Genomic DNA, 55,578 nt, shown 5'->3' with positions numbered 1-55,578 from the left:
AGGCTCCCAGTAGACGACTGGGTTGATAGGCCAGATATGGAAGCCTGGTAACGGGTGGAGTTGACTGGTACTAATAGGCCGAGGGCTTGTCCTCATTTGCTCGCGTCCACTGTGTGGTTCCCGGGTTGCGAACAGTCGCAGCGTCGGTTGAACCAAGTTCCACTGTTTCATTCTTTAATTGAAGAGTGTGCTTGTTCGCTAGAACCCGATAGGGTTTCGGTGGTCATAGCGTTAGGGAAACGCCCGGTTACATTCCGAACCCGGAAGCTAAGCCTTTCCGCGCCGATGGTACTGCAGGGGGGACCCTGTGGGAGAGTAGGACGCCGCCGAACAATCTTTGAAGGACCCTTGGTCCCAGCGTTCACGCTGGGGCTGAGGGTCCTTTTTTGTTTGGCCGAAGCGCGCCGAAGTGATCGGTGCGCGAGAATGTTGGCAGTACCGAAGACAGGAGCACGTCGATGTCCACCAACTCTTCCGACGATCGCCCGGAGCGCCGGCCGCAGCGGCGCGACGGCGGCGACCGTGGGGGCTTCCGCCGCGACGACCGGCGTGACGACCGTGCTCCGCGCCGTGACAACGACCGCGGTGGTCGGCCCTCCGGTGGCGGCGGTTTCGGTGGTGGACGCCGCGACGACCGTGGCGGTTTCCGCCGTGACGACCGTGACCGCGGCCCCCGCCGCGATGACGACCGTGGTGGTTTCCGCCGTGACGACCGCCGCGATGACCGCCGGGACGAGCGCCGGGGCGGCGACCGTGGTGGCTTCCCGCGCGACGACCGCGCCCCGCGCCGCGAAGGCGACCGCGGCGGCGACCGTGGTGGTTTCCGTCGCGATGACCGCGACCGCGGCCCGCGCCGTGATGATGACCGTCCCCGTTTCTCGCGTGACGACCGTGCGCCGCGTGGCCCCCGTCGCGATGACGATCGCGGTGGTTTCCGGCGTGATGACCGCGACCGCGGCCCCCGTCGTGACGATGACCGCGGTGGTTTCCGTCGCGATGACCGCCGTGACGACCGTCCGCGTGGTCCGCGTCGCGATGACGACCGCGGCAACTTCCGCCGTGACGACGACCGTGGTGGCTTCCGTCGGGATGACCGCGACCGCGGCCCGCGCCGTGATGATGACCGTCCCCGTTTCTCGCGTGACGACCGTGCGCCGCGCGGCCCCCGTCGCGATGACGACCGTGGTGGTTTCCGGCGTGATGACCGCGACCGCGGCCCCCGTCGTGACGATGACCGCGGTGGTTTCCGTCGCGATGACCGCGACCGTGGTCCCCGTCGTGATGATGACCGTCCCCGTTTCTCGCGTGACGACCGTGCGCCGCGCGGCCCGCGCCGTGACGACGACCGCGGTGGTTTCCGTCGCGATGACCGCGACCGCGGTCCCCGCCGTGACGACCGCCGTGACAACGACCGTGGCGGCTTCCGTCGCGACGACCGCGACCGTGGCCCCCGCCGGGACGACGACCGTGGCGGGCGGCGTCCGTACGGTGCCGGGCGGGGTCGCGACGACCGCGGCGGTTACCGGCAGGACGACCGGCGGGACGACCGGCGGGACCGGGAGCCGATCAAGCGGCTGCCGATCCCGGAGGACGTCACGGGCGAGGAGATCGACAAGGATGTGCGGCAGGAGCTGCTGAGCCTGCCGAAGACGCTCGCCGAGGACGTCGCCAAGAACCTGGTCATGGTGGCCAAGACGCTCGACGAGGACCCCGAGCAGGCGTACGGGTACTCGCGGGTGGCGCTGCGGCTGGCGTCGCGCGTTCCCGGTGTGCGCGAGGCGGCCGGCTTCGCCGCGTACGCCGTCGGCAAGTACGGCGAGGCGCTGGCGGAGTTCCGCGCGGCGCGGCGGATGACCGGCAGCGTGGAGCTGTGGCCCGTGATGGCCGACTGCGAGCGCGGCCTCGGCCGGCCGGAGAAGGCCCTGGCGATGGCCGGCGAGCCCGAGGTGCAGAAGCTGGACCGGGCGGGCCAGGTCGAGATGCGGCTGGTCGCGGCCGGTGCCCGGCGCGACATGGGCCAGGCGGACGCGGCGGTCGTGACGCTGCAGAGCCCCGAGCTGGCGTCGAACTCCGTCCAGCCGTGGACCGCGCGGCTGCGCTACGCGTACGCCGACGCGCTGCTGGAGGTCGGCCGCGAGGACGAGGCGCGCGAGTGGTTCGCCAGGGCGCTGGAGGCCGACCAGGGCGGCACGACGGACGCCTCGGACCGGCTGGCCGAGCTGGACGGCGTCGAGTTCACGGACGTGCTGGAGGACGCGGAGGACGCGGACGACGAGCCGGTCGAGGGCGACGCGGCGGCCAAGGACGCGGACACCTCTCGTGAGGGGCGCTTCGAGCAGGGCTGATCTGCCGCCGGCGCGGCCGGACAGCGGGATGTGAACAAGGGCGGGACCCCACCGGGGTCCCGCCCTTGTTCGTATGCGGAAGGGTCAGGCCCGCGTGGCCGGGGCGTAGCGGGCGATCGGGTTCTCCAGGGTGCCGATGAGCTGGAGCGCGCCCGCCGGGTCCTGGAGGTCCACCATCTGCTCGTTGTTACGCAGCTGGAGGCGGTTGAGGCAGGAGAGCGCGAACTCGTCGGCGAACATGTCGTACTGCCGGAACTTGTCGGCGAGCTGTGGGTTGGCTTCCTGGTACGCCGTGACGCAGTCCGCGACGGTGCGCCAGAAGCTGTCCTCGTCCAGCACGTCGTTGGTGACGAGGATGCCGTTCAGGTAGCGGAAGAAGCAGTCGAAGACGTCCGTGAAGAGGGACAGGAGCTTCTTGTCCTCGGGGACGTCGGCGCGGATGCGCTCGACGGCCGGCGGCAGCACCGCGTCCGGGTCCATGACGGCGATTTCCTCGGCGATGTCCTTGAAGATCGCGCGCTGTACGGTGCCGTCCTCGATGACGAGGATGACGTTCTCGCCGTGCGGCATGAACACCAGGTCGTAGGCGTAGAAGGCGTGCAGGACCGGGACCAGGTAGGCGTCCGCGTACCGGCGCAGCCAGTCCGCGGGCGCCAGGCCGGATTCCTCGATCAGGGCGGCGGCCAGCGAGCCGCCCTCGGGGTCGGTGTGCAGCAGGGAGGCCATGGTGGCCACCCGCTGGCCGGGTTCGAGGGTGGGCACCGGGCTCTCCCGCCACAGGGCGGCGAGCATCTTCAGGTACGGGGAGCCCTTGGCGGTGGCGGCCTCGTACTGGCGGTGGTGGTAGCCGATGGCGGCGCGCTCGCGGATGATCGAGAAGCGGGCGGCCCGGAAGGTCTCGTCGCTCGCGATCAGGCCCGCGAGCCAGTCGTTGATGGCCGGGGTGGCTTCCATGTAGGCGGCGGACAGGCCGCGCATGAAGCCCATGTTGAGGACCGACAGCGCCGTCTTGACGTAGTGCTTCGACGGGTCGCTGGTGTTGAAGAACGTACGGATGGACTGCTGTGCCAGGTACGCGTCGTCGCCGGGGCCGAGGCAGACCAGGTGCTGCTGGGCGACTTCGGCGGCGAAGGTGACGGAGAGCTTGTTCCACCACTGCCACGGGTGGACGGGGATGAGGTGGTAGTCGGCCAGGTCCAGGCCGAGGTCGCCGAGGGTGGCGGCGAACCGGTCCAGGGTGGGGCCGCCCAGCTCGTCCCGGATCAGCCGGTCGTAGTCGAGGCCCTCGCCCGCGGTGAAGGTGGAGCGGTCGCGGCGCGCTGCGAGCCAGATCAGGTGGACGGGGCTCGCGGCTTCGGGGGCGTACGCGTGGTATTCGTGCACGCCGAAGCCGAGGCGGCCGTTGTTGGCGACGAAGCCGGGGTGGCCCTCGGACATGCCCGTCTCGATGGTCTGGAAGTCCGCTTTGGCCAGTTCGGCGGCGGCCATGGGGCCCGCGGCCAGTTTGTAGGCCGTGCCGGACAGGGTGGAGCTGATCTCTTCCAGGTACACCGGGAGGATGTCGTCGCCGAGGGCGAGGGTGCGGCGCAGCTCGATGAAGAAGTCGAGTGCGTCGAGGGGGACCTCGGCGCCGTCGCGGTGGCGGGTGATGCCGTCGGCGTCGATGTGCCAGTGGTCCAGGCTCAGTCGGCGGGCGGTGAAACGGTACTCGACGCGGTCGTCGTCGCTGCGGACGACGTAGTGGCCGTCCTGCGGGAGCCGCTGCGGCGTGAGGAGGCGCTCGTGCGAGAACTCGGCCAGCGCCTTGCGTACGAGGAGGCGGTTGGCGCGGGCCCACAGCTCGGGGGTGAGGTGGCGGACGGCGTCGCGTGCCGGGGCCTGGGCGTCGGCGGTGGGGTTCAGCATGGGTTTTCTCCTCGGGCGGCCAGGAACTGGTCGCGGGTGCAGGTGCTCAGGTACGCCTCGCCCTTGGGCAGCGTGACGGTGCGGACGATCTCGAAGCCGACGGCCTTGTTCAGGGCGTGCACCGCGGTGTTGCCGGTGGCCGGTTCGACGACGACGCGCTGGTTGCCGGGCTCGGCGAACAGCATGTCCATGACGGTGGTGATCACGGCGAGGGTGAAGCCGTGCACCGGGGTGTCGGTGGGCGCGGTCAGGAAGTGCATGCCGACGTCGCCGGGCGCGGCCTCGTGGACCTCGGTCACCTCGCGGTGCGCCGGGTCGTAGCGCTCCATCAAGAAGGCGGGGACGCCGTTGTGCAGGCCGATGAAGGCGTCGTGGTACGGGTCGGCGTCGATGCGCGCGAACTCCTTCTCCACGGCGGCCAGGTCGGCGTCCTGCATCATCCAGTAGACGGCTTTGGGGTGGGTGACCCAGCCGTGCAGCAGCTCCGCGTCGCCGGCCGGGTCGACCGGGCGCAGCGCGAACTCGCCGAGCGAGGCGTGGGTGCGGGTGAAGACGGGGGCGGTCATACGGGCGAGACCTCCACGGGGTGGTGCGGACCGGACGGGGCGGCGAACTCCTGGAAGGCGATGGACTTCTCGACCGGGTAGTACTCGCGGCCGAGCAGCTCGCGGATGATGCAGGAGTTGCGGTACGCGGCCATGCCCAGGTCGGGGGTGACGAAGCCGTGGGTGTGCAGCTCGGCGTTCTGCACGAAGATGTCGCGGCCCGCGGTGTCGACGCTGTAGTTGCGGGCGACCGCGTAGCGGCCGGCGTCGTCCCAGGCGATGCGGTCTGTGACGGGAGCGAGGAACTTCGGCGTCTCGTACCGGTATCCGGTGGCCAGCACCAGGCCCTGGGTGGCGAGGGTGAAGTCCTGGCCCTGTTCCTCCTGGCGCAGGCCGAGGGTGTACGTGCCGGAGGCCGCGTCGTAACCGGCTTCGTGCAGCGCCGTGTTGGTGAGCAGCCGGGTGGGGCAGGGGCCGTGCAGGTTCTTCTGGTAGAGCAGGTCGAAGATCTCGTTGATCAGCTCGGAGTCGATGCCCTTGTAGAGGTTCTTGTGCGAGGCGTTGAGCCGGTCGCGGGTGGCCGGGGGCAGCGCGTGGAAGTAGTCCACGTACTCCGGCGAGGTCATCTCCAGGGTGAGCTTGGTGTATTCGAGGGGGAAGAACCGGGGGGAGCGGGTGGCCCAGGTCAGGTGGTAGCCGTGGCTGTCGATGTCCTGGAGGAGGTCGAGGTAGATCTCCGCCGCGCTCTGGCCGCTGCCGACGATGGTGATGGAGTCCTTGGCCTGGAGGGCGGCCTTGTTCTCCAGGTAGTCGGCGTTGTGCAGGAAGTCGCCGCCGAGGCCCTGGCAGGCCTCGGGGATGTGCGGCGGGGTGCCGGTGCCGAGGACCAGCTTGCGGGCGCGGTAGGTCTTCTTCTCGCCGGTGGGCAGGTGGTCGGCGTGGACGACGTAGACCTGCTCGGAATCGTCGTACTCGACGGTGGTGACCTGGTGGCCGAAGCGGACGGTGTCCAGCTTGGCGGCGGCCCAGCGGCAGTAGTCGTTGTACTCGGCGCGCAGCGGGTAGAAGCTTTCGCGGATGTAGAAGGAGTACATCCGGCCCGATTCCTTGAGGTAGTTCAGGAAGGAGAACGGGGAGGTCGGGTCGGCGAGGGTGACCAGGTCGGCCATGAAGGGCACCTGGAGGGTGCTGGTCTCCAGCATCATGCCCGGGTGCCAGTCGAAGGACGGCTTGTTGTCCAGGAACAGGCCGTCGAGTTCGTCGATGGGCTCGGTCAGGCAGGCGAGGCCGAGGTTGAAGGGCCCGAGGCCGATGGCGATGAAGTCGTGAGGGGCGGACACGTGGGGTCTCCGTTTGCGGGGTTCGGTCGGCCGCGGGGCCGGTCGGCGGGGACGGTCAGCTCGCGGCGCTGAGGGCCGGTCGGGGGCGCGCGGCGAGGTAGGCGCCGGCGTGCTCGGCGATCAGGTCGAGGACCGTGGCGATGTCGGCCAGCGTGGTCTCGGGGTTGAGCAGGGTGAACTTCAGGTAGTGGCGGCCGTCGACGACGGTGCCCGCGACGACGGCGTCCCCGGAGGCGAACAGCGCTTCCCTGGCGTGCAGGTTGACCTCGTCGCTCAGGACGGGATCCCGGTCGTCGGTGTGCGGCAGGTAGCGGAAGACCAGGGTGCTGAGCTGGGGCTCGACCACGACCTCGAAGCGGGGGTCGTCGTTGAGGATCTTCCAGGCGTCGGCGGCGCGGTCGACGACCTCGTCGAAGAGTTCGCCGATGCCGTCGGCGCCCATGGTGCGCAGGGTCAGCCAGAGTTTGAGCGCGTCGAAGCGGCGGGTGGTCTGGATCGACTTGTCGACCTGGTTGGGGATGCGGCGCTCGGCCATCCGCGCCGGGTTGAGGTAGTCGGCGTGGTACGTGACGTGCCGCAGGGTGGCGTGGTCGCGTACCAGGACGGCGCTGGAGCTGACCGGCTGGAAGAAGGACTTGTGGTAGTCCACGGTCACCGAGTCGGCGCGCTCGATGCCGTCCAGGAGGGCGCGGCGGCGGGAGACCAGCAGGCCGCAGCCGTACGCGGCGTCCACGTGCATCCAGGTGTCGTGGCGGGCGCACAGCTCGGCGATCTCCGGCAGCGGGTCGATGCTGCCGAAGTCGGTGGTGCCGGCGGTGGCGACGACGGCCATCGGGATCAGGCCCTCGGCCTCGCAGCGCGCCAGTTCGCCGGCGAGTACGTCGGCCCGCATGCGCTTGTCCGGGCCGCACGGTACCGCGATCACGGCTTCGGCGCCGAGGCCGAGCAGGGTGGCGGCCTTCTCGATGCTGAAGTGGCCGACCTGGGAGGCGAGGATGCGCAGCCGGGGCAGGATGTCGGTACGGCGTACCGGAGTTGTGGCGCCGGGGGCGGATGCGTCCGGGATGTTCTCGCGGGCGAGGGCCTTGCGGCAGGCCTCGTCCCGGGCCAGCAGCATGGCTTGCAGGTTGGACTGGGTGCCGCCGCTGGTGAAGATGCCGTCGGCGCGCTCGCCGAGGCCGATGCGGCGGGCGGTCCAGTCGATCAGGCGGCGCTCGATGAGGGTGCCGCCGGCGCTCTGGTCCCAGGTGTCCAGGGAGGAGTTGACCGCCGAGAGGACGGCCTCGCCGACCAGGGCGGGGATGACCACCGGGCAGTTGAGGTGCGCGAGGTAGCGCGGGTGGTGGAAGTAGACGGCGTCGCGGAGGTAGACCTCTTCGAGTTCGTCCAGGGCGGCGGCGGGGTCGTGCAGCGGCTGTTCGAGGTCGATGCCGGCCACGGTGGGGGTGAGGCCGTCGACCGTGACGCCGGTGAAGGGGCGTTCGGTACCGGATATTTTGTCGGCTATGCGGTCGATGCCGTCGGCGACCGAGCGGCGGTAGTGCTGGGTGGTGCTGTTGTTGAACAGCTGTGAACGGCTGTCCGGCGCCCCGCTGTGCGCGGCGGGCGACGGGTCCTCGGCGGAGTGCGCGAGGGGACTCATGAACGTGTCCTCCCTGATGCGGACTTGCTCACGTGGGGGGATGCGCATGGAACGCCCGCGCTGGGGCAGAAGTCTGTCGCGCAGGGGGGAACAGCTCCATCCGCTTACGTGATGAGGTAAGCCTAACCTAACCTCTGTGGCGGATGGGTAAGGGGTGCCGCGGCCCCGGCGCGGACCGCACACGCCGGGCCTCACACGGGCGTTCAGGGGCCCGGTACGTCCGGAATCAGGCGGAGTCGTCTAGAACGCGCAGCACCAGCCCGGTGGCCGGCTTGGGCCCGAAGGACGTCGACTTGCGCGGCATGGTCACTCCGGCCAGCGCGAGTTGGCGCACCGTTTGCTCCGGCACCGGGCGCATCAGCACCGCCGTACCGCCGTGCTTCGCCGCCTGCTCGACGGTGTCCCCCGGGTTGTGCAGGTAGCTGATCTCCGACGAGTGGTCGCGGATGCGCCAGACCTCGTCCAGCAGCGCCGAGTGCAGCACGGTGGCGTCCAGCCCGCGCCATGCCGCGGGGCGGTCGTGGCGGATCGTACGGTCGAGCAGCGCCGCGTCGGGCCGGTCCAGCAGGCAGAACCGCTCGGGGCCCGAGGACAGCAGGAGGGCGTTGCCCGGCGTCTCGTCCAGCGTGGCCAGCGCCGCGTCGAGCGGCCCCTCCACCGGGCGGACGCGGAAGGCGTCGCCCACCCCGGCCAGCGCCGCGTCCAGCGGGAGGTGCGGCAGTACGCGGTGGATGGCGCGCACCTGGAGCGGGTGGCGCGCGGAGTCCACGAGCAGCACCAGCCCGGTCGCCCACGGATTGACGGCACCGCCACCGGGATGCTCGTCGCGCAGCCGCTGGTAGGTGGCCCAGCGGTGGTGCCCGTCGGCGATCAGGGCGTGCCGTATGGCGAGGTCGTCGTCGACGGCGGCCAGCTCGGCGGGGTCGGTGACCGCCCACAGCCGGTGCGCGAAGCCGTCCTCGGTGGTGAGGGCGATCAGTGGCGGGGTGCGCAGGGCCCGTTCGATGACGCCGGTGGCGCCGGCCCCGTCGCCCTGCCCGACGTAGGAGAGCAGCAGCGGCTCGAAGTTGGCGGCGGCCTCGCGCATCAGGGCCGCGCGGTCCTCGACGACCTCGGGGATCACGTCCTCGTGCGGCAGCACCGGGCCGTCCAGTTCGAGCGCGCCGATCAGGCCGCGTTGCAGCAGCCCGTCCTTGCTCTGCTCGTACACGTAGAGCGCGGGCCGGTCGTCCGGCGCCAGGACGCCTTCCGCGCGCCAGCGGCGCAGCGTCTCGGCGGCCTGGCGGTGCCGGGTCTCGGGGTCCTGGGCCTGCGGGAGGATGAGCCGCACGATGTTGTACGGATCGGCGGTCTCCAGATGCCGCACACCGTCCGGCCGTACGACGACGTCATACGGCGGCGAGGTGACGGCCGTGAGGCTGCTGACGCGGTCCGGGGCGTAGCGCAGCCCGCGGAAGGGGTGGAGGCGAAGGCCGTCGGTGCTGGTCATTGGGGCATGCTATGCCGCTTCGCGGAGTGCGGGATGATCGGGGGGAAACCGTTGTCCCACTGGATAAATCGGTGTGTGGAATTCCCTTTCACGTACCGCTGAAACCCCCTGTGTACCTGAGTGGATAAGGAGCGAGACGGCATGAGCGAGCGGGTTCGCAAGCGGCCCGGACGGTGTGAGCGGGCACTGGGCGAGGCGTATGACACGGCACTGCTGGATCTGGACGGTGTCGTGTACGCCGGCGGCTCGGTGATCGAGCACGCCGTCGCGTCGCTCACCGCGGCCCGGGACGGCGGCATGCACCTGGCGTACGTGACCAACAACGCGTCCCGGACGCCGGACACGGTGGCGGACCAGCTGACCGGGTTCGGCCTGCCGACCGCCGCCACGGACGTCATCACCTCGGCGCAGGCGGTGGCGCGGCTGATCGCCGGGCAGGTGCCCGCCGGCGCGCGGGTGCTGGCGGTCGGCGGCGAGGGGCTGCGGGTGGCGCTGCGCGAGCGCGGGCTGGTCCCGGTGGACTCGGCGGAGGACGACCCGGCCGCCGTGGTGCAGGGCTTCGAGCCGAAGCTGGACTGGGAACGGCTGGCGGAGGCCGCGTACGCGGTGCAGCGCGGCGTTCCCTGGTTCGCCTCGAACACGGATCTGACCATCCCCAAGGAGCGCGGCATCGCGCCGGGCAACGGCGCGCTGGTGCACGTCGTGCGGACCGCCACCGGCGGCACGCCCCAGGTGGCGGGCAAGCCGGAGACGCCGATGCACCGCGAGACGGTGCTGCGCACGGGCGCCCGGCGGCCGCTGGTGATCGGGGACCGGCTCGACACGGACATCGAGGGCGCCTTCAACGGCGGCGTCGACTCGCTGCTGGTGCTGACCGGTGTGACGACCGCAGCCGAGCTGCTGGCGGCCCCGCCGCGGCACCGCCCGACGTACGTCGACGCGGACCTGCGCGGGGTGCTCGGCCCGCAGCCCGAGGTGTCCGAGGCGGCGGACGGCGGCTTCGGGTGCGCTGGCTGGACGGCGTCCGTACGCGACGACGCGCTGGTGCTGGACGGCGAGGGCGCGCCGCTGGACGGCCTGCGCGCGCTGTGCGGCGCGGCCTGGACGGCGGCGGGCGACGGCGAGTGCGGCGCGGACGCCGGCAAGGCGCTGGCGCGGCTCGGGCTGTAGGAAGCGCGCCGCGTACGAGGGGAGGGCCCGCTCGGTGCCGAGCGGACCCTCCCTTTTGGTGCGCGTACGGACCGTCGTACGCGCACGGCATGCGGGGACCGGTTCAGTCCTCGTCGGTGGCGGCCGCCGTGCCCGCCACGTACTCCGCGAGCAGGTCCTCCTCGCTCGCCCCGCGCCGCCAGTACCCGGTGAACTTCACCGCGCGGCGGTCGAACGCGCGCTCCCGCACCAGGTGGCGGCGGAGCGCCTTGACGCAGCCCGCCTCGCCCGCGATCCAGGCGTACGGCGTGCCCTCGGGCAGCCCGGCGGCGCGGACGGTTTCGAGCAGCGTGCCGGAGCCGTCCTCCGGCTGCTCGTCGCGCACCAGCCAGGTGATGTCGGCGTCGGCGAAGGTGGGCAGCTCCTGGCGGTCGTCGGCGTGCGCGACCTCCAGGAAGACCTTGGCCTGGGTGCCGGGGGAGAGCCAGCCGAGGATGCCCGCCACGGCGGGCAGCGCCGTCTCGTCGCCGGTCAGCAGGATCCAGTCGGTGCCGGGCGGCGGGCGGAAGTCGACGCCGCCGTTGTCCTCGACGGCCGGGCCGAGGATGGAGACCCGGTCCCCGGGCACCGCGGACGCGGCCCAGCGCGAGGCCGGACCGCCCGCCAGGGCGGCGCCCGGCGCGTCGGCGCCGTGCAGCGCGAAGTCCACGTCGACCTCGACCGGGTCGTGGCGCTGCGCCCTGATCGTGTACGAGCGCATCAGGGGCCGCTCGGCCGGGTCCTGGACGCGCCAGGCGGCGTACCAGTTCTCGCCCTGGTCGGCGAAGACCGGCTCGGACTGGTGGGCCTGCGGGAGGAACAGTTTGAAGCGCTGGTCACGGCCGCCGGAGGCCAGGTCGCCGAGCCGTTCGCCGCCGAAGGTGATGCGGACCATGGAGGGGCCGAGCCGCCGGGTGCGGACGACGTGCACGTCGAAGAAGCGGAACGGGGTGGTGGCGGGTGCGGCGGTCGTGGTCATGCGGAGGAACCTCCCGGAACCGTGACTCGGTGACGTGGGCGGAAGACGGGACGCCGAGGCCGGCCCGGGGGCCGGCCCGGGTGCGTCAGACGACCTTCTTGGCGTTCTGGATGGCCTTGGTGAGCTCTTCGATCAGCGGGGCCGCGCCCGCGTAGGAGAAGCGCGGCTCGCTCGACCAGCCCGTGACCTGCCCGGCCTTGACGGCGGGCAGCTTGGTCCAGGCGGGCTTGGCGGCCAGGTCCTTGGGCTGGAGGGCGGAGGTGCGGTTGTCGAGCATGAGCACATCGGCCTGGTACTTGTCGGCGTTCTCCCAGCTCAGGGGCTCGAAGTAGCCGGCCTTGTCGAGGTTGTCCGGCACGATGATGTCCACGCCCAGGGACTTGAAGTACATGATGTCGGAGTTGATGCCGGGGTTGGACGCGTAGAAGAGGTCGGCGCTGCCGGAGCAGGCGAGCACCTTGACCGGGTTGGACTTGGCGGCCTTGCGCAGTTCGGCGGCGGCCTTCTCGAAGCGGGCCTTGGCGTCGGTGACCTTCTTGGCCTTCAGGTCGGCGCCGAGGGACTGCGCCAGCTCCGCGTACCGCTCGATGATCTTCACCAGCGGGACCCGGGCCGAGGTGATCGCCACGGACTTGGCCAGCTTGGTGATCTTGTCCTTGCTCTCCTCCGGCACGAACCACAGGGCGCCCGGCTCGTACATGTTCGTGATGAGCAGGTCGGGGTTGAGGGCCGCGTACTTCTCGACCGCGAACTGGTTGTACGCGTTGCCGATGATGGTGACCCGGTCCACGTTGATGTCGCCGGCCTGCGGGTCGGCCTTGCCGTCCTTGAGCTTGGTGGGGCCGAAGACGCCGACGACCTGCTTGTCGATGCCGAAGTCGTACAGCGCGGCCGCGGTGCCGGTGAAGGCGACGATGCGCTGCGGCACGCTGTCGAGGCTGACCTTCTCCTTGCGGTCGTCCGTGAAGGACCAGGGCCCGCCCTTGACGTCCTCCCCCTTCGCGCCCGTCGCCTTGCCGCCTCCGCAGGCGGCCAGCAGGGCGCCGACGCCGAGGGCGCCACCGGCGGCGAGGACACCGCGACGGGAGAGAGATACGCTGCGGGGGGTGCTCATGGCTGATGTGCTTCTTCCTTCACGCCGCACTGCAAAGGGCAGGTAAAAGGCCCTGCGGAGCGACTTGATGTCTGATCGTGAGGGTAGGCTAACCTAACTCCCGTGTTGGTTGACAGTCCCCCCGAAGCAGCAAACGCCCCCGTGGCGCCGCAACGGCGGCAGATCACTCGATCGGCGGGGCTCGTCGCGTCCGTCGGCGCGCTGGTGGTCGTCACCGTCCTGGGCATCGCCGTCGGAGCCAAACAGATCCCGCTCGACCAGGTATGGCACGGCCTCTTCCATTACTCGGGCAACGACACCGACGTGATCATCAGGGACGTACGCCTGCCACGCACCCTCCTCGGCGTGCTGGCCGGCGCGGCGCTCGGCCTGGCCGGCACGGTGATGCAGGCGCTGACCCGCAACCCCCTCGCCGACCCCGGCGTCCTCGGCATCAACGCGGGCGCCTCGGCGGCCGTCGTCTCCGCCATCAGCTTCCTCGGCATCACCTCGCTGACCGGATACGTCTGGTTCGCCTTCCTCGGCGCCGCGGCCGTCTCGGTCGCCGTGTACGTGCTCGGCGGCACCCGCAGCGCCACGCCCGTACGGCTCGCGCTCGCCGGCACCGCCCTCACCGCCGTACTGACCGGCTACATCAACGCCGTCAACCTCATGGACACCGCGGCGCTGGACAAGATGCGCTTCTGGACGGTCGGTTCGCTGGCCTCGGCGACCACGACCACCGTGACGCAGGTCGCGCCGTTCCTCGCGGTCGGCGCGGTGCTCGCGCTCGCCGTCGGACGCCCCCTGAACGCCGTCGCGCTCGGCGACGACCAGGCGCGGGCGCTGGGCGCCCGGCTGACCCGCACCCGGGTGCTGGCCATGGTCGCCGTGACGCTGCTGTGCGGCGCCGCCACCGCGGCCTGCGGGCCGATCGTCTACGTCGGCCTGATGGTCCCGCACGTCGTACGGGCCGTCACCGGCCCCGACATGCGCTGGATCCTGCCGTACTCGGCCGTGCTCTCGCCGGTCCTGCTGCTCGGCGCCGACGTCCTCGGGCGCGTCGTGGCGCGCCCCGGCGAGATCCAGGTCGGCATCGTCACGGCCCTCGTCGGCGGCCCGGTCTTCATCTATCTCGTACGGCGTCGGAGGATGGCCCAGCTGTGAGTTCCACCGTCAAGACCGACCAGGCCGCCCCGCGGAGGACCACCAAAGCCGTGCGGGCCGTGCGCACCGCCGGCGGGCTGTCCGTACGCCTGGACGTGCGCGCCGTCGTCACCGGACTGCTGCTGGCTGCCCTGGCGCTGGCCGCGAGCGTCCTGCTGATCGGCACCGGCGACTTCCCGATGAGCCCGGCGGACGTCCTGCGCACGCTCACCGGGTCCGGCACCGCCGCCCAGGAGTTCATCGTCAACGAACTGCGGCTGCCGCGGGTCCTGGTGGCGCTGCTGGTCGGCGTCGCCTTCGGCCTCGCCGGCGCGGTCTTCCAGGCCGTCTCCCGCAACCCCCTCGGCAGCCCCGACGTACTGGGCTTCTCCCAGGGCTCGACGGTCGGCTCCCTGCTCGTCATCGTCTTCTTCCACGGCGGCACCTTCGCGGTCGCCGCGGGCGCGGTCGTCGGCGGTATCGTCACCGGGCTGGCGATCTTCCTGCTGGCCTGGAAGGGCGGCATCCACGGCTACCGCTTCGTGCTCGTCGGCATCGGCGCCGCCGCGATGCTGTACGCGATGGTCCTGTACCTGATGACCAAGGCGAACATCGTCGAGGCGTCCCAGGCCGTGACCTGGATGACCGGCACCCTCTCCGGCCGGGACTGGGACCAGGTCTGGCCGCTGGCCCTGGTCTGCGCCGTCCTCGTGCCGCCGGCCCTGCTGTTCGGGCGGCCGCTGCGCATGCTGGAGATGGGCGACGACGCCGCGTACGCGCTGGGCGTGCGGGGCACGCGGGTCCGCGTCGTCCTGCTGACGGCGGCGGTCCTGCTGGTCGCCGCGGGAACCGCGGCGGCCGGGCCGATCGCCTTCGTCGCGCTCACCGCGCCCCAGCTGGCCCGCCGCCTGACCCGCTCCCCGGGCCCCAACCTGCTGCCCGCCGCCCTCATGGGCGCAGCCCTCCTGGTGACCGCCGACTGGGCCTCGCAGCAGATCTTCGGCGCCGACCAGCTGCCCGTCGGCGTGCTGACCGGCGTGCTCGGCGGCGGCTACCTGCTGTGGCTGCTGGCCTCCGAGCGCAAGGCGGGACGGATATGAGCGCGCGGACCGCGGGGCCACGGCCCGTACCGTCCTCCACCCCCACGACGCAGACCGCTACAAGGAGCCAGCAGTGAGCCGTCTCACGGCCGAGAACGTGACCCTCGCCTACGACCAGCGGGTCATCGCCGAAAACCTGTCGGTGGCCATCCCCGACCGGTCCTTCACGGTCATCGTCGGGCCGAACGCCTGCGGCAAGTCCACGCTGCTGCGCGCCCTGTCCCGGATGCTCAAGCCGTCCGCCGGATCGGTGCTGCTGGACGGCTCGGCGATCTCCTCGCTGCCCGCCAAGAAGGTCGCCAGGACGCTCGGGCTGCTCCCGCAGTCCTCGATCGCCCCCGACGGGATCACCGTCGCCGACCTGGTGGCCCGCGGCCGCTACCCGCACCAGGGGCTGCTGCGCCAGTGGTCGGGCGAGGACGAGCGGATCGTACGGGAGTCGATGGACGCGACCGGCGTCGGCGAACTGGCCGAGCGCTACGTCGACGAACTCTCCGGCGGCCAGCGGCAGCGCGTGTGGATCGCGATGGCGCTGGCCCAGCAGACGCCGCTGCTGCTCCTGGACGAGCCGACCACATACCTGGACATCCAGCACCAGATCGAGGTGCTGGACCTGTGCGCCGAACTGCACGAGGAGCAGGGCCGCACGCTCGTCGCCGTCCTGCACGACCTCAACCACGCAGCGCGCTACGCCACGCACCTGATAGCGATGCGCGGCGGTGAGATCGTCGCCGAGGGCGCGCCGCAGGAGGTCGTCACCGCCGACCTCGTCGAGCGGGTCTTCGGGCTGAAGTGCCAGGTCATCGACGACCCGGAAACGGGCACGCCGCTGGTCGTGCCGGCCGCGCGCAAGGCACGCGCGACCGCGGCGGCCGCCGCGGCGTCCTGAGGCCGGGCCGCCCGGCTACAGCAGCGCGCGCAGGCGCAGCAGGTCGCGCAGGCCGGCCTCCAGCTTGACCCGGCCGCTGCCCCACGCCTTCGCGAAGTGCAGCTCGCCGTCCACCAGGGCCACCAGATCGTCACCGCGCATGGCCAGGCGGATCTGGGCCCGCTCGGGCGGCGGCCCCTGGACGCTCGTGACGTCCTGGAGGGTGCCGCCGGCCAGCCGGCCGCTGAAGGTGACGTCCAGGTCGGTGATCCGGCAGCTGAGCGAGCGGTCGAGCGCGGCGGCGCTGCGTACGTCGCCGTTCGCGGCGGAGAGATTCTGTGCGAGCCGGCCCAGGGCGGCGCGGCACTCTTCGAGGGTTGCCATCGAGATCGACGATACGCCCGTACGGGGCGGGCGGGCGGTGGCCCGGCCGACGGGCGGTTCGGGGTAGCGTCAAGGACATGGAAGAGCCGAATGAGCCGCCGCCCGCGCCCGCGGGGCCGCAGCCGCTCGGCGTCGTGGTCACGCCCACCGGGGACGCCGCCGTCGACGACGGGCTGCGGCGCCTGGCCGACGCGGACCACCTCGCCGCGAGCGGGCATCTCCAGGTGTACGAGGATGTCCACCGGGGGCTGCGCGACGCGCTGGCCGCCCTCGACCGGCATCCCGGGCCCGCCGGCCCGCCCGCAACGCACGACAACAGGAGCTGAACCACAGGTGGCAGGAGTGGCACGACGCCGACTCGACGCGGAGCTGGTGCGCCGCAAGCTGGCCCGCTCGCGCGAGCACGCGAGCCAGCTGATCGCCGCGGGGCGGGTGACCGTCGGCGGGACGACGGCGACCAAGTCCGCCACCCAGGTCGAGACCAGCGCGGCCCTGGTCGTGCGCGAGGACGAGGGCGACCCCGACTACGTCTCGCGCGGCGGCCACAAGCTGGCCGGCGCCCTCGCCGCGTTCGCACCGCTCGGCCTGGAGGTGGCGGGCCGCAGGGCGCTGGACGCGGGCGCGTCCACCGGCGGCTTCACGGACGTCCTGCTGCGGGCCGGCGCCGGGCACGTCGTCGCCGTGGACGTCGGCTACGGGCAGCTCGCCTGGTCGCTGCAGAGCGACGACCGGGTCACCGTGAAGGACCGCACGAACGTACGCGAACTGACGTTGGAGCAGATCGACGGCATCCCCGTCGACCTCGTCGTCGGCGACCTGTCCTTCATCCCGCTGGGCCTGGTACTGCCCGCCCTCGTGCGCTGCGCGGCGCCCGGCGCCGACCTGGTGCTGATGGTCAAGCCGCAGTTCGAGGTCGGCAAGGAGCGTCTCGGCAGCGGCGGGGTGGTGCGCAGCCCCGAACTGCGGGCCGAGGCCGTACGCGGGGTCGCCGGGCGGGCGGCCGGGCTGGGGCTGGGCGTGGCGGGCGTGGCCGCGAGCCCGTTGCCCGGTCCCTCCGGCAATGTCGAGTACTTTCTGTGGCTGCGTGCCGGGGCGGATGCGCTGGACCCGGCGGATGTCGACCGAGCAGTGGCGGAGGGGCCCCGTTGACCACTTCTGAAGCATCTACACCGGCTGGAGCAGCCGCACCGACCGCGGCGGGCGGGGAGCGCACCGTGTTCCTGCTCGCCCACACCGGCCGCCCCGCGGCCGTCCGCAGCGCCGAACTCGTCGTCCAGGGGCTGCTGCGCAGCGGCATCGGCGTGCGGGTGCTGGCCGAGGAGGCCGCGGACCTGCCGCTGCCGGCGTCCGTGGAACGCGTCGAGTCCGAGCAGTGCGCGGCCGAGGGCTGTGAGCTGCTGGTGGTGCTCGGCGGGGACGGGACGCTGCTGCGCGGCGCGGACTTCGCCCGTACGTCCGGGGTGCCGATGCTCGGCGTCAACCTCGGCCGGGTCGGCTTCCTGGCGGAGGCCGAACGCGACGACCTGGACAAGGTCGTCGACCGGGTCGTGACCCGCTCCTACGAGGTCGAGGAGCGGATGACCATCGACGTCCTCGTCCGCAACAACGGCAGCGTCGCCCACACCGACTGGGCCCTGAACGAGGCCTCGGTGGAGAAGGCGGCGCGGGAACGGATGCTGGAGGTCGTCACGGAGGTCGACGGGCGGCCCGTCTCGCGCTTCGGCGGCGACGGCGTCGTGTGCGCGACGCCGACCGGCTCGACCGCGTACGCCTTCTCGGCGGGCGGCCCGGTGGTCTGGCCGGAGGTCGAGGCCCTGCTGATGGTGCCGATCAGCGCGCACGCGCTGTTCGCCAAGCCGCTGGTCACCTCGCCGGACTCGGTGCTGGCGGTGGAGGTGCAGCCCAAGACGCCGCACGGCGTCCTGTGGTGCGACGGCCGCCGCAGCGTCGAACTGCCCGCGGGCGCCCGGGTGGAGGTCCGCCGGGGCGCGATCCCGGTACGGCTCGCCCGCCTGCACCACGCCTCCTTCACCGACCGGCTGGTGGCCAAGTTCGCCCTGCCGGTGGCGGGGTGGCGGGGGGCGCCGCAGTAGCGGGTGCCGGGGCTCACGACGCCCGGCCGGCATCCAGCAGGGCGCGGGCCCGGGTGAGGGCCGGGTCACGGCGGGCCGCCAGATCCTCGGGGGCGAAGACCGGGACGCGCACGGCCGGCGGAATGCCCGTGCCGTCGAACGTGCGGCCGTCCGCCGTCCGGAACTCCTCGTTGGGCAGCGCGAACTTCCAGCCGTTCGGCAGCGTGCGGTCCATGGTGTCGGAGAAGACGCCCTGGGTGTTCCCGCCGATACGGACCGGCGCGGGCGTCCGGCCCAGCAGCGCCTGGGTGAAGGTCTCGCCCGCGCTGATCGTGAGGTCCCCGGTCAGCAGCGCGAGCGGGCCGGTGTAGCGCGGCCCCTGGTGCGGGCGCACGTACGCGGGCTGGTCGGGGGTGAACCCGCGCGGGTCGCGCGGGTCGTTGCGCGCGTGTTTGCGGTACGCCAGGTACGGGCGGTCCGTCAGCCGGGAGGCGACGCGCAGCCCGAGCGGGTCCGAGCCGCCGCCGTTCAGCCGCAGGTCGACGACGAGGCCGCGCAGGGCCTTCGGCCCGGACGTACGGGCGTGGGTGAACACCGCGTCCAGCGCCCGGTCCAGCTCGGCGACGTCGCTCTCGTAGTCGTCCCGCTCCGTGTAGCCGGTGAAGGAGGTGATGCGGAGGTAGCCGAGGCGGCCGGGGAGGCCGGCGTAGGAGAGTGCGCCGCCGGCCCACCGGTGGAGGGTGACGTTCCGGCCGAGGCCGGCGGCGATCGCCGCGTCCACCTGCTTCAGGAACGCGGCGGAGGGGAGGGTCGTCCCGGGACGCGCTCCGCCGTACTCGCGGCCGGGGCCCGCGTCCAGCTTGGTGTGCCCGTCGTGCAGCGGTTCGATCATCTCGCGGAGCACGGCGAAGAGCGCGTCGTCGTTCGTCCCGGCGGTGACGCGCGGGCGGTACCGGTCGCGCACCGCGGACCAGTCGATCCCCTTGGCGGCGAAGAACGGGTAGTTCTCGGCGTAGGTCTGCCAGAAGACGTCGAAGACCGTACGGGCGTCACGGGCGTCCTTCGACGGGTCCCGGTGGCAGCGGGCGGGCAGCCCGCCGACGCGGTGCAGGGTGCGGTAGCCGACGTTGTCCTGGATGCTCAGGCGGGCCACGCGGGCGTTCTGCGGGGCGACCGTGACGCGCGCCGAGCCCGGTACGGCGAAGCGCACCCGGCCCCGGGCGTCGGGTATGCCCTCGCGTACGCCGTTCATGGAGCCGGGGAGGCAGCTGACGGCCGTGGTCTCGTAGGCGCGCAGCCGCGGCCCGTCGATCGTGACGTACGTGCCGTACCCATCCATTTGCCATACGCCTTGCGGAGCGGCCGCCCCCGGCCGGGCCGCGTGGTCCGGTTGGGCGGCGGCCGGTGCGGCTACGGTGGCGGCCAGGGTGGTGCAGGCGGCCAGCAGCAGAGCGGTACGGCGGGTGAGGTGGCCGTTCCGCCGGGCGGTGCGGTGTGCGGTGTCCGGCCCGGTCGGTTGTCCGGTCATGTTCGTGCTCCCACTGTGTCGGCGCGAGGGCCGTGTTCCGGGGCGGGAACGGCAAAAATCGACTTGTAGACCGCCCCCTTCCGGCCGTGCTCGCACCAGCGTGACGGGCGGGACGGGGGCGCCGCCATGAGGAGATCACCCGTTCTCGGGGTGGGGTTTTCCGCAGGGCGGGGCGGCCGGGCGAGGGGAGGCCGTCGCGGGGCGGGCCCGGGACCTCGTAAGGTCGTATCCGTGTTGGAGGAGATGCGGATCAGGTCCCTGGGCGTCATTGACGATGCCGTCGTCGAGCTGTCGCCGGGTTTCACGGCGGTGACCGGCGAGACGGGCGCGGGCAAGACCATGGTCGTCACCAGCCTCGGGCTGCTGCTCGGCGGGCGCGCCGATCCCGCCCTGGTGCGGATCGGAGCCAAGTCGGCGGTCGTGGAAGGCCGCATAGCGGTGGGCCCGGCGGCCCCCGCCGCGGTACGCGCCGAGGAGGCGGGCGCCGAGCTGGACGACGGGACCCTGCTGATCAGCCGCACGGTCTCGGCCGAAGGCCGCTCGCGCGCCCACGTCGGCGGGCGTTCCGTCCCGGTCGGGCTGCTGGGGGAGTTGGCGGACGACCTGGTCGCCGTGCACGGCCAGACCGACCAGCAGGGGCTGCTGCGCCCGGCCCGCCAGCGCCAGGCCCTGGACCGGTACGCGGGCGACGCGGTGTCCGTACCGCTCGCCAAGTACACCGCCGCCTACCGGCGGCTGCGCGCCGTCGCCGCCGAACTGGACGAGCTGACGACACGCGCCCGCGAGCGCGCCCAGGAAGCCGACCTGCTGCGCTTCGGCCTGGAGGAGATCGCCGGGGCCGAACCGCAGCCGGACGAGGACGCCGAGCTGGCCGCCGAGGCCGAACGGCTCGGCCACGCCGAGGCGCTGGCCTCGGCGGCCGCCGCCGCGCACGCCGCCCTCGCCGGCAACCCCGAGGACCTGGAGGCCGTGGACGCCACCACCCTGGTCGCGGGCGCGCACCGGGCGCTGGACGCCGTGCGCGGCCACGACCCGGTGCTGTCCGCGCTCACCGACCGGCTGGGCGAGATCGGCATCCTGATGGCGGACGTGGCGGGCGAACTGGCGAGCTACGCGGACAGCCTGGACGCGGACCCGCTGCGGCTCGCCGCCGTCGAGGAGCGCCGCGCCGCCCTCACGCACCTGACGCGCAAGTACGGCGCGGACATCGGCGCCGTACTGGCCTGGGCCGAGGAGGGCGCCGCCCGGCTCGCCGAACTGGACGGTGACGACGACCGGATCGGCGAGCTGACGGCCGAACGCGACGCGCTCCGCGCCGAACTCGGCGAGCTCGCCCAGGCGTTGACCGACGCCCGCGAGGCGTCGGCGAAGCGGTTCGCCGACGCGGTCACGGCCGAGCTGGCCGAACTGGCCATGCCGCACGCCAGGGTGAGCGTCCAGATCACCCAGACCGAGGTCGCCGACGACAGTGACGGTGTCGAGGTCGGCGGCCGGGCGGTGGCCTTCGGCCCCACGGGCGCCGACGAGGTGGAACTGCTGCTCGCCCCGCACCCGGGCACCCCGCCCCGCCCGATCGCCAAGGGCGCCTCGGGCGGTGAGCTCTCCCGCGTGATGCTCGCGGTCGAGGTCGTCTTCGCCGGTTCCGACCCCGTGCCGACGTACCTGTTCGACGAGGTGGACGCGGGCGTCGGCGGCAAGGCCGCCGTGGAGGTCGGCCGCCGGCTGGCGCGCCTGGCCAAGTCGGCGCAGGTCGTGGTCGTCACCCACCTGCCGCAGGTCGCCGCCTTCGCCGACCGCCAGCTGCTCGTGGAGAAGACCCACGACGGCTCGGTGACCCGCAGCGGCGTCACGGCCCTGGAGGGCGAGGACCGGGTACGCGAACTCTCCCGCATGCTCGCGGGCCAGGAGGACTCCGAGACGGCGCACGCCCACGCGGAAGAACTGCTGGAGGCCGCCCGCTCGGGGCGCTGAACCGTTACGGGGGTACGCGGGGCGGGTGACCCGGCCGGGGGCGTACTCCGTAGGAGTGGGTGGTTTGTCACCCATGTGGGTGGTCCCGTGGCGGTATGGGCGGAGTGCGCCATCGGGGCGGCTCGCCGGTGGTGCCGGATGCACGGCGTGGGCTGGCATCCTGGGCGCAGCGCGTACGGCTGCGCACGACCGCGCCCGCCCGGGGCCCGCGCCCGGACGGCTGCCGGAAGCCGCCGTTCCGCGCCCGGCCCGCCACCGACCCCAGGAGTACCGCCCACGTGACCAGCACCCCGGCCCCACCGCACGGGCAGTCGCCGCTGCGCACGGTCCAGGTGCTGGGCCGTGGCGGCGCGGGCAGCGCCGCACACGTCCGTTCGCTGGCCGCCGGGCTGGTGGCCCGCGGGGTCCGGGTGACCGTGTGCGCCTCGGCCGCCACCGAGGACACGTACGACTACGCGGACACCGGCGCGCGGTTCGTGCCGGTGCCACCGCGCGCCGACCCGGCCGGCGTGACATCGCTCCGCGCCGCCTGCGGAGACGCCGACCTGGTCCACGCGCACGGCCTGCGGGCGGCCCTGCGTGCCCTGCTGGCCCTCCAGGGCACGCGCGGCCGCCGCGTCCCCCTCGTGGTCACCTGGCACACCAAGGCCCACACGGACGGGCCCCGGGCCCGCCTCGTCCACCTGCTGGAGCGGCGGGTGGCACGGGCCGCCGAGGTCGTCCTGGGCGCCTGCTCCGACCTGGTGGACCGGGCACGCGAACGCGGCGCCCGCGACGCGCGGCTGGCGCCCGTCGCGATCCCGGGCCCCCGGCCCGGCGGCCGCCCGCTCACGGCGGAGGACCGCCCGGCCCACAAACAGCGCGCCGAACTGGGCGCGGTGGACCGCCCGCTGATCCTCGTCGTCGGCCGGCTGGAGACGCACCAGGGCCACGACTTCCTGCTGGACGCGGCACACGCCTGGTGCGCCCTCGACCCGCCCCCGGCGGTCGTGGTCGCGGGAGAGGGCGGCCGGCGGGAGGCGCTCCAGCGGCGCATCGACACCGAAGGGCTGCCGGTGCGCCTGCTCGGCCGCCGCGACGACGTGCCCGAACTCCTCGCCGCCGCCGACCTGCTGGTGCTGCCCAGCCGCTGGGAGGCCCGCTCCCTGATCGCCCAGGAGGCCCTGCGGGCCGGCGTCCCCCTGGTGGCCACCGACGTCGGCGGCACCCGCGAACTGGTCGGCAGCGCCGCCGAACTGGTCCCGTACGGCGACGCCGCCACCCTCGCCCACACGGTCCTGGCCCTACTGGCCGACCCGTCCCGCCGCGACACCCTCGCCGCCGCGGGCCGCACCCAGTCCGCAGGCTGGCCGACCGAGGACGCGACGGTCGCGCAGGTGCTCAGCGTGTACGACGAACTGATGCAGCGTCGGGGGCGGTGAGCGCTCCGGAGCCCTGTACGCTCCCCGCCTACGGGCTCAGCCCGAAGAGGAACTGCTTCGTACGTCCGCGAGTAGTTTGGCCAAAGTCTTGGTGGTGTTGGCGGACAAGCGTGCCACCGCCGTCTCGAATGCCTCCCAGGCTTTGGCGTCATCGCCCAGCTCACTCTGGAGCAGGCCCGCGACAGCCGGCGCGTGGTGCGCACTGGTCAGTGTCAAAGGGGCCGGCAGCTCGCGCAGGAGGCCGGCGTCGGTGAAGCGGGAAGCCAGGATCGCCCGTGCCACCTCGCGCTTGTAGTCGGCGAGTCCCTTCAGCGGCAGGAATCCGGCTAGGACAGCTCGCGGGTCGGAGCTGTCGGCCAAGACGTCGTCGGACGGTACCGCAGGGCGTACGGGCTGCTTGCGTGCGACAGGGGCGGGTGCCGGTGTGGCAACGCGCTCAACTTCCGTGGTGACTGTGTGTACCGCCGCCTCGCGTACACGGGCATCAGGATGTTCTGTGAACCTCTCGGCGGTGACTGGGGTCAGCAGCGGGGCCAAAGCGGCAAGAGCATCGACCGGGCAGAGCGGATTGCCCGCGAGCGCATCGGCGGCCTTGCTCCGGCTGGTGAGCCACTCCGCATCCGGCCTCCGATTGCGGTACCAGGCAGGCACGGTGGCGGTCGTCAGGCATTCAGCAGCATCCTGCAGGAGGCTGGGTGTGATGCACATCGCGGCAAGGTGCTCGAATACCGACCAGTTGCCCTTATGTATCCCTTTCTCCTTCACATGCGCGAGGTACGTTCTGCCTGCTGTGGCAGCACGGGCACGGAGGACGGAGCCGTGCAGGAGCAGGGCGCGAGGATGGCGAGAGGCGATACCGGACAGCCGCATCAACTCGAACTCGGCTTCCCACTCTTCCGTGGCCGCATCAGTTTCCAGATCAGGCCCCGGGAAAGCGGTCTTGAGCTGCCGACAGCACGTGGTCGTCGAGAGCCTCCGCGCGGTTGAGCACAAGGTTGGTAACCAAGTGCCCACCTTCCTCGTCCGGCTCCCGGGCAATGAGTTCTGACCACAGGTCCCGGGCGGGTTCAGCGGACAGCAGCGCCCATATGTCGTCCTGCCACGCCGTGGCCTTGGCCCTCCATGCCTCGTGCTCGGCTTTCCGGCGTTCGGCGGTCAGGACTTCGCGGTCAGGGACAGGCGGTTGGGAATGGATGGCGGCATCAATGAGCGCGGTGCGCACGTCCGGCCCGAAGTACCGCCATTCGGCTGCCACGCGCCGGGCGGCGGCATGGTCCAGTTGTTGGATGAGGAGCAGTTGGGCGTCCCTCAGGTCCCAACGGGTGCGCGTCAACTCAACGAGCACCCGCTCTGCGCCCATTTTCTCCGCCGCCGTGAGCAGGTGCTCGGCAGTCACCACAGACGTGGACAGAACGGCCTTGAGCACTTGTGGGTCGTGCGCCTTGCGGATGAAGGCGTGACGGACGCTGTTGGTCACGTCCGGCCGGGTGAAGAAACGGGAGGCCGTCGCCGGGTCCGCACGTAGGGCCAGGACATCGGCGAGAGCTGTCTGCTGGGCGGAGGAGAGGGAGGGGGCATCGACAAGAGCCACCCAGAAAGGTTGAAGCGCCATACGGGAACGTTATCGGGAGGCACCGACAACTACCGGGGCAAGAGTGAACTCCAACAGCTTGGCCCAGCCGTTCACGACCGTGCGCCCTCGCGACAAGGCAGTGACAAGCTGGCCGATTTGCCTTCGGGCGCCTGTGCGGCCCTGGCACGCTGAGCGCGTGACTTACGCCGTGACGGTGAGGACCAGCATCCCGGTCGGATCTTCTGAGATGGACGCGCTGCAACGTGCCGGCGCTGCGGCGCTCCTCGAAAAGGGGCTGGGATCCGTGGAAGGCATCGAGGGGCCGGATGGTATGGAGGCCGACATCTTCGAGTCGGTCGTGGCCGTCCACCCGGGCGGGGCGCTGCTGAAGATTTTCGTCGATGCTCCGGCACTGGAGTTTGCCGAGGACGCGGTGCAGTCGGTCGTGAGCGAGTTGCTGGAGCGCAGCGAGCTGCTGGCCGAGTGGACAGTCGAGCGGTGCGAGGTCCAGTTGCATCCGCAGCTGGCCCAGGAGAGCCTCGACGCCGCCGACGGCCCCGACACTCCGCCGTCCGACGCTGCTGCCCGTAAGGCTCACCATGCCAAAAGGAAAACCGCCGGGAACGGCCAGGATGAGGATGAGTACGACGCGGAAGGAGAGGCAAAGGCTGCTCGATGCCGGATGCTGACCATGTCGGCTGAGCTGCGTTCCTTCCCGCCGGTCATGTTCGGCGTGCTGAATTCTGAGGATGAGGACGGCGAAGAGGAAGACGTCGCCGAGGCCACAGTGCTACTGGAGGACGCAAAGCTGGCGGCCGGCGCCCTGGTGTACGGAATCCATCTGCTGGTGGACGAACTCTTCCAGGACGTGCAGGCTCTCGCCCAGACGCGGACCAACGTCGCCGAGTGCGAGAGGCCGCTGTGGCTGCTGGATGAGCTTCCCGACCGCTATGCCCTCCAGTACAACGCGCAATTCGCACGCCGATTCCTGGTGACGGCGGTCGCCATGACCACTCGCTTCACGCACGGCAGCTTCCAGCAGCTCAGCTGTCTCGCAGAGGAACTCGCTCTGAGGCTTCTGCTGCGTGAGGCGAGTGTCAGCCTGGAGACGTTCGGTCTCATGGGCGAGGGCGTGGCAGCGGCCCTTGAAGCGTTCTCCGCGAATGTCTACGAGGACATGGATCACGAGTGGCTGTACGACGACTCGATGGACGGAATCGACGAAGACGTTGCAGGAGAGGCCATCGGAGTCGCGCCCGTGGTGATCGGCTCGTGGTTCGCTCCCTTCGACAAGGGCCGGTACGTCCACCCGTACGCAGGGGATGCGCCGGAGGACGCGAGGCAGTGAAGAGTCCCATGCCCGGATATCCGCTGCGCACGCGATCGGTGCTCAGGCTGGGCGGACGACGCCGAACAGGATGTGGCCGGAGGCGAGGGTGTCGTGGAGGTAGGTCTCGACTTCGGTGAGGTCGGCGCTTCGTTTCAGTGGTGCAAGGCCGATGGTGATCACGGCTTGGCCGTGGCGACGGACATGCTGGTGCCAGCCAGGGCGGACAGGTAGCCGTACGCCGTAGCGAGTGCCGTCGAAGCGCAGCAGGACGGTGGTGGGGCTCACTATGAGGAGTCGGACGCCGAGGTTCGGAACGCGTTCTTGCGGTGTGGCCAGGCCGCCCAGGGCGGCGGCGATGCGGCGCATGCGCGCCTCGATGGCTGCCGGTGTATCGCGGGCGGTGCTGCCTGGCGGGTGAGCCAGGAGGAGGTGGGCGAGCGGAGCGTCGGCCGGGTCGAGGCCGAGCCACGTCCAGGCGCCCAGTGCGGCCAGCAGGCCCGGGCCGGGAGCGGTGACGGCCGGTAGGGTGCAGGTGGTCAGCATGGTGCCTTCCTTGGCGCCGGGGTGGTCTTGAAGCGGGACCAGACGGTCTTGCCGACCGGGTCGTGCTCGGTCACGCCCCATTCATCGCTGAGAGCTCCGAGCAGGTGCAGGCCGCGGCCGGTGGTGTCATCGCTGGTGGTGTGGCATGGCCGTAGACGCCGGGGGCTGGGATCGTCGACTTCGATGCAGACGGCGTCGTCCTCGGCGGTCACTGTCACGGTGAAGCCACGGCCGGGGACCGAGCCGTGGGTGACCGCGTTGGTGGCCAACTCGGAGATACACAGGCGGACGTCGTCGGCTCGTGCGTCCAGGCCCCAGGAGGCCAGCGTGCGGTCGGCGAATAGCCGGGCCCGGCGGACGGATTCGGGAGCGGAGGGGAAGGAGCTGCGTGCGGGGAGGGGCATGGGGAGCCTCAAGCTTTTTTGTCCAGAACCGGCTTGGAGCACGAATCGCCTGCTCTGAGGAGCTGGCTTCGCTCGGTGTCGGGCTGTCTTGCTGCGGACCAGCAGCAGGAGGGCACCCGTCGGACCAGTGCTTTGCTGTTTGCGTTCGGTCGCTATGCACCTGGGGCCGAGGCGGGAAGTGGTGGGGAGTACGACGGAGCAGCCATCTGGTAAGGCCAGTGCGTCCGTCACAGCTGCCTGCCGTGCGGTTGCGGTGGGCGCAAGTCTCAAGAAGCCGTACACGAGCGGGCTGTTCACCGGGCAGCGCTCCGCGAGGGGTTCCATATGCGTGACCGTCCAAGAATTCGACGAGCGGGAAGAGAACCAGTGCGGACCGTGGGTTTCCGACCGCCCCTTCGAGGGTGGCCTGAATCCGGCCGACGAGAAATGACCGGCTGGTGTACTTCCGTTGCACTTGCGTGCCCCCGCACACCTGCCGCGTGCTTCCATGCTGTCCGGAAGGGAGTGACGCGTGGCGACCGTGCACCGCTGGACCGGGCTGGAGGCCCACGCCCTGCGCCTCGCCCTGAGGATGAGCGTGCGAGCTCTGGCCGAACACCTCGGAGTCGCTGCACGGACCGTCGCCAAGTGGGACAAGCTCCTGACCGCCACCGAACCTCGCCCGGACACCCAAGCCATCTTGGACACCGCCCTCGCCCGTGCGGACACTGCGGTGCATCTGCGCTTCGAGACCCTCCTGTCGGAGGCCGGTCGGCCCGGCCAGGCACCGGGACGCCGCGTCACCGCTTCAAGTCCGCGGGCTTGGGAGTACGAGTCCTGGACCGACGACCTGGACCGGGTGGTGGTTGCCCTCTCCCGGCAGGCCTTCGGGTTCGCCGACAATCTGCTCAGCCGCTGGTTGGAGCGCTTCAAGCCCCCGGAACTCGACGACAAAGGCCTGTACTTGTTGGCCCGCTCCACCGCCCTGCTCGGCGACCTGCACCGAGACCAAGGTGCAGTGCTGGGACCGCTCTCGGCCCAGCACTCCTACACCGGCGCACGTGCGCTCTTCACCCGGCTCGGCATCCCCCGGCGCACCGCACAGCTCGACCTGTCGCTGGCAGTGGTCGCCGAGATGTCGGGCCGTCTGGAATCGGCCGCACGCCGCTACGAAGCCTTGGCTGCCGATGACCGCCTCTCCCGTCGCGACAGGGCCCGGGCCAGGCTGTGGGTGGGTACCGCGCTGAGCAAGGACGGCAGCCACGACTACGCCTCCCGCGTCATGATGGCCGCCACCCGCGACTTCGAGGACCTGGCCGAGCCCGACGACTGGTCGGTGGCTCACCAGAAGCTTGCCCTCGCCCACCGTGGCGCCGGCGACCTCACCCAGACCCTGCACTTCATCGACATCGCCCGCCGCACCGGCACGACCGACTCACCAATGCAACGCGTACGTCTGGACACCGCCCACGGTCACATCCTGCTCTCTGACTCGGCTACCCGGAATGATGGGCTGCGGGTCCTCGATCGCGCCGCCAAGGTCGCCGCCCAGTACGGCATGCGCCACCAGCTGGGCAGCATCGAGGGCATCCGGACCACAAGCGAGGGGGCAAGCCGCTCCCGGCGACGGTGACCAGGGAGAACGAGTGACGGACAAGCAGCGGACCATCAACGAAGGTCAGTGGCACAACGCGAAACTGATCTGGGACTACCACCAGATGCACCACCAGCTCAGGCCCTGCGATGTGGCCATCGGCCTGGGCAGCCACGATCTGCGTGTCGCCGCCTTCACCGCCGAGCTCTACCACGCCGGCCTCTTTCCGGCCTTGGTCTTCACCGGCGGGAACAGCCCCAACACCGCCGCCCGCTTCCCGCGCGGCGAGGCGGTCCACTTCCGCGAGCACGCCCTGGGGCTCGGCGTCCCCGATGCCTCGGTCCTGATCGAGCCGAACGCCGCCAACACCGGCCAGAACATCGCCTTCTCCCGCGAGGTGCTGGCCGCCGCCGGCATCATGCCGAAGTCGGTGCTGCTGACCGCCATGCCGTATATGGAACGACGCGCCTATGCCACCTGCCGCAAGGTCTGGCCCGAGGTGGAGGTGGTGTGCGCGTCCGAACCGCTGGAGTTCGACGACTACCTCAAGGCGATCGGTGACGAGGCATTCGTCACCGACATGCTCGTCGGCGACATGCAGCGGGTGATCGAGTACCCCAAGCTCGGTTTCGCCATCGAGCAAGACGTCCCGGAGGACGTCCATGCCGCCTACCGGTCACTCGTTGAGGACGGCTTCGACAGCCGCCTCCTCGCCTCCTGACCTGCCGCCGCCTGGTGGCCCTACTGGCCGACCCGTCCCGCCGTGTACGACGAACTGATGCAGCGTCGGGGGCGGTGAGCGCGGCCGGCGTCCGGGCGGGGGGATTCTCGTGGCCGTTCAGGTCCGGTCCGTGTGCCGGCGGGCCCGTAGGGCCAGCCGCAGGCCGAGGACTGTCTGCGGATCGTCCAGGTCCGTGGCCAGCAACTGGGCGATGCGGGCCAGCCGGTCGTACAGGGTCTGCCGGTTGACGTTGAGGTCGCGTGCCGTCTCCGCCTTGCGGCCCGCGCTGGCCAGGTATGCCTCCAGTGTCGGCAGCAGCGGCTGGCGGGCGGACCGGTCGTGTACGAGGAGGGGGCCGATGGCGCGGTCCACGAAGTCCGTCAGGACGCCCTGTTCGCCGTGTTCGCGCATCCGCCACAGCAGCAGTTCGATGTCCAGCCGGCGCGCGTCGTGCCACGGCTGTTCCGGCAGGCCCTGCGCGGCGGCCGCCGCCTCCGTCGCGTGCCGCAGTCCGGGGCCCACCGCGGGCCAGTCGCCGGCCGCGCCGACCACGACCACCGGGCGCCGCGCCGCCGGGCGGTCGGTCCCGGCCCGTACGACACCCGCGCGGAGCGCCTCGGCGACCCGGTCGGCGACGGCCGTACGGTCCTGGCCGGCGCGCGGCGCCACGAGCAGGGGCACCCGGCCCTCGACGGGCCGCACCCCGAGCAGCACGGGCACGCCGAGGGCGGCCAGCTCCTCGCGCAGGGCGCGGGCCAGGACAGCCCAACTGCCCGGTGTGGGCAGTTGGGAGGGCAGCCGCATCACCACGGGAAGGATCGGTTCGTCACCCGGCCGGAAGCCGAGCAGGCGGGCCTGCGCGGGCGCCTCGGCCGCGGTGATCCGGCCCTCCGCCAGGTCGGCCAGGAAGTCGCCGCGGCCCCGCGCGGCGAGTACCTCCTCCTGACGGGACTGGAGCAGCACCACGGCGAGCAGGTCGGCGGCGCGCTCGGCGGCGATCCGGTGCACCGGTGCGACGGGCGCGTTGACGGGGAGCAGGACCAGGCGGGCCCGTACGGCGTCGGGGCCCGGGCCGCCGCCGGGCACGTCCACCCGCAGGCCGGTCTCGCGCAGCCCCTGCCACGCCTGGAGGGGGTCGGCGTCGGCGGCCCCGCCGTCGTCCGGGCCCGCCGCGTACAGGGGGCTGCCGTCGGGGGCCTCCAGGCACAGCGGGTTGCCGGTGAAGGTGGCCAGGCGTCCCAGTACCTCGGGGGCGCCGCCGCCGCGCAGCAGGACGTCCGTACAGCTCCGCAGGAGTTCGTCGGCCTGTCGCAGCAGCAGGTAGTGGCTGTTGACCAGCTCGGTGTGGATCTCCTCGGTGACGGCGACGTACGGGACCTCGCGGTGCAGCTGCACCAGCGGCAGGCCGCAGGCCCGCGCGCTGTCGACGACGGCCGAGGGCAGCGCCTCGAAGCGGGAGCCCAGCTCCACGACGAGGGCGGCGATCTCGCGGTCGGCCAGTTTGCGGACGAAGGCGCGCTGTTCGGAGGGGCGGGCCCCCAGGCCGAGGCCGGTGGTCAGCAGCAGCTCGCCGCCCTTGAGCAGCGAGGCGATGTGCGGCACCTCGCCGGCGTGCACCCAGCGCACGGCGCGGTCGAGGCGGTCCTCGCCGGCCACCACCTCGGGCAGTCCGCGCCGCAGCGCGGGCAGCTCCAGCGCCCGGCGTACCGTGATCACCGCTTCGGTCTTCGCTTCCGGCCCCATGGCGTCGAACGGTACCCGCCTTCCGCTATGCGGACGTACCGGGCCGCGGGCGGCCGGGGCGCGCCAGGCCCCCGGCCCTCACCCCGATTCCCTGACCACCAGCGTCGCCGCCGTGACCACCGGGGACGGCTCGGCTCCGGTGGCCTCCGGGCCCGTACCGTCCGCCGCCAGGCGCCGTAGCAGCAGCCGCGCCATCAGGCGGCCCATCTCCTCCACGTCCTGGCGCACCGTGGTCAGCGGCGGGTCCGTCCAGGCCGCGGGGTCCAGGTCGTCGTAGCCGACCACGCCCACGTCCTGCGGGACCCGGCGGCCGTGCGCCCGCAGGGTGCGCAGCGCGCCGGAGGCCATCAGGTCGGAGCAGGCGAAGACGGCGTCCAGGTCCGGCGCGGCGGCCAGCAGTTCCGCCATGGCGCGCTCGCCGCCCGCCGCCGTGAAGCCGCCGTCCGCGATCAGCCGTGGGTCGGCCGCCGCGGGGGCGAGGGCGTCGCGGTAGCCGTCCAGGCGGTCCTGGGCGGAGGTCTGGTCGAGCGGGCCGGTGATGACGGCGATCCGGCGGCGGCCGCGGGCGAGGAGGTGGCGTACGGCCTGCCGGGCGCCGTCGCGGTTGTCGGTGTCGACGTACAGCGGGCGCGGCGCGTGCTCGGCGCCCGCCCAGCCGGGGCGGCCGCCGAAGACCGTGGGGAGGCCGGACGCGGCCGCCATGGCGGGCAGCGGGTCGTCGCGGTGCAGCGAGAACATCAGCACGCCGTCGACGTGCCCGGCGGACAGGTAGCGGCCGATGCGCTCGTAGTCGGCGCTGTTCTCGTGGAGGAGCAGCAGCAGCTGGGTGTCGGCGGCCGACAGCTCCCGGCTGATGCCGCGCAGCTGCCGGCCGAAGAAGGGGTCGGCGAAGACCCGGGTCTCCGGCTCGGCGATCACCACGGCGACCGCGCCGGTGCGGCGGGTGACCAGCGAGCGGGCCGCGCTGTTCGGTACGTACCCCAGGTCGGTGATCGCGCGCCGGACCCGTTCGCGGACCTCGGCGCGCACTCCGGCGCCGCCGTTGACCACGCGGGAGACCGTGGCGCGTGAGACGCCGGCCCGTGCGGCGACCGCCTCAAGTGTGGGGCGTCCGCGGTTTGTTGCCTGCACCATTCAACCCCCGAAACGCGAAACGTCTTCAACTCCGCGGTTTCAGCCAAGCCTTGACGCCTCGGCGCGGAGTCGGCACTGTGTGCCCCTATACGGCTTGAGAGCGCTCTCAATACTCTCAGGCCGGGCACGGTCATGGAACTCCTCACCACCCCCGCCTTGCCGAGGAGCGTGTTTCATGCGCATACGTATACGTGCCGGGATACGGCCGCGGACGAGAACCGGGGCGCTGCTCTGCGCCCTGGGTGCCGCCCTCGCCGTGACCTGGCCGCCCGCCCCGTCCACCGCGTCGGCCCGCGAACCGGCGGCGGCGCCGTTCGCCGAGGTCTGGCGCACCGACTTCAACGGCCCGGCCGGCTCCCGCCCGTCCGGCGCCGACTGGATCATCGACACCGGCAAGAGCTACCCGGGCGGCCCCGCCAACTGGGGCACCGGCGAGCACCAGACCTACACCGACCGCCCCGAGAACCTGCAACTCGACGGCGCGGGCCACCTGAAGATCACCGCACGCAAGAACGGCGGCACCTGGACATCCGGCCGCATCGAGACCCGGCGCACCGACTTCGCCGCCCCGGCCAAGGGCAAGCTGCGGATCGAGGCACGCGTCAGGATGCCCGACGTCTCCGGCGACGCGGCGCTCGGCTACTGGCCCGCCTTCTGGACGCTGGGCGCCGACTTCCGCGGCAACTACTGGAACTGGCCCGGCATCGGCGAGTTCGACATCATGGAGAACGTCAACGGGGCCAACCGCGTCTGGGGCGTGCTGCACTGCGGCGTCAACCCCGGCGGCCCCTGCAACGAGTCGCAGGGCAAGGGCAATTCCCGCGTCTGCCCCGGCGCCGCCTGCCAGGCCGGTTTCCACACGTACGCCCTTGAGCTGGACCGCACCGGCAGCACCGAATACCTGCACTGGTCCGTGGACGGGCAGCGCTTCCACACCGTCAGCTCCGCCGACATGGACGCCGGCACCTGGGCCAAGACGACCCACCACGGCCACTTCCTCCTGCTCAACCTCGCGATGGGCGGTGCCTTCCCGGACGCCGTCGCGGGCCGCGCCACCCCCACCGACGCGACACGCCCCGGCGGCTCCCTGCTCGTCGACCACGTGTCCGTCTCCGTACAGCAAGGAGCCACCGTATGATCTCCCGTCGTACCCTGCTCGGCGGTCTCGCCGCGAGCGCCGCCGCCGGAGCGGGCGCCAGTCTCCTCCTGAACGGCACCGCAGGGGCCGCACCGGCCGGCGGTGCCGCGGCGGCCGGGCTGCCGCTGCGCGTCGTCAACCGCACCGGCCGGTACGCCAACAACGCCGTCTGGATCTACATCGTCGGCAACACCGGCGGCCAGCAGGTGCGGGTCACCGCGAACGGCGAGATCAAGCCCATCGCCCTCTCCGACAACCGTCCCGACGGCTTCACCGACTACGGCATACCGCTCGCCGCGAACGGTGACACCACCCTGCGGATCCCGAAGATGTCCGGGCGCATCTACGCGTCGCTCGGCTCCAAGCTCAAGTTCAAGGCCGTGCAGGACGGCAACGGCCGGCCCGCGCTGGCCTATCCGGCGGGCTGGGTGTCCGGCGACCCCAACTACCAGATCGTGCACGACTGCGCGGAGTTCACGTACGACGGGGCCGGCATGCACTGCAACACCACGGCCGTCGACATGTTCAGCGTCCCCATGGCCATCCGCCTCGTCGGCGCCCGGGACCAGACGGCCGGGGCGCTCAAGGCCGGTGCCCGCTCCCGCATCTTCTCCGAGATCGGCCGTACGCCGGGCTTCGGCAAGCTCGTCGTCGGCGACAAGCGCGTCATCGCCCCCAGCCACGGCCTGGACGCCGGGCTGTTCGACCGGAACTACTTCGCGCCGTACATCGACCGCTCCTGGAACGCGTACACCTCCAAGGACCTCAAGGTCACCACGAACCGGGGCACCTTCACCGGCCGGGTGAGCGGCGGCCAGTTCACCTTCCGCGGTCCCGCCCAGTTCTCCGTCGCCAAGCCCTCCACCCGCGACGTGCTCTTCTGCCACGGCGCTCTGCAAGCCCCCAACGACGGACTGCGCGGCCCGGTCGCCGCGGTGCTCGGCGCCGCCCTCAACCGCGCCACCCTCGCCGACCACGCGGCCCAGCCCACCACCGACCCGGGCACCTTCTACAAGGGGCAGCTCGCCAACCACTACGCGCGGGTCCTGCACGCCGAGGCCGCCGACGGCAAGGCGTACGGCTTCGCCTTCGACGACGTGGCCGACTTCGCCTCGTACATCGAGGACGGCGCGCCGCGCGAGATGACCCTCACGCTGACGGCCTTCTGACCGGCGGCAGACGCGGCGAGGGGCCGCGGCACCACCGCGGCCCCTCGCACCCGTACGGCCCCGCCTACCCGCCGTACGCGCCGCTGGCCGTCAGCCGCAGCGCCGTGTCGATCAGCGGGACGTGGCTGAACGCCTGCGGGAAGTTGCCCACCTGCCGCTGGAGTTTGGAGTCCCACTCCTCGGCCAGCAGGCCCAGGTCGTTGCGGAGCGAGAGCAGCTTCTCGAACAGGATCCGGGCCTCCTCGACCCGCCCGATCATCGCCAGGTCGTCGGCCAGCCAGAACGAGCACGCCAGGAACGCGCCCTCGTCGCCCTCCAGACCGTCCACGCCCGCGTCGTCGCCCGAGGTCGGGTAGCGCAGCACGAAGCCGTCCTCGGTGCCCAGCTCCCGCTGGATGGCCTCGATGGTGCCGATCACCCGCTTGTCGTCCGGCGGCAGGAAGCCCATCTGCGGGATCAGCAGCAGCGAGGCGTCCAGCTCCTTCGAGCCGTAGGACTGCGTGAAGGTGTTGCGCTCCGGGTCGTAGCCCTTCTCGCACACCTCCCGGTGGATCGTCTCGCGCAGCTGCCGCCAGCGGTCCAGCGGGCCGTCCACGTCTCCGGACTCGATCAGCTTGATCGTGCGGTCCACCGCGACCCAGGTCATCACCTTGGAGTGCACGAAGTGCCGGCGCGGGCCGCGCACCTCCCAGATGCCCTCGTCCGGCTCGTCCCAGTGCTTCTCGACCCACTGGATGAGCTTGAGCTGGAGGAGTGAGGCGTAGTCGTTGCGGGCCAGGCCCGTGTTGTGCGCCAGGTGCAGCGCCTCGGTGACCTCGCCGTACACGTCGAGCTGGAGCTGCCCGGCGGCGCCGTTGCCGACCCGGACCGGCCGGGAGTCCTCGTACCCCGTCAGCCAGGTCAGCTCGTTCTCGCCCAGCTCGCGCTCGCCCGCGATCCCGTACATGATCTGGAGGTTCTCCGGGTCGCCCGCCACCGCGCGCAGCAGCCACTCGCGCCAGGCGCGGGCCTCTTCGCGGTAGCCGGTGCGCAGCAGCGAGGACAGGGTGATCGCCGCGTCCCGCAGCCAGGTGAAGCGGTAGTCCCAGTTGCGCGAGCCGCCGATGTCCTCGGGCAGCGAGGTGGTGGGCGCCGCGACGATGCCGCCGGTCGGCGCGTACGTGAGCGCCTTGAGCGTGATCAGCGAGCGGACCACCGCGTCCCGGTACGGGCCGTGGTACGTGCAGTGGTCGACCCACTCGCGCCAGAAGTCCTCGGTGGCCTCCAGTGCCGCCTCCGGCTCCGGCACGCCCGGCGGGCGGCTGTGGGAGGGCTGCCAGCTGATCGTGAAGGCGATCCGCTCGCCGGGGCCGACCGTGAAGTCCGCGTACGTCGTCAGGTCCCGGCCGTAGGTCTCCGCTTCCGTGTCCAGCCATACCGAGTCGGGCCCGGCGACCGCGACGGTGCGCTCGTCGATCTTGTGGACCCACGGCACCACCCAGCCGTACGAGAAGCGCATGCGCAGCGCCGAGCGCATCGGCACCCGCCCGCTGACGCCTTCCACGATACGGATCAGCTGCGGCGTCGCATCCTCGCGCGGCGGCATGAAGTCGATGACGCGGACCGTGCCGCGCGGGGTGTCCCACTCGGACTCCAGGACGAGCGAGTCGCCCCGGTAGCGGCGCCGGTCGGCGGGCACCGGACCGCCCTCGGGGCTGTGTGCGGGCCCCAGCCGCCAGAAACCGTTCTCTTCCGTGCCCAGCAGTCCTGCGAAGACCGCGGGTGAGTCGAAGCGGGGCAGGCACAGCCAATCCACCGTGCCGTCCCGGCACACAAGACCGGCGGTCTGCATATCGCCGATGAGTGCGTAGTCCTCGATGCGCCCGGCCACGTGCATCTCCCGTCGAACTGGAGTGACGCCCCCCATGGGACGTGTGATCTTGTCCGTCCTGCCCATGAAACTCCGCCGAGCAGCGAGTCCGGAAATCGGGGCGGGGGTGGTGCCTTGCCGGACGGCTCGTAGCGAGTGTCCGAGCAGGATACGACGCACGGCAGTGATCCGCTCGTGACTGCGGGAAGACAGCGCTGCGCCGAACGGGTGGCCTGGGTCACGCCGCGCCGTGCGAGGCCGGTGCGGGACGGCCGTACCCGTGTGGCGCGGGCGCGGCCGGGCGCGACCATGCCCGGTCGCTGATAGCCTGGTACCCCGTGGACCGGTGGGCCCGGCGCAAGCACAAGGCACCCCCGACCGCAGCGACGGCACCCCTGAAAACCGCAGTGGGTGGCTGATCCGCACCTCTTCACCACGCGACCACGGGAGCCCCCTCTTGGCCATGCCGCCCAAATCCACGACGACCAAGCACCTCTTCGTCACCGGGGGCGTCGCCTCCTCGCTCGGCAAGGGGCTGACCGCCTCCAGCCTGGGCGCGCTGCTCAAGGCCCGGGGCCTGCGGGTCACCATGCAGAAGCTCGACCCGTACCTGAACGTCGACCCCGGCACGATGAACCCGTTCCAGCACGGTGAGGTCTTCGTCACCAACGACGGCGCCGAGACCGACCTGGACATCGGCCACTACGAGCGCTTCCTGGACGTCGACCTCGACGGCTCCGCGAACGTCACCACCGGCCAGGTCTACAACACCGTGATCGCCAAGGAACGGCGCGGCGAGTACCTGGGCGACACCGTGCAGGTCATCCCGCACATCACCAACGAGATCAAGCACCGCATCCGCCGGCTGGCCCACGAGGACGTCGACGTCGTCATCACCGAGGTCGGCGGCACCGTCGGCGACATCGAGTCGCTGCCGTTCCTGGAGACCGTCCGCCAGGTCCGCCACGAGGTCGGCCGCGACAACGTCTTCGTCGTGCACATCTCGCTGCTGCCCTACATCGGCCCCTCCGGCGAGCTGAAGACCAAGCCGACCCAGCACTCGGTCGCGGCGCTGCGCAACATCGGCATCCAGCCGGACGCCATCGTGCTGCGCGCCGACCGCGAGGTGCCCACCGCCATCAAGCGCAAGATCTCGCTGATGTGCGACGTGGACGAGGCCGCCGTCATCGCCTGCCCGGACGCCCCCTCGATCTACGACATCCCCAAGGTCGTGCACGCCGAGGGCCTGGACGCGTACGTCGTGCGCAAGCTGGACCTGCCCTTCCGCGACGTGGACTGGACCGTCTGGGCCGACCTGCTGGACCGGGTGCACAACCCCGACCACGAGGTGAAGGTCGCGCTGGTCGGCAAGTACATCGACCTGCCCGACGCCTACCTGTCGGTCACCGAGGCGCTGCGCGCCGGCGGCTTCGCCAACAAGGCCCGCGTCAAGATCAAGTGGGTCACCTCCGACGACTGCAAGACCCCGGCCGGTGCCAAGCAGCAGCTCGGCGACTGCGACGCGGTCTGCATCCCCGGCGGCTTCGGCGACCGCGGCGTGGACGGCAAGGTCGGCGCCATCACCTACGCCCGCGAGAACAAGCTGCCGCTGCTCGGCCTGTGCCTGGGCCTGCAGTGCGTGGTCATCGAGGCGGCCCGCAACCTGGCCGGCATCGAGGGCGCGAACTCCACCGAGTTCGACCCGGCCGCCGCCGACCCGGTCATCTCCACCATGGCCGAGCAGATGGACATCGTCGCCGGCGAGGGCGACATGGGCGGCACCATGCGGCTGGGCATGTACCCGGCCAAGCTGGCCGAGGGCTCGATCGTGCGCGAGGTCTACGACGACCAGCCGTACGTCGAGGAGCGCCACCGCCACCGCTACGAGGTCAACAACGCCTACCGCGGCGAGCTGGAGAAGAAGGCCGGCCTGCAGTTCTCCGGCACCTCCCCGGACAACAAGCTGGTCGAGTACGTCGAGTACCCGCGTGAGGTGCACCCCTACCTGGTCGCCACCCAGGCGCACCCGGAGCTGCGCTCCCGCCCGACCCGCCCGCACCCGCTCTTCGCGGGCCTGGTGAAGGCGGCCGTCGAGCGCAAGACCGGCGCCGCGGCCGGCGCCAAGAAGGGCGCCAAGGCCTGATCCCGCGGGCGGCCGGTCCCGCTCGCGGTGCGCGTGGGGGACCGGCAGCCGACGGGTACGGTTGACCGGGGTACCTGGCCTTTCACCTGGCCGGGCGCCCCGGTCGACTGCTTTTGCGGAAGGACGTACGACGCACATGGCCATCCAGGACACCCCGGAAGCGTGGCGGGTCACCGCGACCGCGACGCCGTTCACCGGCAAGAAGACCGGCATCCGCACGGACGAGGTCGTCATGCCGGACGGCTCCACGGCCACCCGCGACTACCAGACCCACCCCGGCTCGGTGGCCGTCGTCGCGCTCGACGAAGAGGACCGGGTGCTGGTCCTGCGCCAGTACCGCCACCCCGTGCGGCACAAGCTCTGGGAGGTGCCGGCCGGGCTGCTGGACGTACCCGGCGAGAACCCGCTGAGCGCCGTGCAGCGCGAACTGTACGAGGAGGCGCACGTCAAGGCCGAGGACTGGCGGGTGCTGACGGACGTCTACACCACCCCCGGCGGCTGCGACGAGGCCGTACGGATCTTCCTGGCCCGCGGCCTGTCCGAGGTGGCGGGGGAGCGCTTCGAGGTCTCCGAGGAAGAGGCCGACATGGAGCTGGCGCGGGTGCCGGTCGCCGACCTGGTGCGCGGCGCGCTCGCCGGCGAACTGCACAACAACTGCCTGGTGGTGGGGGTGCTCGCGCTGGTCGCCGCCCGGTCGGGGGACGGCCTGGACGCGCTGCGCCCGGCCGACGCGCCGTGGCCGGCCCGCCCGTTCGAGGCCTGACCGGCGGCCGCCTGAACGCACCCGTACGCGCTGCGGTCCGATGATGCGCTGATCCGGACGAGTGACCCAACCGTCGTGCTCCACAGGGCGCGTGACGGGTCGTGAACTACGCTCGACAACGTGCCCGTCCGCGACCGCGGCGGGCTCGTAAGCGCAGGTGGACGGGAGCGTGACCCGTGACGGATCAGGCGGTGGGCGGGGGACGCGTCCCGCCGGGGAAGGCGGGCGGGCCCGCGACGGCGGCGCGGCCGCGGCCGGAAGCGGACAGAGCGGCCGCGGAAGAGGCCACCGCCGACCGGGCCGGCGCCGGCGACCGCACCGCCTCCGGCAGCCGCCGCCCGGCCTCCCGGCGTACCGTGCCGCCCGCCGCCACCGCGGCCGGCGGCTTCGTCGGCCGCCGCCGCGAGCTGAAAGCGCTCCGCGCCGACATCGCGCGCACCGGCCTGGACACCCTCTCCGGCCGCCGCGGCGCCCGCAGCCGGGTCCTGCTGATCGCCGGCCGCCCCGGCTCGGGCCGCAGCGCCCTCGCCGCCGAACTGGCCCGGCAGCTCGCCGACGACTACCCCGACGGGGTGCTGCGGGCCACCCTGTCCACCCCCGGCGGCGGACCCGTACCCCTCGACCGCGTCGCCCGCGACCTGCTCACCGACCTCGGCGCCCCCGTCCAGCCGGGCGCCGCCGAGGACGAGCTGACCGAGGCGCTGCGCGCCGCCCTCGCCGAGCGCCGGGCCCTGCTCCTCCTGGACGACGCCACCGGCGCCGAACAGGTCGAACCGCTGCTGCCCGACGCCGCCGGCTGCCTGGTCGTCGCGGTCTCCGAAGGCCCGCTCACCGGCATCACGGACGTCCGGCCCTGTACCCTCGGCGGCCTCGACAACTCCTCCGCCGTCGAACTGCTCAGCCGCTACGCGGGCTCCACCCGTATCACCGTCGACCCGCGCTCGGCGGACGCCGTCGCGGAGGAGTGCGGCGGCCGGCCCGCCGCGCTCGTCCTCGCGGGCGGCTGGCTCGCGGGGCGGCCCAAGTCCTCCGTCGCCGACCTGCTCCAGGCGCTGCGCGAGGTACCGGAACAGTCCGACGAGCCGGCCGGCGGCCGCCCGCTGGCCCGCGCCTTCCACCTCGTGTACGACTGTCTGCCGCCGGTCGCGGCCCGCATACTGCGGCTGCTCACCCTCGCTCCGGCCGGCCTGGTGGACGCGCACATCGCCTCCGCCCTGGCCGGCTGCTCGGTGGCCGCCGCCGAGTCGGCCCTGCGGGACTTCGCGGCCCAGGGGCTGCTGCGTCCGGTGGAGTCCGCCGGGCCGCACCCGGACGGGCACGGCTCCCCGGCCGCCGGGAGCGCGGGCCTCCAGGCGCAGTACCGCATGCCCGGCTGCCTGCTCCTTCTGGTGCGCACCGAACTGCACGAGAAGGAGCGGCCCGCCGAGATCCAGCTCGCCAGGGCCCGGATGCTGGAGCGCACCGTACGGCTGCTCCAGTCGTGCCGGGCGCTCGGCGAACCCGCCGGGTCCCCGGCCCGCCAGAAGGTGGCCGGACTGCCGCGCTCGCTGCGCTTCGCCTCCACCGCCTCCGCCGCGGCCTGGCTGCGCAGCCGCCGCCCCGCCCTCCTGGAGGCGGCCAGGATCGCCGTCGAGGACGGCGAACTGGACACCCTGGACCGGCGGCTGGTGGCCGCGATCGTGCGCACCCTGATCGCCCACCAGGGCGCCGAGGCCGCGGCGCCCGACCTCTACGGGCTGCACGGCCTGGTCCTGGAGGTCGCCGAGCGGCGCGGCCTGGCCAGGGAGAAGGCCGCGGCGCTGCTCAACCTCGGCGACCTGGACGCCCAGGCCGCGCGGACGACGGACGCGATGGCCCGCTACCGGGGCGCGCTGACCGCGGCACGCGAGGTCAAGGACCCCGTGGCGACGGTGCGGGCGCTGGAGTCGCTGGGCGGCACGTACACGGAGCTGGGGGACTGGCAGCGGGCCGCCGACTGGTACGGGCGGGCGCTGGAGCTGCGGCTGACCCGGGGCGAGAACGCGGACGGCGCGCGGCTGCACGGCCGGATCGGCGCGGTGCTGACGTACGCGGCGCGGTGGGGCGAGGCGCTCAAGGAGTGGCGGGCCGCCTACGGGGCGTACCGGAGGCTGGGCGACGTCGCGGGCCAGGCCCGCGCGCTGGGCGAGGCGGCGCGGGTGCAGGAGTACGCGGGCCGCCCCGAGGAGTCGCTGCGGACCTGCACGGCGGCCCTTTCGCTGGCCGCTGAAGCCCGGGACGGGCGGCTGGAGGCGGCGCTCCAGCTGCGGATCGCGGACACCCTCGAACGGCTCGGAGACCCCGCAGGCGCAAGGCTGCACCGGGGTATAGGGGAACGTCTCCTCTCAGATCACCCACAGTGACCTACGAAATCGGTGGTGTTCCTCTCAGTAATAGATGCTTTGCAAGGCTAGACAACACGGAATCCTTCAATAGACTGGCCAGGCCGCGGACACCGCGGTCAGTCCCGGCATGCCTCGCATGCATGGATTTTTCCTGCAAGCACTCTTACAAGGACCGTGATCGACGTGAAGGTCGGCATCCCCCGCGAGGTCAAGAACAACGAGTTCCGGGTGGCGATCACGCCCGCCGGTGTGCACGAGCTGGTCCGCCACGGCCACCAGGTCGTCATCGAGAAGGACGCCGGCCTCGGCTCCGCGATCCCGAACGAGGAGTACGTCTCGGCCGGCGCCGAGATCCTCGACACCGCCGACGAGGTCTGGGCCACCGCGGACCTGCTGCTGAAGGTCAAGGAGCCGATCGCGGAGGAGTACCACCGCCTCCGCAAGGACCAGACCCTCTTCACCTACCTGCACCTGGCCGCCTCCCGTGAGTGCACGGACGCCCTCCTGGAGTCCGGCACCACCGCCATCGCCTACGAGACGGTCGAGACCCCGGGCCGCCAGCTGCCGCTGCTCGCCCCGATGTCCGAGGTCGCGGGCCGCATCGCCCCGCAGGTCGGCGCCTACCACCTGATGCGCCAGGCCGGCGGCCGCGGCGTGCTGCCCGGCGGTGTGCCCGGCGTGGCCGCGGGCAAGGCCGTCGTCATCGGCGGCGGCGTCTCCGGCTGGAACGCCGTGCAGATCGCTGTGGGCCTCGGCTTCCACGTCACCCTGCTGGACAAGGACATCAACAAGCTGCGCGAGGCGGACCGGATCTTCGGCACCAAGGTGCAGACGATCGTCTCCAACGCCTACGAGCTGGAGAAGGCCGTCGTCGAGGCCGACCTCGTCGTCGGCGCGGTCCTCATCCCGGGCGCCAAGGCCCCGAAGCTGGTCACCAACGAGCTGGTCGCCAAGATGAAGCCCGGAAGTGTCCTTGTCGACATCGCGATCGACCAGGGCGGCTGCTTCGAGGACTCCCGGCCCACCACCCACGCCGAGCCGACCTTCCAGGTCCACAACTCGGTCTTCTACTGCGTGGCCAACATGCCCGGCGCCGTGCCGAGCACCTCCACCTACGCGCTGACCAACGCCACGCTGCCCTACATCGTGTCGCTGGCCAACAACGGCTGGGCCGAGGCGCTGCGCCGCGACGCCGCCCTCGCCAAGGGCCTGAACACCCACGACGGCAAGGTCGTCTACGGCCCGGTCGCCGAGGCGCACGGCCTGGACTCGATCGACCTGAGCACGCTTCTCGGCTGAGGCGTCAATAGCGCGCGTCAATGACGCACGACCGGCCGGGCCTTGGCGACAAGGCCCGGCCGCGGCCGTTTACCGACACGCCGCATGCCCGAAACGGCACATGCGGTCCTCAACTCGCCGAAAACGTAACCCTTTAACCGATTCGCACACCCTCGAAACATCGGGCTTGTGCTGCTTGCACCCTTGACATTGGCATGTTCGATTGCCGACACATCGGGCCGGGTCCGGCGGATTGTGTTGCTGCGAACGCCCGACACGCCATAGAGTCGCCAACCGTCGGCATAGTGCCACGCTGACCTATCGATAAGTTTCCTGGTCACATCCAAGGAGGTAAGACGACTTGTGAATGAGTCGACATTTACTCCCGGAGGTGGTCGACCAGGAGCGGTTGCACGGGGCCAGGGTCCCTCGGGGCTCCAGGCTGTCGGCTCCGTCGCTGTCCACACCTTCGCGACCCAACAGAGCACGACGACGACAGCCCACCAGAGCATGGACGGCCATCACGTGAACGCCATGGCCGGCGACCGGGGCGGCTCAGAACCCACCCGGCTCGCCGACTACGACGACCTGCCCGAGGGGCACTTCTACGATCCGGACGCGGAGTACGAACCGGACCCCGAATACGCCGCGACACTCGCGCCGGACGCCGCCCGCCAGCGCCGCGAACGCGTCGGCCCCACCGGGCGTCCCCTTCCCTACTTCCCGATTCCAGGACCGTTGACGGACCACGGCCCCGCAAAAATCATCGCGATGTGCAACCAGAAAGGCGGGGTGGGAAAGACCACCTCGACCATCAACCTGGGTGCCGCGCTCGCCGAATACGGCCGCCGGGTGCTGCTCGTCGACTTCGACCCGCAGGGCGCCCTGTCGGTCGGCCTCGGCGTCAACCCGATGGAACTGGACCTGACGGTCTACAACCTGCTCATGGAGCGGGGCATGTCGGCCGACGAGGTGCTGCTGAAGACCGCGGTCCCCAACATGGACCTGCTCCCCAGCAATATCGATTTGTCAGCCGCCGAGGTGCAGTTGGTCAGCGAGGTCGCGCGCGAATCGACGCTCCAGCGCGCCCTGAAGCCGCTGATGGCCGACTACGACTACATCGTCATCGACTGCCAGCCCTCGCTCGGCCTGCTCACCGTCAACGCCCTGACGGCGGCTCACAAGGTGATCGTCCCGCTGGAATGCGAGTTCTTCGCGCTGCGCGGTGTGGCGCTGCTCACCGAGACGATCGAGAAGGTGCAGGAGCGGCTCAACCCCGACCTGGAGCTCGACGGCATCCTGGCGACCATGTACGACTCGCGGACCGTGCACAGCCGCGAGGTCCTCGCGCGCGTCGTGGAAGCGTTTGACGACCACGTCTACCACACCGTCATCGGCCGTACCGTGCGCTTCCCCGAGACGACCGTCGCGGGCGAGCCCATCACCACGTACGCCTCCAACTCCGTCGGCGCCGCCGCCTACCGTCAGCTGGCCAGGGAGGTGCTCGCCCGGTGTCACGCCGAGTGAGTCTGCCCGGAGCCGACGAGTTGTTCCGCACGACCGGGGGGTCGGGGCTGCAGTCCCCGGCACCCCGCAAGACCAACGGCTCTGCCGCGGCCAACGGCGGCTCCCCCTTGAACGGGGAGCCGCCGCGTGTACCCGCGCCCGGCGGCGAGCCGGAGCCGGAGACTGTCCGCGAGGGTGCGGATGGCCGCACGGGCGGTCGCACGGACGGTCCGGATTCGGCCGAACGCGAACGCGGCGGCGCCGGAGGGCCTGACGCGGAGCCCCCGAAGGGCGCCTCGGCGGGGGATGCCCCGGCGGCCCCCCAGCCGGCCCGGCGGCGCGGCCGCGGCGCGAACCGGCGCCCCAGCGGGCGCGAGCGGCACGACGAGAAGATCACCGTCTACGTCTCCGCGGAAGAGCTGATGGACCTGGAGCACGCGCGCCTGGTCCTCCGCGGCGAACACGGCCTCGCGGTCGACCGCGGCCGCATTGTGCGCGAAGCGGTGGCGGTGGTTTTGGCGGATCTGGAGTCGCGGGGGGATGCGAGCATCCTTGTGCGGAGGTTGCGGGGGCGGTAACGCGGTTCGCGCTGTCGCGCGGGGTTTTGCGCGTCGCGCTTCGCGCGGGGCTGCACTGGTTTGGTGGAGGGGGAAGAAAAGACACCAGCAGCGCAGCGACCAGAGGGTCCCGGGCGCGTGGCCGTGTACACGACCCGGACGGGGATACGCTCGTCTCGAACGTTCTCCCTCCCATGGACCGCGATGCCGACGACCGAAGATCACGCCCCGTCTCCCGAGGCCGGTGACGGGCGGTTCACTGTGCGGCTGGAGAACTTCGAAGGCCCGTTTGACCTGCTGCTTCAGTTGATCTCCAAGCACAAGATGGACGTCACCGAGGTCGCCTTGTCCAAGGTGACGGACGAGTTCATGGCGTACATCCGGGCGATGGGGGCGGACTGGGACCTGGACCAGACGACCGAGTTCCTGGTGGTCGCGGCCACGCTGCTCGATCTCAAGGCGGCGCGGCTGCTGCCTGCCGCGGAGGTGGAGGACGAGGCGGATCTCGCGCTGCTGGAGGCGCGGGACCTGTTGTTCGCGCGACTGCTTCAGTACAGGGCGTACAAGCGCATCGCGGACATCTTCAGCGAGCGTCTGGGGGACGAGGGGCGCCGGTACCCCCGCACGGTCGGGCTGGAGCCGCAGCATGCGGAGCTGCTGCCGGAGGTCGTGATCAGTGTCGGGGCCGAGGGGTTCGCGCGGCTCGCGGTGAAGGCGATGCAGCCCAAGGCCAGGCCGCAGGTGTACGTCGATCACATTCATGCGCCGCTGGTGAGCGTCAGGGAACAGGCCGAGGTGCTGGTGGCGCGGCTGCGGGCGGCGGGGGAGGCCGGTTTCGCCGAGCTTACGGAGGACGCGCCGGACACGCTGACCGTCGTCGCGCGCTTCCTGGCGCTGCTGGAGCTGTACCGGGAGCGTGTGGTGGAGCTGGACCAGGATCAGGCCCTGGGGGCGCTGACGGTGCGGTGGACGGGCGGCGCGGAGGCCGAGCCGGTGGTCACGGACGAGTTCGACCGGGACGGTGCGGGTGTGGAAGAGGGAGAGAGGGCGTGAGGGGCGTGGAGGAGGTGTCTGTGGGGGATGCCGGGCCGGCCGCGGGCTCGCTCGAGGTCGCCGAGCTGGAGCTGAAGCCCGCGCTGGAGGCGGTGCTCATGGTCGTGGACGAGCCCGCGACCGAGGAGCACCTGGCGAAGGTGCTGGAGCGGCCCCGCCGCGAGGTGGCGCTCGCGTTGCGGGAGCTGTCGGAGGACTACACCCGGCAGGGGCGCGGCTTCGACCTGCGGCTGGTGGCCGGGGGGTGGCGTTTCTACACGCGGCCGGCGTACGCGGACGCGGTGGAGAGCTTCGTGCTGGACGGCCAGCAGGCCCGGCTGACGCAGGCCGCGTTGGAGACTCTGGCCGTGGTCGCGTACCGTCAGCCGGTCAGCCGTTCCAGAGTCTCGGCCGTGCGCGGGGTGAACTGTGACGGTGTGATGCGCACCCTTCTTCAGCGTGGTCTGGTGGAGGAGACGGGGACGGAACCTGAAACAGGTGCGATCCTGTACAGGACGACGAACTACTTTCTGGAGCGGATGGGCCTGCGTGGCCTGGACGAGCTTCCGGAGCTCGCTCCCTTCCTCCCGGAGGCGGAGGCGGTCGAGGGCGATTCCCGGGAAGGTGTTCCGTCGTTCGACGTAGACGACAGCGGCGACGACTCTCAGACGGATCATTGATGCGAAGCAGCGGCAGGAACAACAGGGACGCCGGTAGGGGCAACTACCGGGGTGCGGGCAACAAGAAGGACGAGAAGCAGCAGCGCGCCGGCCGGCCCCGTCCCGAGGAGCGCCGCTACGACGTGGGCGAGGGCGGCGGCCGGGGCGGTGCTCCGGACGAGCGCAAGGGCCGTGGCGCGGCTGCCCGCGGCGGCGCCAAGGGCGGTCCTCGTACGAGCCCGAAGAGCGGCGGCAAGCCCGGGGGCAAGGGGCAGCCGCGCGGTCGTGGGCAGGCTCCGGCGCGGCCGCGTGAGTACGACGCGCAGGTGGAGGAGCGCAACCGCGCCCGCCACAACAAGCCGCAGATCAAGACGCCGAAGACGTTCGGCGACCAGGAGGGTGAGCGGCTCCAGAAGGTGCTGGCCCGGGCCGGCATGGGCTCGCGCCGCGCCTGTGAGGAGCTGATCGACCAGGCTCGCGTCGAGGTCAACGGGCGGATCGTCACCGAGCAGGGCGTACGGGTCGACCCGGACAAGGACGAGGTCAAGGTGGACGGCCTGACGGTCGCCACGCAGTCGTACCTGTTCTTCGCGCTGAACAAGCCGGCCGGTGTCGTCTCGACGATGGAGGACCCGGACGGGCGGCAGTGCCTGGGCGACTACGTGACCAACCGCGAGACGCGGCTGTTCCACGTGGGGCGGCTGGACACGGAGACCGAGGGCATCATCCTGCTCACCAACCACGGCGAGCTGGCCCACCGGCTGACCCACCCGCGGTACGGCGTGAAGAAGACCTACCTGGCCGCCATCCAGGGCCCGCTCCCGCGTGACCTGGGCAAGCAGCTCAAGGACGGCATCCAGCTGGAGGACGGCTACGCGCGTGCCGACCACTTCCGGGTGGTGGAGAACACCGGCAAGAACTACCTGGTCGAGGTGACCCTGCACGAGGGCCGCAAGCACATCGTGCGCCGGATGCTGGCCGAGGCGGGCTTCCCGGTCGACAAGCTGGTGCGGACGGCCTTCGGGCCGATCGCGCTGGGCGACCAGAAGTCCGGCTGGCTGCGGCGGATGACCAACACCGAGGTCGGCATGCTGATGCGCGAGGTCGAGCTGTAGGCATCGGGTGCAGGGCACCGCGTGCCTTGTCAGGCGGTGGGACCACCCCTTATCGTCACTGTGACGATTAAGGGGTGGTTCTTTTCATGGCGTCCGCCGCGACCGGATCGCTCATCGGGCTGGCGCTCGGTGACGCGCTCGGGTTTCCGACCGAGTTCGACGATGTGCCCGCGATCCTGGCCACGTGCGGCCCGTGGCGGGAGCTGGCCCTGCCCGACCCCGCGTACGTCACCGACGACACGCAGATGACGATCGCCCTCGGGCGCGGCCTGCGTACGGCCGTGGCGGGCGGTGGCGCCCTAGACGCCGCGAGGCTGCTGCCGCCCGTACGGCAGGAGTACGTGGACTGGTGGCGCTCCCCGGACAACAACCGGGCGCCGGGCGGTACCTGCCTCAGGGCCTGTCAGCGGCTCAGTGACCCCGCGCGGCCGTGGGCGGAGGCCAGTCAGGTCGATGCGAAGGGGTGCGGCGCGAACATGCGGGTGGCGCCCGTCGGGCTGGTGCCGGGGCTGAGCCCGGAGCGGCGTTCCGGGGCCGCGCAGCTCCAGTCCGCGCTGACGCACGGGCACCCGACCGCGCTCGCCGCCAGTGATCTGACGGCGTACGCCGTGCACGTGCTCGCGCAGGGCGCCCGGCCGGAGGAGCTGAGCGGGCTGCTGCGCTCGTATGCGGTGGGCAGTCGTGCGGTGTACAGGACTGATTGGCTGGGGGACCTGTGGCGGTATGCCCGGGACTCGTCGCCGGAGCACTTCATTGCGCGTGGCTGGGACGAGTGTCTCGGCGCCCTGGACCGGCTGGACGCCGCGCTGCGCGCGCCCGCCCCGGAGGCCGACCCGTGCCTGGCCACCGGCGCCGGCTGGATCGCCGAGGAGGCGCTCGCCACCGGCCTGCTGTGCTTCCTGCTCTTCCCCGAGGAGCCGCTGACCGCGCTGCGCCGGGCCGCCTGCTCCTCCGGCGACTCCGACTCGATCGCCTGCCTCGCCGGTGCCTTCGCCGGCGCCCACCTGGGCGCCGGGGCGTGGCCCGGGGAGTGGGCGGCCCGTGTCGAGTACCGCGACGAGCTGCTGGCGCTGGGGGAGGCGTGGGATGCGTAACGCTGTCTTGGAGGCGGCCGGGCTGCCGGAGATCGATCTGGGTGTGGTGACGGCGGGGGAAGGAGACCCGCTGGTCTTCGCGACGGTTACCGGCGCGCACCTGTACGGCTTCCCCTCCCGCGACTCGGACGTGGACCTGCGCGGCGCGCATCTGCTGCCGGCTGCCGCGCTGGTCGGACTGCGGGAGCCGGACGAGACGCGGTCCTGGATGGCGGACCGGGACGGCGTCGAGGTCGATCTCGTCACACACGACCTGCGCAAGTTCGCGCGGCTGATGCTGCGGCGCAACGGCTACGTGCTGGAGCAGCTGCTCTCACCGCTGGTGGTGCGGACGAGCGCGGTGCACGAGGAGTTGGCGGCGCTGGCGCCCGCCGTCCTCACCAGCCATCACGCCCACCACTACCGGGGCTTCGCGAACACGCAGTGGCGCCTCTTCGAGAAGACCGGCGAGCTGAAGCCGCTGCTCTACACGTTGCGGGTGCTGCTGACCGGCATTCACCTGATGGGCAGTGGCGAGGTACAGGCGCATCTGCCCACGCTGGCCGGGCTGGTGGCGGCGCCCTCGTACGTACCCGAGCTGGTCGCGGCCAAGGCGGAGGCGGAGCACGGGGCCGCCGGCGAGCTGGTGGACGCGGAGCGGCTGCGGGCCGACGTGGCGGAGCTGCACGGCCGACTGGACGCGGCGCAGGCCGCCTCCGCGCTGCCGGACGCCCCCGGCGGCCACGACGCGCTACACGACCTCGTCGTACGGGCGCGGCTCGGCGCAGCGGAGCGCTGACGCGCGGCGGGTGCGGTACAGGAAGTCGGCGACGCGGCGGTGGTCGGGCTCCGGCGGCAGCGGGGAGGCGGATTCCGCCGCCGCGGCCTGCTCGGACAGGGCGGCCATCCGGCGTTCGACCCGGTCCCAGGAGACCTCGCCGCGTTTGACGGCGAGCAGCTCGGCGCGGGCGTCGCCGACGTCCAGCGTGAGCACGCCGGTGCGCAGCGTGTCACGTGCGGTACGCAGCAGTCGCAGCAGGTGCATGGCGTGCTTCCAGCGGGGCGCGCCGTGCTGCCGTACGTCCGCCTCCAGCTTTTTGAGCTGGCCTGCCGCGTAGCCGGCGAAGGTGCGGTGTATCCGGCGGGAGAGGAACGCGCCGCGCAGGGCGAGGAGTTCGCGGCCGGTGTCGTCGACGCGCTCGACGAGCGGGGAGTGCAGGCACTCCAGGATGTTCGGGTTGGCGAGCAGGGCCAGCTCGCAGAAGCGTTCCAGCTCCCAGGAGAACTCCTCCTCGCGCGGCCCGTCCACGTGCGTCGGCGGCTTCTCGAAGTGCCAGAAGAGCGGGGTGGGCGCGAGGTAGACGCCGCGCCGGTCCGTGTCGCTCCCATCGGTGGCGAGCCCGAAGGCGCGCGACCCCATCACGCAGGCGTAGACGGTGTGGTCGGTGACGAGGGCGTGGCCTGCGGCGTGGGACGGCATGAGGGGGATTGTGGCTGGTGGGAGACGTGTGCGCCAGCCGGTTTCGGGTGGCGGAAACGCCCGTCGTCGGTACGTTTGAATGAAGTCACTCGTCGCGTGAGCCTCATCGAAATCGCCAGGAATTCGCGGAAAGGCACGGCCATGACGGGATCACCAGACCTCGGGAGACTGATGGGCGGGCTGCCCGGCGGCGGCCGGCCCCGGGCGGCAGGAAACCTCATCGGATCGCTGATGGGGGCACTGGGCGGGACAGGACCCGGAGGCCACGGTGTGCCCGGCGGTCCCGGGTACGGGGGCGGCCACGGCGGCGGCATACAGATCGTGCTCGGCAAGCTCCTCCAGGGGGAGCTGGGGCGGCAGGCCCACTCCTGGGTGGGGCGGGGCGCCAACGAGCCGGTCACCCCCGAGCAGGTGGCGAAGGCACTGCCGGGCGACACCCTGCAGAAGATCGCCGAGGAGAACGGGGTCAGCGCCCAGGAAGCGGCAAAGCAGCTCGCGCATACCCTGCCGCAGGCCGTGGACCGGCTGACGCCCGACGGCGAGATACCGCAGGACCCCTCGTTGCAGCGCCTCGTCTCCCGGGGCGGCGGAGCCGTGCGGCGGCGGTAGGCGCGCGCGTCCCGTACCCGGCCGGTCCGCGTCCCGCGGACCGGCCGGCGTCGTGGACAGGGCCGTCGGCTGGCTAGGCTTGCGGGAAAGAGTCGGCGGCGGGCGCGGGAACGCGTGCCGGGCGATGTTCGCGAAACTCAGGGGAGCGGTGACGTGGCGGTACGAGCGGTGCGTGGGGCCGTGCAACTGGAGCGGGACGAGGCCGGGCACCTGCACGAGCAGGTGTCCGCGCTGCTGACCGCCGTCCTGGAGCGCAACGGGCTGGTCCCGGACGACCTGATCAGCATGTGGTTCACCGCCACCCCGGACCTGCACAGCGACTTCCCCGCGGTGGCCGCCCGGCAGCTCGGCATCACCGACGTCCCGCTGATCTGCGCGCAGGAACTGGACATCGCCGGCGCCATGCCGCGCGTCGTACGCGTCCTGGCGCACGTCGAGACCGACCGCACCAAGGCCGAGATCGCGCACGTCTACCTCGGTGCCGCCGGCGCCCTGCGGAAGGACATCGCCCAGTGAGGACCGCGCTCGTCATCGGCACCGGCCTGATCGGCACCTCCGTCGCCCTCGCGCTGCACGCCCGCGGCGTCCAGGTGTACCTGGCCGACCACGACCCGGCGCAGGCCGAGACCGCCGCCGCGATCGGCGCGGGCACGGCCGAGGAGCCGCCGGGCCCGGTCGACCTCGCCGTGGTGGCCGTGCCGCCCGCCCACGTCGCGCCGACGCTGGCCGCGGCGATACGGCGCGGCGCGGCCCGCGCCTACCTCGACGTCGCCAGCGTCAAGGGCGGCCCGCGCCGCGAGCTGGAGGCGCTGGGCTGCGACCTGACGGCGTACCTCGGCACGCACCCGATGGCGGGCAAGGAGCGCTCCGGGCCGCTCGCCGCGACCGCCGACCTCTTCGAGGGGCGGCCCTGGGTCCTGACCCCGGCCCCGGACGGCGACACCGAGGTGCTCAACCTCGCGCTGGAGCTGGTCGCGCTGTGCCGCGCGGTGCCGGTCGTCATGGACCCGGACGCGCACGACCGGGCCGTCGCCCTGGTCTCGCACACGCCCCAGCTGGTCTCCAGCCTGGTCGCGGCCCGCCTCCAGGACGCGGACGAGACCGCGGTGCGGCTGTGCGGGCAGGGCATCAGGGACGTCACGCGCATCGCGGCTTCCGCGCCCCGGATGTGGATGGACATCCTCTCCGCCAACCCGGGGCCGGTCGCCGACGTGCTCGCCGACGTCTCGGCCGACCTGGCGGAGACGGTACGGGCGCTGCGCGCGCTGGAGGCCGCCGACGAGGACAAGCGCGCCGCGGGCGCCCGCGGCGTCGAGGACGTGCTGCGGCGCGGCAACGCGGGCCGCGAGCGGGTGCCGGGCAAGCACGGCGCGGCGCCGGCCGCTTACGAGATCGTCTCGGTGCACATCGGTGACCAGCCGGGCGAGCTGGCGCGGATCTTCGCGGACGCGGGCCGGGCCGCGGTCAACATCGAGGACGTACGGATCGAGCACGCCACCGGGCAGCAGGCGGGCTTCATCCAGCTCATGGTCGAGCCGCAGGCCGCGTCCGTGCTCGCGGCCGAGCTGCGCGAGCGGGGCTGGTCGATACGGCAGTAGGGCCCCCGTGCCCGCGGGGCCGGCCCGGCCCCGGCCCCGGCGCGGGGGCGTACGGGGCTGCACGGGGCGCCGCTGCTTGCCAGTAACCTTGTGCGGGGCCGTGTGCAGTGGCCCCCGTCCCGCCCCGTGCTCAAGGAAGGTGCTCGACACCGTGGAAACCGCCGCCCGGACCGCCCCGGCTGCAGTGATTGTCGCCATCGACGGCCCCGCAGGCACGGGCAAGTCCAGCACGTCCAAGGCCGTCGCCGCCAAGCTGGGGCTGGGCTACCTGGACACCGGTGCCCAGTACCGCGCGATCACGTGGTGGATGCTGAGCAACGGCGTCGACGTGAACGACGCGGTCGCCGTGGCGGACGCCTCGGCCAAGCCGGTGATCGTCTCCGGCACCGATCCCGCCGCGCCGACGATCACCGTCGACGGCCTGGACGCCGCGGGCCCGATCCGCACCCAGGAGGTCACCGCCGCGGTCAGCGCCGTCAGCGCCGTCCCCGAGGTACGCGCCCGGATCACCGAACTCCAGCGGGAGATCGCCGCCGGGGCCCCGGAGGGCATCGTCGTCGAGGGCCGGGACATCGGCAGCACCGTGCTGCCCGACGCCGACCTGAAAATCTTCCTGACCGCCTCGCCGGAGGCCCGCGCGGCCCGCCGCAGCGGCGAGCTGACCGGCAAGGAGGCCGCCGACCTGGCGGCCACCCGGGAGGCCCTGGTCAAGCGGGACGCGGCCGACTCCTCCCGCAAGGCCTCGCCGCTGGCCAAGGCGGACGACGCGGTCGAGGTGGACACCACGGAACTCACGCTGGAGCAGGTCGTCGAGTGCGTCGTCACGCTGACCGAGGCGGCGATGGCCGCGAAGGTGGCGCGGTGACGCAAAACGGCAACGTGGCGGACGCGGACGGCGGCCGGCTGCCCAGCGCGGGCGGCGCGGCGGTCGGCCGGCGGATCGGCATCGGCCTGATGTACGGGCTGTTCAAGCCGCGGGTGCTGGGCGCCTGGCGGGTGCCGCCCACCGGGCCCGTGATCCTCGCGGTGAACCACGCGCACGGCCTGGACGGCCCGATGCTGATGGGCACGGCGCCGCGGCCGGTGCACTTCCTGATCAAGAAGGAAGCGTTCGTCGGCCCGCTGGACCCGTTCCTGCGCGGCATCGGCCAGCTGAAGGTGGACCGCTCGGGCACCGACCGCAAGGCGGTCACCGACGCGCTGGCGGTGCTGGACCGCGGCGGCGTGCTGGGAATCTTCCCGGAGGGCACCCGGGGCGAGGGCGACTTCGCGTCGCTGCGCGCCGGGCTGGCGTACTTCGCGGTGCGCTCGGGGGCGCCCGTGGTGCCGGTGGCCGTGCTGGGCAGCGCGGAGCGCCGGGGCCGGGCGGTCAAGGCGCTGCCGCCGCTGCGCAGCCGTGTCGACGTCGTCTTCGGCGACGCCTTCGCGGCGGGCGACGGCAGCGGGCGGCGCACGCGTACGGCGCTGGACGCGGCGACGCTGCGCGTACAGGAGCGGCTGACCGCTCACCTTGCCCAGGCCAGGCGCCTGACCGGGCGCTGAACGAGACTTGAGTGGTGGACCGCGGACGAGCGGCCACCGATGACGGAGAACGAGGAACGGACTTCATGAACGACCAGACCCCCACCGGCGACGAGCACGGTGCGCTTGGTGACGCCGAGTACACGGAGTTCATGGAGCTCGCCGCGCAGGAGGGCTTCGACCTGGAAGAGGTCGAGGGCGACATCGCCGCGGCCGGTCACGGCCCGCTGCCCGTCCTCGCCGTCGTCGGCCGCCCCAATGTCGGCAAGTCGACCCTGGTGAACCGCATGATCGGCCGCCGTGAGGCGGTCGTCGAGGACAAGCCGGGCGTCACCCGCGACCGGGTCACCTACGAGGCCGACTGGAACGGCCGCCGCTTCAAGGTCGTCGACACCGGCGGCTGGGAGCAGGACGTGCTGGGCATCGACGCGTCCGTGGCGATGCAGGCCGAGTTCGCGATCGAGGCCGCCGACGCGGTGGTCTTCGTGGTGGACGCCAAGGTCGGCGCCACCGACACCGACGAGGCCGTCGTCAAGCTGCTGCGCCGGGCCGGCAAGCCGGTCGTGCTGGTCGCCAACAAGGTGGACGGCCCCTCCGGCGAGGCCGACGCGGCCATGCTGTGGTCGCTGGGCCTCGGCGAGCCGCACCCGGTCTCCGCGCTGCACGGCCGCGGTACGGGCGACATGCTGGACGCCGCCCTCGACGCGCTGCCCGAGGCGCCCGCGCAGACCTTCGGCACCCCGCTCGGCGGGCCGCGCCGGATCGCGCTGATCGGCCGCCCGAACGTGGGCAAGTCCTCGCTGCTCAACAAGGTCGCGGGCGAGGAGCGGGTGGTCGTCAACGAGATGGCCGGCACCACCCGCGACCCGGTCGACGAGCTGATCGAGCTGGGCGGCAAGACCTGGAAGTTCGTGGACACCGCGGGCATCCGCAAGCGGGTCCACCTCCAGGAGGGCGCCGACTACTACGCCTCGCTGCGCACCGCGGCGGCCGTGGAGAAGGCCGAGGTCGCGGTCGTCCTGATCGACGCGAGCGAGTCCATCAGCGTCCAGGACCAGCGGATCATCACGATGGCCGTGGAAGCGGGCCGCGCGCTGGTCATCGCGTACAACAAGTGGGACCAGCTGGACGAGGAGCGCCGCTTCTACCTGGAGCGCGAGATCGAGCGGGACCTCGTGCAGATCCCGTGGGCGATGCGGGTCAACGTCTCGGCGCGCACCGGCCGCCACATGGACAAGCTCGTCCCGGCGATCGAGACCGCGCTGGAGGGCTGGGAGACCCGCGTGCCCACCGGCCGGCTGAACGCCTTCCTCGGTGAGATCGTCGCCTCCCACCCGCACCCGATCAGGGGCGGCAAGCAGCCGCGCATCCTCTTCGGCACGCAGGCGGGCACCAAGCCGCCGCGCTTCGTGCTCTTCGCCTCCGGTTTCCTGGAGGCGGGCTACCGCCGCTTCGTCGAGCGCCGGCTGCGCGAGGAGTTCGGCTTCGAGGGCACGCCGATCCACATCTCCGTACGGGTGCGGGAGAAGCGCAGCAAGAAGAAGTAGCCGCGACTTCGGCGGCGAACGGCGGCGGGGGGGGGGCCCCCGGGGGGCGCCCCCCCCCCCCCGCGGCGGGGGGGGTCGGGGGGGGGGGGCCACCGGGGGGGCCGGGGGGGCGCCCGGGGGGCCCGGGCCCCGGGGGGGGCG

Annotated in this window: 50 protein-coding genes and 2 rRNA genes; 35 read left to right on the top strand and 17 right to left on the bottom strand. The window is 72.2% G+C overall.

Features of this window, described 5'->3' with window-relative positions:
• The 4 genes from ACH4K4_RS16970 to ACH4K4_RS16955 form a co-directional block, all read left to right on the top strand.
• Window positions 1–94, top strand: a 23S ribosomal RNA gene (locus ACH4K4_RS16970); the annotation flags it as partial.
• 121 nt (window positions 95–215) lie between these two features.
• Window positions 216–332, top strand: a 5S ribosomal RNA gene (gene rrf, locus ACH4K4_RS16965).
• Between the two features lie 16 nt (window positions 333–348).
• Complete coding sequence (locus ACH4K4_RS16960; protein WP_398168045.1) at window positions 349–1,638, top strand: hypothetical protein; 1,290 nt, start codon at window positions 349–351, stop codon at window positions 1,636–1,638.
• Window positions 1,575–2,345 (top strand): hypothetical protein, encoded by a 771-nt coding sequence (locus ACH4K4_RS16955; protein ID WP_398168044.1) that lies wholly within the window; start codon window positions 1,575–1,577, stop codon window positions 2,343–2,345. The genes ACH4K4_RS16960 and ACH4K4_RS16955 overlap by 64 nt, the downstream gene beginning before the upstream one ends.
• 84 nt (window positions 2,346–2,429) lie before the next feature.
• Here ACH4K4_RS16955 and ACH4K4_RS16950 read toward each other — a convergent pair whose 3' ends face one another.
• From ACH4K4_RS16950 to ACH4K4_RS16930, 5 genes are all read right to left on the bottom strand, one after another.
• Window positions 2,430–4,250 carry an IucA/IucC family protein gene (locus tag ACH4K4_RS16950; protein WP_398167993.1) on the bottom strand — a complete coding sequence of 607 codons (1,821 nt, stop codon included), beginning with the start codon at window positions 4,248–4,250 and terminating at the stop codon, window positions 2,430–2,432.
• On the bottom strand, window positions 4,244–4,816 hold the full coding sequence (locus tag ACH4K4_RS16945) for a GNAT family N-acetyltransferase (protein ID WP_398167992.1): 573 nt from the start codon (window positions 4,814–4,816) through the stop codon (window positions 4,244–4,246). Before ACH4K4_RS16945 ends, ACH4K4_RS16950 begins: the two co-directional genes overlap by 7 nt.
• Entirely contained in the window at window positions 4,813–6,135 is a 1,323-nt protein-coding gene (locus ACH4K4_RS16940; protein ID WP_398167990.1) for a lysine N(6)-hydroxylase/L-ornithine N(5)-oxygenase family protein, read from the bottom strand. Before ACH4K4_RS16940 ends, ACH4K4_RS16945 begins: the two co-directional genes overlap by 4 nt.
• A gap of 55 nt (window positions 6,136–6,190) precedes the next feature.
• Window positions 6,191–7,777 (bottom strand): pyridoxal phosphate-dependent decarboxylase family protein, encoded by a 1,587-nt coding sequence (locus ACH4K4_RS16935; RefSeq protein WP_398167989.1) that lies wholly within the window; start codon window positions 7,775–7,777, stop codon window positions 6,191–6,193.
• Between the two features lie 226 nt (window positions 7,778–8,003).
• The gene (locus ACH4K4_RS16930) at window positions 8,004–9,266 is read right to left on the bottom strand and encodes a DUF1015 family protein (RefSeq protein ID WP_398167987.1); all 1,263 of its coding nucleotides are present in this window, start codon (window positions 9,264–9,266) and stop codon (window positions 8,004–8,006) included.
• 141 nt (window positions 9,267–9,407) lie between these two features.
• Here ACH4K4_RS16930 and ACH4K4_RS16925 point away from each other — a divergent pair, with 141 nt between their 5' ends.
• Window positions 9,408–10,436: an HAD-IIA family hydrolase gene (locus ACH4K4_RS16925; protein ID WP_398167986.1), complete on the top strand. Its 1,029-nt coding sequence runs from the start codon at window positions 9,408–9,410 to the stop codon at window positions 10,434–10,436.
• Between the two features lie 103 nt (window positions 10,437–10,539).
• Here the strand turns inward: ACH4K4_RS16925 and ACH4K4_RS16920 are convergent, their stop codons facing one another.
• Both ACH4K4_RS16920 and ACH4K4_RS16915 read right to left on the bottom strand, forming a co-directional pair.
• Window positions 10,540–11,433: a siderophore-interacting protein gene (locus ACH4K4_RS16920; RefSeq protein WP_398167984.1), complete on the bottom strand. Its 894-nt coding sequence runs from the start codon at window positions 11,431–11,433 to the stop codon at window positions 10,540–10,542.
• Window positions 11,434–11,518: 85 nt separating this feature from the next.
• On the bottom strand, window positions 11,519–12,547 hold the full coding sequence (locus ACH4K4_RS16915; RefSeq protein WP_398167982.1) for an ABC transporter substrate-binding protein: 1,029 nt from the start codon (window positions 12,545–12,547) through the stop codon (window positions 11,519–11,521).
• 141 nt (window positions 12,548–12,688) lie between these two features.
• Here ACH4K4_RS16915 and ACH4K4_RS16910 point away from each other — a divergent pair, with 141 nt between their 5' ends.
• From ACH4K4_RS16910 to ACH4K4_RS16900, 3 genes are all read left to right on the top strand, one after another.
• Complete coding sequence (locus ACH4K4_RS16910; protein WP_398167981.1) at window positions 12,689–13,693, top strand: FecCD family ABC transporter permease; 1,005 nt, start codon at window positions 12,689–12,691, stop codon at window positions 13,691–13,693.
• Window positions 13,690–14,772, top strand: a complete 1,083-nt coding sequence (locus ACH4K4_RS16905; RefSeq protein WP_398167980.1) for a FecCD family ABC transporter permease — start codon at window positions 13,690–13,692, stop codon at window positions 14,770–14,772. The genes ACH4K4_RS16910 and ACH4K4_RS16905 overlap by 4 nt, the downstream gene beginning before the upstream one ends.
• A 73-nt stretch (window positions 14,773–14,845) precedes the next feature.
• A complete protein-coding gene (locus ACH4K4_RS16900; RefSeq protein WP_398167979.1) occupies window positions 14,846–15,661 on the top strand; it encodes an ABC transporter ATP-binding protein in 816 nt (271 codons plus the stop codon).
• A 15-nt stretch (window positions 15,662–15,676) separates the two neighbouring features.
• Here ACH4K4_RS16900 and ACH4K4_RS16895 read toward each other — a convergent pair whose 3' ends face one another.
• Entirely contained in the window at window positions 15,677–16,024 is a 348-nt protein-coding gene (locus ACH4K4_RS16895) for a sterol-binding protein (RefSeq protein ID WP_398167977.1), read from the bottom strand.
• Window positions 16,025–16,101: 77 nt separating this feature from the next.
• Between ACH4K4_RS16895 and ACH4K4_RS16890 the strand changes: the two genes are divergently transcribed.
• The 3 genes from ACH4K4_RS16890 to ACH4K4_RS16880 all read left to right on the top strand — a co-directional run bounded on the left by ACH4K4_RS16890 (window position 16,102) and on the right by ACH4K4_RS16880 (window position 18,117).
• Entirely contained in the window at window positions 16,102–16,350 is a 249-nt protein-coding gene (locus ACH4K4_RS16890; protein WP_398167976.1) for a hypothetical protein, read from the top strand.
• A 7-nt stretch (window positions 16,351–16,357) separates the two neighbouring features.
• Window positions 16,358–17,173 (top strand): TlyA family RNA methyltransferase, encoded by an 816-nt coding sequence (locus tag ACH4K4_RS16885; RefSeq protein WP_398167975.1) that lies wholly within the window; start codon window positions 16,358–16,360, stop codon window positions 17,171–17,173.
• A 65-nt stretch (window positions 17,174–17,238) separates the two neighbouring features.
• Complete coding sequence (locus tag ACH4K4_RS16880) at window positions 17,239–18,117, top strand: NAD kinase (RefSeq protein WP_398167974.1); 879 nt, start codon at window positions 17,239–17,241, stop codon at window positions 18,115–18,117.
• Between the two features lie 13 nt (window positions 18,118–18,130).
• Here ACH4K4_RS16880 and ACH4K4_RS16875 read toward each other — a convergent pair whose 3' ends face one another.
• On the bottom strand, window positions 18,131–19,624 hold the full coding sequence (locus tag ACH4K4_RS16875) for a S41 family peptidase (RefSeq protein ID WP_398167973.1): 1,494 nt from the start codon (window positions 19,622–19,624) through the stop codon (window positions 18,131–18,133).
• A gap of 243 nt (window positions 19,625–19,867) precedes the next feature.
• On the opposite strand from ACH4K4_RS16875, the gene recN reads away from it, so the two are divergent.
• Both recN and ACH4K4_RS16865 read left to right on the top strand, forming a co-directional pair.
• Window positions 19,868–21,595, top strand: a complete 1,728-nt coding sequence (gene recN / locus ACH4K4_RS16870; protein WP_398168043.1) for a DNA repair protein RecN — start codon at window positions 19,868–19,870, stop codon at window positions 21,593–21,595.
• 278 nt (window positions 21,596–21,873) lie between these two features.
• The gene (locus tag ACH4K4_RS16865) at window positions 21,874–23,016 is read left to right on the top strand and encodes a glycosyltransferase family 4 protein (protein ID WP_398167972.1); all 1,143 of its coding nucleotides are present in this window, start codon (window positions 21,874–21,876) and stop codon (window positions 23,014–23,016) included.
• A gap of 36 nt (window positions 23,017–23,052) precedes the next feature.
• On the opposite strand, the gene ACH4K4_RS16860 is transcribed toward ACH4K4_RS16865, so the two are convergent.
• On the bottom strand, window positions 23,053–23,781 hold the full coding sequence (locus tag ACH4K4_RS16860) for a hypothetical protein (protein WP_398167971.1): 729 nt from the start codon (window positions 23,779–23,781) through the stop codon (window positions 23,053–23,055).
• 154 nt (window positions 23,782–23,935) lie between these two features.
• Window positions 23,936–24,628 carry a hypothetical protein gene (locus tag ACH4K4_RS16855; protein WP_398167970.1) on the bottom strand — a complete coding sequence of 231 codons (693 nt, stop codon included), beginning with the start codon at window positions 24,626–24,628 and terminating at the stop codon, window positions 23,936–23,938.
• 157 nt (window positions 24,629–24,785) lie between these two features.
• Here ACH4K4_RS16855 and ACH4K4_RS16850 point away from each other — a divergent pair, with 157 nt between their 5' ends.
• A complete protein-coding gene (locus ACH4K4_RS16850) occupies window positions 24,786–25,937 on the top strand; it encodes a hypothetical protein (RefSeq protein ID WP_398167968.1) in 1,152 nt (383 codons plus the stop codon).
• Between the two features lie 42 nt (window positions 25,938–25,979).
• Here the strand turns inward: ACH4K4_RS16850 and ACH4K4_RS16845 are convergent, their stop codons facing one another.
• Together ACH4K4_RS16845 and ACH4K4_RS16840 are read right to left on the bottom strand one after the other, a co-directional pair.
• Complete coding sequence (locus ACH4K4_RS16845; RefSeq protein ID WP_398167966.1) at window positions 25,980–26,462, bottom strand: hypothetical protein; 483 nt, start codon at window positions 26,460–26,462, stop codon at window positions 25,980–25,982.
• Window positions 26,456–26,866, bottom strand: a complete 411-nt coding sequence (locus ACH4K4_RS16840) for an ATP-binding protein (protein ID WP_398167965.1) — start codon at window positions 26,864–26,866, stop codon at window positions 26,456–26,458. The genes ACH4K4_RS16845 and ACH4K4_RS16840 overlap by 7 nt, the downstream gene beginning before the upstream one ends.
• A 511-nt stretch (window positions 26,867–27,377) precedes the next feature.
• On the opposite strand from ACH4K4_RS16840, the gene ACH4K4_RS16835 reads away from it, so the two are divergent.
• Window positions 27,378–28,478, top strand: coding sequence for a hypothetical protein (locus ACH4K4_RS16835; RefSeq protein WP_398167963.1), 1,101 nt, complete (start codon window positions 27,378–27,380; stop codon window positions 28,476–28,478).
• A 13-nt stretch (window positions 28,479–28,491) separates the two neighbouring features.
• Entirely contained in the window at window positions 28,492–29,160 is a 669-nt protein-coding gene (locus tag ACH4K4_RS16830) for a YdcF family protein (RefSeq protein ID WP_398167962.1), read from the top strand.
• 117 nt (window positions 29,161–29,277) lie between these two features.
• Here ACH4K4_RS16830 and ACH4K4_RS16825 read toward each other — a convergent pair whose 3' ends face one another.
• Window positions 29,278–30,903 (bottom strand): PucR family transcriptional regulator, encoded by a 1,626-nt coding sequence (locus tag ACH4K4_RS16825; RefSeq protein WP_398167961.1) that lies wholly within the window; start codon window positions 30,901–30,903, stop codon window positions 29,278–29,280.
• Window positions 30,904–30,981: 78 nt separating this feature from the next.
• A complete protein-coding gene (locus ACH4K4_RS16820; RefSeq protein WP_398167959.1) occupies window positions 30,982–32,037 on the bottom strand; it encodes a LacI family DNA-binding transcriptional regulator in 1,056 nt (351 codons plus the stop codon).
• A 175-nt stretch (window positions 32,038–32,212) separates the two neighbouring features.
• Here ACH4K4_RS16820 and ACH4K4_RS16815 point away from each other — a divergent pair, with 175 nt between their 5' ends.
• Window positions 32,213–33,175, top strand: coding sequence for a glycoside hydrolase family 16 protein (locus tag ACH4K4_RS16815; RefSeq protein ID WP_398167958.1), 963 nt, complete (start codon window positions 32,213–32,215; stop codon window positions 33,173–33,175).
• Window positions 33,172–34,344, top strand: coding sequence for a beta-1,3-glucanase family protein (locus ACH4K4_RS16810; protein ID WP_398167957.1), 1,173 nt, complete (start codon window positions 33,172–33,174; stop codon window positions 34,342–34,344). Before ACH4K4_RS16815 ends, ACH4K4_RS16810 begins: the two co-directional genes overlap by 4 nt.
• A 64-nt stretch (window positions 34,345–34,408) precedes the next feature.
• Here ACH4K4_RS16810 and ACH4K4_RS16805 read toward each other — a convergent pair whose 3' ends face one another.
• Window positions 34,409–36,220, bottom strand: coding sequence for a glycoside hydrolase family 15 protein (locus tag ACH4K4_RS16805; protein ID WP_398167955.1), 1,812 nt, complete (start codon window positions 36,218–36,220; stop codon window positions 34,409–34,411).
• A 436-nt stretch (window positions 36,221–36,656) separates the two neighbouring features.
• Here ACH4K4_RS16805 and ACH4K4_RS16800 point away from each other — a divergent pair, with 436 nt between their 5' ends.
• From ACH4K4_RS16800 to ACH4K4_RS16750, 11 genes are all read left to right on the top strand, one after another.
• Entirely contained in the window at window positions 36,657–38,336 is a 1,680-nt protein-coding gene (locus ACH4K4_RS16800; protein WP_398167954.1) for a CTP synthase, read from the top strand.
• A gap of 136 nt (window positions 38,337–38,472) precedes the next feature.
• The gene (locus ACH4K4_RS16795) at window positions 38,473–39,099 is read left to right on the top strand and encodes an NUDIX domain-containing protein (protein WP_398167952.1); all 627 of its coding nucleotides are present in this window, start codon (window positions 38,473–38,475) and stop codon (window positions 39,097–39,099) included.
• 176 nt (window positions 39,100–39,275) lie between these two features.
• Window positions 39,276–41,480, top strand: a complete 2,205-nt coding sequence (locus tag ACH4K4_RS16790) for a tetratricopeptide repeat protein (protein WP_398167951.1) — start codon at window positions 39,276–39,278, stop codon at window positions 41,478–41,480.
• A 165-nt stretch (window positions 41,481–41,645) separates the two neighbouring features.
• Entirely contained in the window at window positions 41,646–42,761 is a 1,116-nt protein-coding gene (ald, locus tag ACH4K4_RS16785) for an alanine dehydrogenase (protein WP_398168041.1), read from the top strand.
• 489 nt (window positions 42,762–43,250) lie between these two features.
• Window positions 43,251–44,267: a ParA family protein gene (locus ACH4K4_RS16780; protein WP_030671551.1), complete on the top strand. Its 1,017-nt coding sequence runs from the start codon at window positions 43,251–43,253 to the stop codon at window positions 44,265–44,267.
• Window positions 44,264–44,824, top strand: a complete 561-nt coding sequence (locus tag ACH4K4_RS16775) for a hypothetical protein (RefSeq protein WP_398167949.1) — start codon at window positions 44,264–44,266, stop codon at window positions 44,822–44,824. The genes ACH4K4_RS16780 and ACH4K4_RS16775 overlap by 4 nt, the downstream gene beginning before the upstream one ends.
• Window positions 44,825–44,947: 123 nt before the next feature.
• The gene (locus ACH4K4_RS16770; protein ID WP_398168039.1) at window positions 44,948–45,856 is read left to right on the top strand and encodes a segregation and condensation protein A; all 909 of its coding nucleotides are present in this window, start codon (window positions 44,948–44,950) and stop codon (window positions 45,854–45,856) included.
• The gene (gene scpB, locus ACH4K4_RS16765; RefSeq protein WP_398167947.1) at window positions 45,853–46,515 is read left to right on the top strand and encodes an SMC-Scp complex subunit ScpB; all 663 of its coding nucleotides are present in this window, start codon (window positions 45,853–45,855) and stop codon (window positions 46,513–46,515) included. Before ACH4K4_RS16770 ends, scpB begins: the two co-directional genes overlap by 4 nt.
• Window positions 46,515–47,609 carry a pseudouridine synthase gene (locus ACH4K4_RS16760; RefSeq protein WP_398167945.1) on the top strand — a complete coding sequence of 365 codons (1,095 nt, stop codon included), beginning with the start codon at window positions 46,515–46,517 and terminating at the stop codon, window positions 47,607–47,609. The genes scpB and ACH4K4_RS16760 overlap by 1 nt, the downstream gene beginning before the upstream one ends.
• An 86-nt stretch (window positions 47,610–47,695) precedes the next feature.
• Window positions 47,696–48,703 (top strand): ADP-ribosylglycohydrolase family protein, encoded by a 1,008-nt coding sequence (locus ACH4K4_RS16755; protein ID WP_398167944.1) that lies wholly within the window; start codon window positions 47,696–47,698, stop codon window positions 48,701–48,703.
• The gene (locus ACH4K4_RS16750) at window positions 48,696–49,481 is read left to right on the top strand and encodes a DNA polymerase beta superfamily protein (protein ID WP_398167942.1); all 786 of its coding nucleotides are present in this window, start codon (window positions 48,696–48,698) and stop codon (window positions 49,479–49,481) included. Before ACH4K4_RS16755 ends, ACH4K4_RS16750 begins: the two co-directional genes overlap by 8 nt.
• On the opposite strand, the gene ACH4K4_RS16745 is transcribed toward ACH4K4_RS16750, so the two are convergent.
• A complete protein-coding gene (locus ACH4K4_RS16745) occupies window positions 49,434–50,162 on the bottom strand; it encodes a DNA polymerase beta superfamily protein (RefSeq protein WP_398167941.1) in 729 nt (242 codons plus the stop codon). The genes ACH4K4_RS16750 and ACH4K4_RS16745 overlap by 48 nt on opposite strands.
• 141 nt (window positions 50,163–50,303) lie before the next feature.
• On the opposite strand from ACH4K4_RS16745, the gene ACH4K4_RS16740 reads away from it, so the two are divergent.
• The 6 genes from ACH4K4_RS16740 (at window position 50,304) to der (ending at window position 55,437) form a co-directional block, all read left to right on the top strand.
• Entirely contained in the window at window positions 50,304–50,771 is a 468-nt protein-coding gene (locus ACH4K4_RS16740; protein WP_398167939.1) for a YidB family protein, read from the top strand.
• Between the two features lie 153 nt (window positions 50,772–50,924).
• Window positions 50,925–51,287, top strand: coding sequence for a chorismate mutase (aroH, locus tag ACH4K4_RS16735; RefSeq protein WP_398167938.1), 363 nt, complete (start codon window positions 50,925–50,927; stop codon window positions 51,285–51,287).
• Complete coding sequence (locus ACH4K4_RS16730; protein WP_398167936.1) at window positions 51,284–52,369, top strand: prephenate dehydrogenase; 1,086 nt, start codon at window positions 51,284–51,286, stop codon at window positions 52,367–52,369. The genes aroH and ACH4K4_RS16730 overlap by 4 nt, the downstream gene beginning before the upstream one ends.
• Window positions 52,370–52,520: 151 nt before the next feature.
• Window positions 52,521–53,234, top strand: a complete 714-nt coding sequence (gene cmk, locus ACH4K4_RS16725; RefSeq protein ID WP_398167935.1) for a (d)CMP kinase — start codon at window positions 52,521–52,523, stop codon at window positions 53,232–53,234.
• Window positions 53,235–53,323: 89 nt separating this feature from the next.
• Window positions 53,324–53,911, top strand: a complete 588-nt coding sequence (locus ACH4K4_RS16720) for a lysophospholipid acyltransferase family protein (protein ID WP_360136663.1) — start codon at window positions 53,324–53,326, stop codon at window positions 53,909–53,911.
• 65 nt (window positions 53,912–53,976) lie between these two features.
• Window positions 53,977–55,437, top strand: coding sequence for a ribosome biogenesis GTPase Der (der, locus tag ACH4K4_RS16715; protein WP_398167934.1), 1,461 nt, complete (start codon window positions 53,977–53,979; stop codon window positions 55,435–55,437).
• The last annotated feature ends 141 nt before the right edge of the window (window positions 55,438–55,578 follow it).

It is taken from the genome of Streptomyces sp. NPDC017529 (assembly GCF_044329785.1).
Classification (GTDB): domain Bacteria; phylum Actinomycetota; class Actinomycetes; order Streptomycetales; family Streptomycetaceae; genus Streptomyces.
Note: the sequence above shows the minus strand (reverse complement) of the source record. Positions and strands in the feature narration are given on the sequence as shown.

Bases quoted from the DNA above. Each gene is read 5' to 3' on its own strand.
- ACH4K4_RS16950 (WP_398167993.1), bottom strand. From the start codon at position 4,250: ATGCTGAACCCCACCGCCGACGCCCAGGCCCCGGCACGCGACGCCGTC.
- ACH4K4_RS16945 (WP_398167992.1), bottom strand. From the start codon at position 4,816: ATGACCGCCCCCGTCTTCACCCGCACCCACGCCTCGCTCGGCGAGTTC.
- ACH4K4_RS16935 (WP_398167989.1), bottom strand. From the start codon at position 7,777: ATGAGTCCCCTCGCGCACTCCGCCGAGGACCCGTCGCCCGCCGCGCAC.
- ACH4K4_RS16930 (WP_398167987.1), bottom strand. From the start codon at position 9,266: ATGACCAGCACCGACGGCCTTCGCCTCCACCCCTTCCGCGGGCTGCGC.
- ACH4K4_RS16925 (WP_398167986.1), top strand. From the start codon at position 9,408: ATGAGCGAGCGGGTTCGCAAGCGGCCCGGACGGTGTGAGCGGGCACTG.
- ACH4K4_RS16920 (WP_398167984.1), bottom strand. From the start codon at position 11,433: ATGACCACGACCGCCGCACCCGCCACCACCCCGTTCCGCTTCTTCGAC.
- ACH4K4_RS16915 (WP_398167982.1), bottom strand. From the start codon at position 12,547: ATGAGCACCCCCCGCAGCGTATCTCTCTCCCGTCGCGGTGTCCTCGCC.
- ACH4K4_RS16895 (WP_398167977.1), bottom strand. From the start codon at position 16,024: ATGGCAACCCTCGAAGAGTGCCGCGCCGCCCTGGGCCGGCTCGCACAG.
- ACH4K4_RS16890 (WP_398167976.1), top strand. From the start codon at position 16,102: ATGGAAGAGCCGAATGAGCCGCCGCCCGCGCCCGCGGGGCCGCAGCCG.
- ACH4K4_RS16875 (WP_398167973.1), bottom strand. From the start codon at position 19,624: ATGACCGGACAACCGACCGGGCCGGACACCGCACACCGCACCGCCCGG.
- recN (WP_398168043.1), top strand. From the start codon at position 19,868: ATGCGGATCAGGTCCCTGGGCGTCATTGACGATGCCGTCGTCGAGCTG.
- ACH4K4_RS16855 (WP_398167970.1), bottom strand. From the start codon at position 24,628: ATGGCGCTTCAACCTTTCTGGGTGGCTCTTGTCGATGCCCCCTCCCTC.
- ACH4K4_RS16845 (WP_398167966.1), bottom strand. From the start codon at position 26,462: ATGCTGACCACCTGCACCCTACCGGCCGTCACCGCTCCCGGCCCGGGC.
- ACH4K4_RS16840 (WP_398167965.1), bottom strand. From the start codon at position 26,866: ATGCCCCTCCCCGCACGCAGCTCCTTCCCCTCCGCTCCCGAATCCGTC.
- ACH4K4_RS16825 (WP_398167961.1), bottom strand. From the start codon at position 30,903: ATGGGGCCGGAAGCGAAGACCGAAGCGGTGATCACGGTACGCCGGGCG.
- ACH4K4_RS16820 (WP_398167959.1), bottom strand. From the start codon at position 32,037: ATGGTGCAGGCAACAAACCGCGGACGCCCCACACTTGAGGCGGTCGCC.
- ACH4K4_RS16815 (WP_398167958.1), top strand. From the start codon at position 32,213: ATGCGCATACGTATACGTGCCGGGATACGGCCGCGGACGAGAACCGGG.
- ACH4K4_RS16810 (WP_398167957.1), top strand. From the start codon at position 33,172: ATGATCTCCCGTCGTACCCTGCTCGGCGGTCTCGCCGCGAGCGCCGCC.
- ACH4K4_RS16805 (WP_398167955.1), bottom strand. From the start codon at position 36,220: ATGCACGTGGCCGGGCGCATCGAGGACTACGCACTCATCGGCGATATG.
- ACH4K4_RS16800 (WP_398167954.1), top strand. From the start codon at position 36,657: ATGCCGCCCAAATCCACGACGACCAAGCACCTCTTCGTCACCGGGGGC.
- ACH4K4_RS16795 (WP_398167952.1), top strand. From the start codon at position 38,473: ATGGCCATCCAGGACACCCCGGAAGCGTGGCGGGTCACCGCGACCGCG.
- ACH4K4_RS16780 (WP_030671551.1), top strand. From the start codon at position 43,251: ATGGACGGCCATCACGTGAACGCCATGGCCGGCGACCGGGGCGGCTCA.
- ACH4K4_RS16760 (WP_398167945.1), top strand. From the start codon at position 46,515: ATGCGAAGCAGCGGCAGGAACAACAGGGACGCCGGTAGGGGCAACTAC.
- ACH4K4_RS16755 (WP_398167944.1), top strand. From the start codon at position 47,696: ATGGCGTCCGCCGCGACCGGATCGCTCATCGGGCTGGCGCTCGGTGAC.
- ACH4K4_RS16750 (WP_398167942.1), top strand. From the start codon at position 48,696: ATGCGTAACGCTGTCTTGGAGGCGGCCGGGCTGCCGGAGATCGATCTG.
- ACH4K4_RS16745 (WP_398167941.1), bottom strand. From the start codon at position 50,162: ATGCCGTCCCACGCCGCAGGCCACGCCCTCGTCACCGACCACACCGTC.
- ACH4K4_RS16740 (WP_398167939.1), top strand. From the start codon at position 50,304: ATGACGGGATCACCAGACCTCGGGAGACTGATGGGCGGGCTGCCCGGC.
- ACH4K4_RS16720 (WP_360136663.1), top strand. From the start codon at position 53,324: ATGTACGGGCTGTTCAAGCCGCGGGTGCTGGGCGCCTGGCGGGTGCCG.
- der (WP_398167934.1), top strand. From the start codon at position 53,977: ATGAACGACCAGACCCCCACCGGCGACGAGCACGGTGCGCTTGGTGAC.